General features: G+C 61.6%; 46 protein-coding genes and 7 pseudogenes (1 of these 53 running past the window's edge). 24 read left to right on the plus strand and 29 right to left on the minus strand.

Translation table 11 applies throughout. The features are described from left to right. Positions 1 to 589, plus strand: a 589-nt coding sequence (locus GNZ13_RS14630) for an NAD(P)/FAD-dependent oxidoreductase (RefSeq protein WP_172165391.1), incomplete at its 5' end; no start/stop codon positions are given. A 394-nt stretch (positions 590 to 983) separates the two neighbouring features. Here GNZ13_RS14630 and GNZ13_RS54245 read toward each other — a convergent pair. Together GNZ13_RS54245 and GNZ13_RS14640 are read right to left on the minus strand one after the other, a co-directional pair. Next, positions 984 to 1,226, minus strand: a pseudogene (locus GNZ13_RS54245) (cytochrome d ubiquinol oxidase subunit II); the annotation flags it as partial. After that, positions 1,205 to 2,422, minus strand: a pseudogene (locus GNZ13_RS14640) (cytochrome ubiquinol oxidase subunit I); the annotation flags it as partial. The pseudogenes GNZ13_RS54245 and GNZ13_RS14640, both read right to left, overlap by 22 nt. A 279-nt stretch (positions 2,423 to 2,701) precedes the next feature. On the opposite strand from GNZ13_RS14640, the gene GNZ13_RS14645 reads away from it, so the two are divergent. Then, positions 2,702 to 2,944: a hypothetical protein gene (locus GNZ13_RS14645; RefSeq protein ID WP_172165394.1), complete on the plus strand. Its 243-nt coding sequence runs from the start codon at positions 2,702 to 2,704 to the stop codon at positions 2,942 to 2,944. A gap of 119 nt (positions 2,945 to 3,063) precedes the next feature. Here the strand turns inward: GNZ13_RS14645 and GNZ13_RS14650 are convergent, their stop codons facing one another. After that, positions 3,064 to 3,483 (minus strand): potassium channel family protein, encoded by a 420-nt coding sequence (locus tag GNZ13_RS14650; protein ID WP_172165397.1) that lies wholly within the window; start codon positions 3,481 to 3,483, stop codon positions 3,064 to 3,066. A gap of 243 nt (positions 3,484 to 3,726) precedes the next feature. Between GNZ13_RS14650 and GNZ13_RS14655 the strand changes: the two genes are divergently transcribed. Continuing rightward, positions 3,727 to 4,275, plus strand: coding sequence for a lecithin retinol acyltransferase family protein (locus tag GNZ13_RS14655; RefSeq protein WP_172165400.1), 549 nt, complete (start codon positions 3,727 to 3,729; stop codon positions 4,273 to 4,275). Next, complete coding sequence (locus GNZ13_RS14660) at positions 4,272 to 4,712, plus strand: hypothetical protein (RefSeq protein WP_172165403.1); 441 nt, start codon at positions 4,272 to 4,274, stop codon at positions 4,710 to 4,712. Before GNZ13_RS14655 ends, GNZ13_RS14660 begins: the two co-directional genes overlap by 4 nt. A gap of 9 nt (positions 4,713 to 4,721) precedes the next feature. Here the strand turns inward: GNZ13_RS14660 and GNZ13_RS14665 are convergent, their stop codons facing one another. The 7 genes and pseudogenes from GNZ13_RS14665 to GNZ13_RS14690 form a co-directional block, all read right to left on the minus strand. Then, positions 4,722 to 5,390 (minus strand): response regulator transcription factor, encoded by a 669-nt coding sequence (locus GNZ13_RS14665; RefSeq protein ID WP_172165406.1) that lies wholly within the window; start codon positions 5,388 to 5,390, stop codon positions 4,722 to 4,724. Between the two features lie 31 nt (positions 5,391 to 5,421). Then, positions 5,422 to 5,793: a response regulator gene (locus GNZ13_RS14670; RefSeq protein WP_172165409.1), complete on the minus strand. Its 372-nt coding sequence runs from the start codon at positions 5,791 to 5,793 to the stop codon at positions 5,422 to 5,424. Continuing rightward, a complete protein-coding gene (locus tag GNZ13_RS14675) occupies positions 5,793 to 7,328 on the minus strand; it encodes a PAS domain S-box protein (RefSeq protein ID WP_172165412.1) in 1,536 nt (511 codons plus the stop codon). The genes GNZ13_RS14670 and GNZ13_RS14675 overlap by 1 nt, the downstream gene beginning before the upstream one ends. A 192-nt stretch (positions 7,329 to 7,520) precedes the next feature. Then, positions 7,521 to 13,007: a trifunctional serine/threonine-protein kinase/ATP-binding protein/sensor histidine kinase gene (locus GNZ13_RS14680; protein WP_172165415.1), complete on the minus strand. Its 5,487-nt coding sequence runs from the start codon at positions 13,005 to 13,007 to the stop codon at positions 7,521 to 7,523. A gap of 262 nt (positions 13,008 to 13,269) precedes the next feature. Next, positions 13,270 to 13,641 carry a transposase gene (locus GNZ13_RS52275; RefSeq protein ID WP_407945636.1) on the minus strand — a complete coding sequence of 124 codons (372 nt, stop codon included), beginning with the start codon at positions 13,639 to 13,641 and terminating at the stop codon, positions 13,270 to 13,272. 30 nt (positions 13,642 to 13,671) lie between these two features. Beyond that, positions 13,672 to 13,938, minus strand: a pseudogene (locus tag GNZ13_RS53470) (TSUP family transporter); the annotation flags it as partial. 247 nt (positions 13,939 to 14,185) lie between these two features. Then, positions 14,186 to 15,565, minus strand: a complete 1,380-nt coding sequence (locus tag GNZ13_RS14690; protein WP_172165421.1) for an MFS transporter — start codon at positions 15,563 to 15,565, stop codon at positions 14,186 to 14,188. Between the two features lie 167 nt (positions 15,566 to 15,732). On the opposite strand from GNZ13_RS14690, the gene GNZ13_RS14695 reads away from it, so the two are divergent. After that, positions 15,733 to 16,437, plus strand: a complete 705-nt coding sequence (locus tag GNZ13_RS14695; RefSeq protein ID WP_172165424.1) for an ArsR/SmtB family transcription factor — start codon at positions 15,733 to 15,735, stop codon at positions 16,435 to 16,437. 88 nt (positions 16,438 to 16,525) lie between these two features. Continuing rightward, positions 16,526 to 18,103: a tetratricopeptide repeat protein gene (locus tag GNZ13_RS14700; RefSeq protein WP_172165427.1), complete on the plus strand. Its 1,578-nt coding sequence runs from the start codon at positions 16,526 to 16,528 to the stop codon at positions 18,101 to 18,103. A 52-nt stretch (positions 18,104 to 18,155) separates the two neighbouring features. On the opposite strand, the gene GNZ13_RS14705 is transcribed toward GNZ13_RS14700, so the two are convergent. From GNZ13_RS14705 to GNZ13_RS14725, 5 genes are all read right to left on the minus strand, one after another. Next, the gene (locus GNZ13_RS14705; protein ID WP_172165430.1) at positions 18,156 to 18,989 is read right to left on the minus strand and encodes a quaternary amine ABC transporter ATP-binding protein; all 834 of its coding nucleotides are present in this window, start codon (positions 18,987 to 18,989) and stop codon (positions 18,156 to 18,158) included. Between the two features lie 23 nt (positions 18,990 to 19,012). Continuing rightward, positions 19,013 to 19,981 (minus strand): ABC transporter permease, encoded by a 969-nt coding sequence (locus GNZ13_RS14710; RefSeq protein WP_172165433.1) that lies wholly within the window; start codon positions 19,979 to 19,981, stop codon positions 19,013 to 19,015. A 105-nt stretch (positions 19,982 to 20,086) separates the two neighbouring features. Continuing rightward, a complete protein-coding gene (locus GNZ13_RS14715) occupies positions 20,087 to 21,043 on the minus strand; it encodes an ABC transporter substrate-binding protein (RefSeq protein ID WP_328807232.1) in 957 nt (318 codons plus the stop codon). Between the two features lie 177 nt (positions 21,044 to 21,220). Then, on the minus strand, positions 21,221 to 22,447 hold the full coding sequence (locus GNZ13_RS14720; protein ID WP_172165436.1) for a M24 family metallopeptidase: 1,227 nt from the start codon (positions 22,445 to 22,447) through the stop codon (positions 21,221 to 21,223). Positions 22,448 to 22,488: 41 nt separating this feature from the next. Further along, positions 22,489 to 23,376, minus strand: a complete 888-nt coding sequence (locus GNZ13_RS14725; protein ID WP_172165439.1) for a HalD/BesD family halogenase — start codon at positions 23,374 to 23,376, stop codon at positions 22,489 to 22,491. Positions 23,377 to 23,496: 120 nt separating this feature from the next. On the opposite strand from GNZ13_RS14725, the gene GNZ13_RS14730 reads away from it, so the two are divergent. From GNZ13_RS14730 to GNZ13_RS14750, 5 genes are all read left to right on the plus strand, one after another. Beyond that, positions 23,497 to 24,411, plus strand: a complete 915-nt coding sequence (locus GNZ13_RS14730; RefSeq protein WP_172165442.1) for a LysR substrate-binding domain-containing protein — start codon at positions 23,497 to 23,499, stop codon at positions 24,409 to 24,411. A 562-nt stretch (positions 24,412 to 24,973) separates the two neighbouring features. After that, complete coding sequence (locus tag GNZ13_RS14735; RefSeq protein WP_172165445.1) at positions 24,974 to 26,119, plus strand: porin; 1,146 nt, start codon at positions 24,974 to 24,976, stop codon at positions 26,117 to 26,119. Between the two features lie 151 nt (positions 26,120 to 26,270). Then, positions 26,271 to 26,738 carry a MarR family winged helix-turn-helix transcriptional regulator gene (locus GNZ13_RS14740; protein WP_172165448.1) on the plus strand — a complete coding sequence of 156 codons (468 nt, stop codon included), beginning with the start codon at positions 26,271 to 26,273 and terminating at the stop codon, positions 26,736 to 26,738. Positions 26,739 to 26,754: 16 nt separating this feature from the next. Continuing rightward, entirely contained in the window at positions 26,755 to 27,318 is a 564-nt protein-coding gene (locus GNZ13_RS14745) for an isochorismatase family protein (protein ID WP_172165451.1), read from the plus strand. Between the two features lie 52 nt (positions 27,319 to 27,370). Further along, positions 27,371 to 28,711 carry an MFS transporter gene (locus GNZ13_RS14750; protein ID WP_172165454.1) on the plus strand — a complete coding sequence of 447 codons (1,341 nt, stop codon included), beginning with the start codon at positions 27,371 to 27,373 and terminating at the stop codon, positions 28,709 to 28,711. Positions 28,712 to 28,726: 15 nt separating this feature from the next. On the opposite strand, the gene GNZ13_RS14755 is transcribed toward GNZ13_RS14750, so the two are convergent. Together GNZ13_RS14755 and GNZ13_RS14760 are read right to left on the minus strand one after the other, a co-directional pair. Continuing rightward, positions 28,727 to 30,250, minus strand: a complete 1,524-nt coding sequence (locus GNZ13_RS14755; protein WP_172165457.1) for a CoA-acylating methylmalonate-semialdehyde dehydrogenase — start codon at positions 30,248 to 30,250, stop codon at positions 28,727 to 28,729. Between the two features lie 213 nt (positions 30,251 to 30,463). After that, positions 30,464 to 31,420, minus strand: a complete 957-nt coding sequence (locus GNZ13_RS14760; RefSeq protein ID WP_172165460.1) for a LysR family transcriptional regulator — start codon at positions 31,418 to 31,420, stop codon at positions 30,464 to 30,466. 285 nt (positions 31,421 to 31,705) lie between these two features. Between GNZ13_RS14760 and GNZ13_RS14765 the strand changes: the two genes are divergently transcribed. Both GNZ13_RS14765 and GNZ13_RS14770 read left to right on the plus strand, forming a co-directional pair. Next, on the plus strand, positions 31,706 to 33,112 hold the full coding sequence (locus GNZ13_RS14765) for an MFS transporter (protein WP_172165463.1): 1,407 nt from the start codon (positions 31,706 to 31,708) through the stop codon (positions 33,110 to 33,112). A gap of 34 nt (positions 33,113 to 33,146) precedes the next feature. Beyond that, complete coding sequence (locus tag GNZ13_RS14770; RefSeq protein WP_172165466.1) at positions 33,147 to 34,217, plus strand: Gfo/Idh/MocA family protein; 1,071 nt, start codon at positions 33,147 to 33,149, stop codon at positions 34,215 to 34,217. 104 nt (positions 34,218 to 34,321) lie between these two features. On the opposite strand, the gene GNZ13_RS14775 is transcribed toward GNZ13_RS14770, so the two are convergent. After that, positions 34,322 to 35,473 (minus strand): hypothetical protein, encoded by a 1,152-nt coding sequence (locus GNZ13_RS14775; protein ID WP_236001996.1) that lies wholly within the window; start codon positions 35,471 to 35,473, stop codon positions 34,322 to 34,324. A gap of 210 nt (positions 35,474 to 35,683) precedes the next feature. On the opposite strand from GNZ13_RS14775, the gene GNZ13_RS14780 reads away from it, so the two are divergent. The 3 genes from GNZ13_RS14780 (at position 35,684) to GNZ13_RS14790 (ending at position 38,549) form a co-directional block, all read left to right on the plus strand. Then, positions 35,684 to 36,589, plus strand: a complete 906-nt coding sequence (locus GNZ13_RS14780; protein WP_172165469.1) for a LysR family transcriptional regulator — start codon at positions 35,684 to 35,686, stop codon at positions 36,587 to 36,589. Positions 36,590 to 36,730: 141 nt separating this feature from the next. After that, positions 36,731 to 37,408: an HAD family hydrolase gene (locus GNZ13_RS14785; protein ID WP_172165472.1), complete on the plus strand. Its 678-nt coding sequence runs from the start codon at positions 36,731 to 36,733 to the stop codon at positions 37,406 to 37,408. Positions 37,409 to 37,412: 4 nt separating this feature from the next. Beyond that, the gene (locus GNZ13_RS14790) at positions 37,413 to 38,549 is read left to right on the plus strand and encodes a DSD1 family PLP-dependent enzyme (RefSeq protein WP_172165475.1); all 1,137 of its coding nucleotides are present in this window, start codon (positions 37,413 to 37,415) and stop codon (positions 38,547 to 38,549) included. Positions 38,550 to 38,561: 12 nt separating this feature from the next. Here GNZ13_RS14790 and GNZ13_RS14795 read toward each other — a convergent pair whose 3' ends face one another. The 3 genes from GNZ13_RS14795 to GNZ13_RS14805 form a co-directional block, all read right to left on the minus strand. Beyond that, positions 38,562 to 39,503, minus strand: coding sequence for a helix-turn-helix domain-containing protein (locus tag GNZ13_RS14795; protein WP_172165477.1), 942 nt, complete (start codon positions 39,501 to 39,503; stop codon positions 38,562 to 38,564). Positions 39,504 to 39,835: 332 nt separating this feature from the next. Next, the gene (locus GNZ13_RS14800; RefSeq protein ID WP_172165480.1) at positions 39,836 to 41,335 is read right to left on the minus strand and encodes an aldehyde dehydrogenase family protein; all 1,500 of its coding nucleotides are present in this window, start codon (positions 41,333 to 41,335) and stop codon (positions 39,836 to 39,838) included. Positions 41,336 to 41,416: 81 nt separating this feature from the next. After that, positions 41,417 to 42,157: a helix-turn-helix transcriptional regulator gene (locus GNZ13_RS14805; protein WP_172165483.1), complete on the minus strand. Its 741-nt coding sequence runs from the start codon at positions 42,155 to 42,157 to the stop codon at positions 41,417 to 41,419. Positions 42,158 to 42,379: 222 nt separating this feature from the next. Here GNZ13_RS14805 and GNZ13_RS14810 point away from each other — a divergent pair. Beyond that, positions 42,380 to 43,148, plus strand: a pseudogene (locus tag GNZ13_RS14810) (SDR family NAD(P)-dependent oxidoreductase). Between the two features lie 32 nt (positions 43,149 to 43,180). On the opposite strand, the gene GNZ13_RS14815 reads toward GNZ13_RS14810, so the two are convergent. The 5 genes from GNZ13_RS14815 to GNZ13_RS14835 all read right to left on the minus strand — a co-directional run bounded on the left by GNZ13_RS14815 (position 43,181) and on the right by GNZ13_RS14835 (position 48,313). Beyond that, positions 43,181 to 43,678: an SDR family oxidoreductase gene (locus tag GNZ13_RS14815; protein ID WP_172165486.1), complete on the minus strand. Its 498-nt coding sequence runs from the start codon at positions 43,676 to 43,678 to the stop codon at positions 43,181 to 43,183. After that, positions 43,675 to 44,490, minus strand: coding sequence for a MoaF C-terminal domain-containing protein (locus tag GNZ13_RS14820; protein ID WP_172165489.1), 816 nt, complete (start codon positions 44,488 to 44,490; stop codon positions 43,675 to 43,677). The genes GNZ13_RS14815 and GNZ13_RS14820 overlap by 4 nt, the downstream gene beginning before the upstream one ends. A 216-nt stretch (positions 44,491 to 44,706) precedes the next feature. Continuing rightward, on the minus strand, positions 44,707 to 45,816 hold the full coding sequence (locus tag GNZ13_RS14825; protein WP_172165492.1) for a class II histone deacetylase: 1,110 nt from the start codon (positions 45,814 to 45,816) through the stop codon (positions 44,707 to 44,709). 59 nt (positions 45,817 to 45,875) lie between these two features. Further along, positions 45,876 to 47,129 (minus strand): MFS transporter, encoded by a 1,254-nt coding sequence (locus GNZ13_RS14830; protein WP_172165495.1) that lies wholly within the window; start codon positions 47,127 to 47,129, stop codon positions 45,876 to 45,878. Positions 47,130 to 47,251: 122 nt separating this feature from the next. Then, entirely contained in the window at positions 47,252 to 48,313 is a 1,062-nt protein-coding gene (locus tag GNZ13_RS14835; protein ID WP_172165498.1) for a porin, read from the minus strand. Between the two features lie 355 nt (positions 48,314 to 48,668). Here GNZ13_RS14835 and GNZ13_RS14840 point away from each other — a divergent pair, with 355 nt between their 5' ends. Beyond that, complete coding sequence (locus tag GNZ13_RS14840) at positions 48,669 to 49,808, plus strand: helix-turn-helix transcriptional regulator (protein ID WP_172165501.1); 1,140 nt, start codon at positions 48,669 to 48,671, stop codon at positions 49,806 to 49,808. Between the two features lie 9 nt (positions 49,809 to 49,817). On the opposite strand, the gene hpaR is transcribed toward GNZ13_RS14840, so the two are convergent. Beyond that, positions 49,818 to 50,225: a homoprotocatechuate degradation operon regulator HpaR gene (gene hpaR, locus GNZ13_RS14845; RefSeq protein WP_172165504.1), complete on the minus strand. Its 408-nt coding sequence runs from the start codon at positions 50,223 to 50,225 to the stop codon at positions 49,818 to 49,820. Positions 50,226 to 50,405: 180 nt separating this feature from the next. Here hpaR and GNZ13_RS14850 point away from each other — a divergent pair, with 180 nt between their 5' ends. The 6 genes and pseudogenes from GNZ13_RS14850 (at position 50,406) to hpaH (ending at position 55,260) form a co-directional block, all read left to right on the plus strand. Next, positions 50,406 to 51,179 carry a fumarylacetoacetate hydrolase family protein gene (locus GNZ13_RS14850; protein WP_172165507.1) on the plus strand — a complete coding sequence of 258 codons (774 nt, stop codon included), beginning with the start codon at positions 50,406 to 50,408 and terminating at the stop codon, positions 51,177 to 51,179. Next, positions 51,176 to 51,934 (plus strand): fumarylacetoacetate hydrolase family protein, encoded by a 759-nt coding sequence (locus GNZ13_RS14855; protein ID WP_172165510.1) that lies wholly within the window; start codon positions 51,176 to 51,178, stop codon positions 51,932 to 51,934. Before GNZ13_RS14850 ends, GNZ13_RS14855 begins: the two co-directional genes overlap by 4 nt. 75 nt (positions 51,935 to 52,009) lie before the next feature. After that, positions 52,010 to 53,467 (plus strand): 5-carboxymethyl-2-hydroxymuconate semialdehyde dehydrogenase, encoded by a 1,458-nt coding sequence (hpaE, locus tag GNZ13_RS14860; protein WP_172165513.1) that lies wholly within the window; start codon positions 52,010 to 52,012, stop codon positions 53,465 to 53,467. Between the two features lie 62 nt (positions 53,468 to 53,529). Continuing rightward, positions 53,530 to 54,282: pseudogene (hpaD, locus tag GNZ13_RS14865) on the plus strand (3,4-dihydroxyphenylacetate 2,3-dioxygenase); the annotation flags it as partial. After that, positions 54,276 to 54,368: pseudogene (locus GNZ13_RS14870) on the plus strand (5-carboxymethyl-2-hydroxymuconate Delta-isomerase); the annotation flags it as partial. The pseudogenes hpaD and GNZ13_RS14870, both read left to right, overlap by 7 nt. Before the next feature lie 88 nt (positions 54,369 to 54,456). Then, complete coding sequence (gene hpaH, locus GNZ13_RS14875) at positions 54,457 to 55,260, plus strand: 2-oxo-hept-4-ene-1,7-dioate hydratase (RefSeq protein ID WP_172165516.1); 804 nt, start codon at positions 54,457 to 54,459, stop codon at positions 55,258 to 55,260. On the opposite strand, the pseudogene GNZ13_RS14880 reads toward hpaH, so the two are convergent. Both GNZ13_RS14880 and GNZ13_RS14885 read right to left on the minus strand, forming a co-directional pair. Next, a pseudogene (locus GNZ13_RS14880) lies at positions 55,259 to 55,930 on the minus strand (IS110 family transposase); the annotation flags it as partial. The gene hpaH and the pseudogene GNZ13_RS14880 sit on opposite strands and share 2 nt — an antisense overlap. Positions 55,931 to 56,701: 771 nt before the next feature. Then, positions 56,702 to 57,671 carry the 3' end of a bifunctional diguanylate cyclase/phosphodiesterase gene (locus tag GNZ13_RS14885; protein WP_172165519.1) on the minus strand. The gene runs 1,364 nt beyond the window's last position, so 970 of the gene's 2,334 nt are visible here — the last part of the coding sequence; its start codon lies off the right edge, out of view — the gene reads right to left on this strand; its stop codon occupies positions 56,702 to 56,704.

Consider the following 57,671-nt stretch of genomic DNA (forward strand, 5'->3'; position numbering starts at 1 on the left):
TCGCGTAGCGACTTCGACGGCAGTCTCATCAGTGGAACCGGGAGGCTTCCGGTACGGAGACGGGAAGCTTGTCGAAGCGGATTTGATGGTATGGGCTGCTGGTGTCAAGGCACCTGATTTCATGAACCGGCTCGCTGGCCTGCAAACCAACCGGGCGAACCAGATCGTGGTGTCGGGCACGCTGCAGGCTCTAGACGATGAGAACATTTTTGCTCTCGGCGATTGTGCTTCCCTGACGCCAGAAGGTGCGCAACGAGCGCTTCCTCCTACCGCGCAGGTTGCCACCCAACAGGCGGAGTACCTGGCGCGCCATCTGCCGGAATGGGTCCGTCACGACAAACCTCTTCCTCGTTTTGAATTCCGGGATTTTGGATCGCTGGTGTCATTGAGCGACTACGACGCGTTCGGCACGCTTGGGCGCTTTGGCTTCTTTCCCGGAGGGCTCATCCGGGGGAGACTCGCCCAACTCAGTCACGCGCTGTTATACCGACGTCATCAGCAGGCGCTGCACGGCTTTCGCAGAGCAACGCTGCTCTGGACGGCCGAGCAGATCAACGGGCTGGCTCAACCGGACATTCGGCTCGCTTGACAGGACTTCTCGCCGACGGCGAACTTCGTTCAAGACGAGTATGCGCATCTCTTTGGGATTCCGACGGCGGTCTCGTGGTACTGCCGCTCTTCACATTTACCGTTCTTCTGGGCGGTATTTTACTTTCCAGCGTGGTCCGCTCCGCGATCGACTTGCCATTGCGACGACGCATCAAGGTTCGTGAGTTCGTCGTCGGAATTCACGCGGCCACTGGAATTCTCTGCGCGCTAATTCGAATAGCCTCTCGCTTCATGAGTGTGTCTTCAGACTGTTCGAGAATTTCGACCTGGATTCGTGCGACGTCTACTGCAGCGTACTTTCTCGTCCTCATAAGCTGCTCCTGGAATCGAGCCGTTTTAATTTATTCGCGTACCCCTCACGCGCGGGTCGTATCAATCACCTTGCCGAGTACGACACCCTGCGAGATTGCCGCGACGAGGCTGCCCACACCGAACACGGTATCCCATAGCCGTCCATGCTGGGCGCTATGGCGAAACTCGATGGCCGCACCGCGCATGATCAGTCCGGCAATCATCGCCATGACGGGCAGATAGAGTTCCTGCATCAGGATCGCGTAGGCCGCGGGAAACGCACCGAACAGGCCACCGCCGACCACGACAAGCCAGGTCTCGTTCGCAGCAGTCCATAGACAACCCACGGCTGACGTCCCACCTCGCGTACGATCCACCCGGCCTCGACAGCCAGGTAAGGCAGCGGGATACACAGCACCCATGCGAGCAGGAGCTTGCGCTGTGCGAGAAGGCACTCGAGACTGCCGCGCGCTTTACGTAGGGCATACGCAGTCCAGAACGCGAGCAGCATGAACGCAAAGCCGACGCCGGCCATCACGCGGAACGCGTAGTAGAGGAGCGGCACCATAGGCGGCTGGTCGGCGCGCGGGAAGTCCGTGAGACCCAACACCCGTCCGTGCAGCGAATGCGTGCCAAGGATGCTCAGGAATCCCGGCACTTCGATCGACCAGTCGTTGCGCTGCTTTTGCTGATCGGGCCAGGCAACGAGAGATCATGCTGCGCCCTCGCCAGGCTTGTTGGTCTGCCAATGTCCTTCGATGGCGGCACCCTTCGCGGGTTGTGTCGCGAACACGCTGGTGCCGCTCGAGTCCCCAAGCCAGACCTGAACCGGCGCAACGAAGACGAGCACGACAAGTGCGATCTTGAACGAACGCGCAAAGAACTCGGGATGACGTCGGCGGAACAGGTGGTAAGCGGAAATGCCCGCGATCACGAACATGCCCGTTTCGATCGCGGCCATCCACATGTGCGAGACGCCCCACACCATGTCGGGGTTGAAGACGGCCGCCACGTAGTCCGTCACCACGACCTTTCCGTTGACGACGGCGAAGCCGGCAGGCGTCTGCATCCACGAATTGGCGACCATGATCCAGAACGCGGAAATGCTGGACCCGAGCGCCACCATTGCAGTGGCGAAGAGATGGACGCCACGTGGTACACGTCCCCAGCCGAGCGTCATCACGCCGACGAATCCGGCTTCGAGCATGAACGCCATGGCGCCTTCGAAACCCAGAATGTTGCCGACGAACTGGCCGCTGAACCGCGCGAAGCCGGACCAGTTGGTGCCGAACTGAAACTCCAGCGGAATGCCGGTCACCACGCCCACCGTGAAGTTGAGCACGAGCAACTTGCCCCAGAAACGGGCATGGCGGTAGTACGTCACGTCGCCCGTGCGGATCCACAGGGCTTCAATCATCAGCAGGAACGCCGAGAGACTGATGGTCAGGATCGGCCACGCAATGTGGAAGATCGTGGTCATCGCGGACTGGGCGCGAGAGAGGTGGAGTACGTCAGTCAGCATGATGACCATCCTATTTACGTTTGAGCTACGCCAGCGTTGGGAGACGTTGCTCATCAGTAACTTTAGGTGGTCAGCAGTGCGTGACTCAATTGCACGATGGTGCTACGACACCTTCGTATCGATGGGAGGGCATGTCGCTGACTCCTGCATCCAAAGTGTAATTGCGGCCGTCTTTGGTACACCCTAAATTGGTTCGTAGTGTGCAGCAAATGCTCCACGGCTAACGCAGCATGAGCAGCACGAAACTTGGAAGCAGACGACAACGCGAAGGAGGCCACCATGAGCCCGACCGGAAAGACACTGCACTGGGCCGTCGACAAATGGCTCGCGCCCACGCCTGCCACGCCCGCGCGCGTGGTGCGCTTCTACCGTACGCAGGGGCATCGCCGCTGCGTGTGCGTTCAGGCGATGGGTTTCGGCGGTCTGCTGTCGATCTTCTTCTTCCGTCACGATGACGGGTCGTGGAATGTTTTTCCACCCGCGCAAGCGCGGCCGGCCATGTCTGCATGGAGGACTGCGTGATGAACAACTGCGCGCCTCTGAAGCCGGCCGGTTACGCGATACTCGCGGTCAATGTCGCTGCCCTCCTTTTGGCCGCGATGCTGTCGACCTGTTGGGGCCGTGACGGACTCGACTGTGTGTTACGGGTGGGTTGGTGGTTTGGGTGAAACCTGGGCTTCGCCTTGTCTGCCGGCGCGGCGCGCTGTCTCCTGGACAGCGTGAACAAATGCCGCTGTGACCATACTCGTTACCAGTACACCCTGCATGCCGAGCAACACCGAATCGATTCGGCCCAAGGTCGTGGTGGGCACCACGTCGCCGTAACCGATCGTGAGCGCCGTGACCATGCAGAAGTAGAGCGTTTGCCCAAACGAGGATGGCGCTCTGCTCGCCGATTCGACCAGACCTCCGACGTAATACATGACGGTCGAAAGCAGAAGGAACAGCACAAGCAGAACTGCGAGCGGTGCACGCAGTTGCCAGAGGGTCCTGGCAAATTCTTCGAACACGTGGCCAGCCTTCAGTGGGGCTTGCGAGGAATTCCTGGCATTCTCCTCCATGGACTAACTCCGAAGGTTGTCGTCCACAAAGTTAGGTTAGGCCGAAGGCGGCCCACGCGCCATTGCACGATGGTGTTAGCGAAACCTTCATTTCCGAGGAAAGGGGTGACCTGAACCTAAGGTGCAATTGCGGCCGCGCTCGGCACCTCCTAAATTGGTTCTCAGGCCGACACTTCAAATGAGCTCATGCGTTGCCGCCCGTTTGTAGCATCAGCCGTTCGCCCCCGGAACTAGAGCAAGGCCATGAACCGCAACCTCCAACCATCAGGCAGTGAACAAGGCGCAAGCCGCGCAGCCGCATATGCCGCGGCAGACGTCGCGCTTGGTGGTTCCAATACGGAACCCACCCTCGGTGCCCATCTGATCACGGAACGCCGCGGCTATGATCATCACGGCATTTATGTCGGTAGCGGCAGGGTCATTCACTACGCGGGTTTCACCAGGTCCGAGCGTCGCGGACCCGTCGAAGAAGTCCCGATCGAACAGTTCGCCGACGGTCACGCCGTCGCCGTGCGTCCGCATCCTTTCCCGAAGTACTCCGGCGAAGAAACCGTGCTTCGCGCTCGCTCGCGCCTCGGTGAAAACAGCTATCGCCTGCTGACGAACAACTGCGAGCACTTCTGCGCCTGGTGCCTGCTCGGCCAAAGCCGCAGCGAACAGGTTCATACATGCCTCACGCATCCGCGTGCGGGCGTCCACGCGCTGCTGTGTCTCGTGAGAACTTTCATCGGCGAGCGAATGAAAGTCGGCTACGCCCGCTACACCTCCCAACCGAAGGAGAATTTCTCGTGAATTCCCGGAAAATAGCCGACTGGATCAACCCAATGGACGACAAGGAGATTTTTGCGAAACGTGTTCCAACGGATCGCGTCGAGTTGACGCTCCAACCGGAGCGCCTGTTCAAAGCATCTGTCATTGTTGTCTGTGCCTGGGCGCTGATTGAGGCGCCGCTGGAACTCGGCGGGGCGATCAGTTTGATCGCGCTGCTTGCCGTGGTGGCGTCGAAGGTGCTGATTGGCCTCATTGGCACAGCCGCCATCGCCAACCTGCGCTTTGCCCGTCAAGTCTTTACGTTCATCTGTGCAGCGAGCGTATTAGCCATAGCACCAGTCTTACCTCTTGAGTACACGCGCTGCGTGGCTATCGCGCTCTTCTCGACAGTCGAGTGCCTTGGCAAAGCGGCATGCGTTGCAGCGTTCGCAATCCGGACTCGTGGTTCTGTATCGTGAGCGTCGCCCTCACGCAGATGCGCGGCCAGGATGAAGTCTTCCCGCGATGTTGACAAGTTCAGGTAGCGAGCGGGCGTCCATCTTTTGCATGACGTGCCTGCGGTGCACCTTCACCGTGATCTCGCTGATGCCCAATTCGGCTCCCACCTGCTTGTTCAGCAGACCGGATACCACCAATGCCATGACCTCCCGCTCGCGTCTACTGAGTGAGGCGTAGCGATCACGGATCGAGCGCATCCCGGCTTCCTCGTTCAATGCCGCCCGGCTGCGCTCGATGGCGTGCCGGATGGCATCGAGCATAACCTCGTCGTCAAAGGGCTTGGTGAGAAATTCAGCCGCTCCAGCTTTCATGGCTCGCACCGTCATCGGCACGTCGCCGTAGCCGGTGATGAAGATGATCGGCATGTCGGTACGCTCGGATGCAATGAGATTCTGCAGGTCGAGGCCGCTGAGATCGGGAAGACTGACGTCCAGCACCAGGCAGTTCGGGACCATCGCGCGCGGGCGCCCAAGGAAGTCCTGGGCGCAAGCGTACGTCTCTACCCTGAGACCGGCAAAGCGAATCATGGCTTCGAGCGACTCCCGCACCGAGATATCGTCGTCGACGACGAAGACGACCGGCGTGGGTTGCGCCGAAGACAATGCTGATTCGCGTTCAACTGCATGAGCGGGTGTCATTGCGAACTCCATTCGTAGGCACCTGGATGAATCATTCGACCCGGAGCGCGGCCTGAATCGCTTCGAGCAGGGCGGTGTCGCTGAATGGCTTGAACAGACACTCGACGGCACCCTGTTCAAGCACTCGCGGCCTGAGGGCCTCGTCCCCATTCGCCGTGATAAAGACGATCGGAACGGTTTGCCGGCGCTGCTTGAGCTCGTGCTGCAGGTCCCGGCCGGACATGCCGGGCATGGCGATGTCGAGGATCAGGCATTGCGCTTCGCCGATACAGCCGGAGGCCAGGAACTCTTCTGCCGACGAAAACGCCCGTGCCGCGAAGCCGAACTCACGCAGCAGGTCGGGCAGCGATTCGCGCACCGACTCGTCATCGTCGACTACCGCGATAAGCGAGCGCTCGGCCATCACCGGCTCCTCTCGACCTGATCGGCGTCCGCGTGCGCGGACTGCCTCGTGGGCGCGGACTGATCGGAGGCCGATATGCTGCCCGCCCTACGTGGGATGGAAAATGTAAATGTGGCGCCCTGGTCTGTGTTCGAGGAGGCCCACAGGCGGCCCCCGTGGCTCTCGATGATGCTGCGGCTCACGGACAGGCCGATGCCCATGCCTTCCCGCTTCGTCGTGGAAAACGGATCGAAGAGCTTGCTCGCATGCTGCGGGTCGAATCCCACGCCGGAATCGGTCACAGCGAGCCGCACGCAGTCGCCATCGTCGCGCTCGATATTGACCAGCATCCGCCGTGGACGGTCTTCGACGCCATTCATCGCCTCCACGGCGTTGAGCAGCAGGTTCAGCACCACCTGCTGGAGCTGGACCCTGTCCCCAGCAACAGGCGGCAGGTCGTCAGCAGCCTTCAGATGCAGCACGATCCGTTTATTGCGAATCTCGTCCTGCAGCAGCCCGACAACCTCCTGCGTGGCCTCAACCAGATCGACAGCATCCGTCGTCACGGCCTTCTTGCTGAACAGCGCGCGCAGACGTGTCATCACTTCCGACGCGCGGTGCCCGTCACGGATCGTGCGTCGTACAGTCTCGAGCGCGCCTTCGACATTGGGCGGCTCTGCACTCAGCATGCGCAGGCTCGTGCTGGCGTTGGTCACGATGCCGGCCAGCGGCTGGTTGATTTCGTGCGCGATCGAGGCCGTCAACACGCCCTGACTGTTGACACAGCTCAGGTGGGCCAATTCGGCGCGCAGCGCCTCGGCACGCTTGCGGTCATCGATATCCGTCTGAAGGAAATACCAGAGAGCGATTCGGCCCTCGTTATCGCGCAACGGAAAGCCCTGTACGCGGAACCATCGGTAGATGCCGTCGGCACGGCGATGGCGGGACTCCGCGTCATAAGGCTCGCCGGTGCTGATCGACGCACGGAACCGGGCAATCACCGCTTCCCGGTCATCCGGATGGGTCAGGCCGTTGGTCTTCCATGCCTTCAACTCTTCGATGGTCACGCCGGAGTAGTCGAGCGTATGGCGGTTGGCGTGCAAGACGTCACCGTCGGGCCCAAAAAGGATGACACGGGTGGGGAGTCTATCGACGATCAGCTCGAAGCGCTGCTCTTGCGCGCGCAGGGCAGCTTCGGTTTGCTTACGGTCCTCGATGTCCGAGTTGATCCCGCACCACTTTACGATTTCACCGGCAACATCGGCAATCGGACTGGTTCGGCATACGAACCAGCGATACGTGCCATCGAAGCGACGCATTCGCGCTTCCGCCTCGCCTCTCTCACCGGAGGCGACGACAGTCTGCCAGGCTTCGAGCAGCGCACGCCGGTCGTCGGGGTGAAACGCCGTCTGCCAGCCTTCGCCCGCCGCTTGCTCAACCGAAAGCCCCGTATATTCGCACCAGCGTCGATTGACGAACTCGATGCGACCGTCAGGAAAGGCAGTCCATACCAGCCCGGGAAGCGCATCCACGGTACGGCTGAGCTCGTTGTCCATCGCTGTCCCTTTCTGCAGAGCTTCTTACGATACAACAATCGGCTTTTGCGAACGGAGAGTCAATATACCTTGGTGTCGGTTTTGTCCCTTCAGGGGGCCGGCCCACGGTCAGTTCGGCGAATTTTCCCGCCGGATTGACGCAAGGCGGAGGCCGGCGATGAGGCACCCCGCGGTGCGCAATGCGTGGCCGTCTTACAATGACACCGGCGGATGAACAGGCACCGTGAACTCAAAGACCGCGCCGCGGGGTACATTTTCGCTCGCCCACAATCGGCCGCCGTGTGCTTCGATGATCGAGCGGCAGATCGACAGTCCTATCCCCAAGCCGGTAGCCTTTGTCGTGTAAAACGGCTCAAAGAGGCGCTCGATATTCTCGGGAGCGATGCCCAATCCGGAATCGCGCACCGCCACAAGGACGGGACCCGGCTCATTCATGGCGGTGCTGATCGTCAATTCGCGCGGTCCATCGTCAACCGCGCTCATCGCATCAATGGCGTTGATAATGAGGTTCAGCATCACCTGTTGGAGTTGCACCCGGTCGCCTTTGACGAGCGGCAAGTCCTCCGCAAGCTGCATCCGCACAGAGACGCCGTTCCTGTTTGCTTCACTGGACGTGAGTGCATTGACCTCGCGAATCGCTTCGTTGATCTGCAGAATCTCGTTGCACGTCGGGGCCTTTTTTACGAGGCCATGAACGCGTTTGATCACCTCGCCTGCGCGCCTCGCGTCGCGGACAATCCGATCAAACGCTTGACGGGCCTCCGTCACTTCGGCGGGCTCGCGACCGAGCCAGCGCAGACCCGTCGACGCATTGAGTGTGATCCCCGCGATCGGCTGCTTCATTTCGTGGCTGATCGAGGCCGCGAGCTGCCCAAGCGCCGTGACGCGGTTTGCATGCGCCAGCTGAAGCTGCATCTGGCGCGCATCCGCTTCCGCCCGCTTGCGCTCGCTCAGGTCGAGCACAAACGCGATACCATGAGTCTCGCGCTCTTCCAGCATCGCAACGCCGATCAGCACCGGCACCCGGCTGCCGTCCTTCCTGAAGTACTCTTTCTCGTAGGGCTGCAATATCCCCGTCTTCTTCAGCTTTTCAAACTCTATTCCGCTGCGCTCGATCCACTCTGGCGGCGTAAGGTCCGACCAGCGCAGATGCCCCGCCAGCAGATCGTCACGGTCGTATCCGACGATACGAAGAAAAGCGTCATTCGCTTCGAGGATCCGGCCATCGAGATCCCCAATCAAGACCCCGACGATGTTGGCGTCGACGAGGCGCCGGATCTTCGCTTCACGTTCCGCAAGATCGCGGTACAGGCCAGCGTTTTCCAATGCGATCGCCGCCTGTGACGCTAGCAGCTTCAACAGGGCGATGCGCTTCGGAGCAAAGATACCGGGCGCGAGATTGTTCTCCAGGTAGAGCACGCCGATCAGCCTGGCCTGCTTGAGTAACGGCAAGCAAAGGACGGAACGTGCGCCTTTCTGGCGGATATAGGGATCGGTGGAAAATCGGCTTTCGGCTGAGGCATCATCGACGATGACGGGGTCACGCGTGCTTGCGACATAACGCAAGAGCGAGTCCGGCAGTGCCACCGGGCTCGGTGACTGTTGCGGCAATTGCACGATGACTTTGCCGCCTTGAATGGTGGCTTCGGCCTCGATGCGCAGTTGGGCGCCCTGTGGAAGGATCAACAGTCCGCGTTCGGCGCCGGCGTGCTCGACCGCGGTCACCATCAAAGACTTGATCAGGTTTTCAAGCACCATTTCGCCTGAGATTGCCTGAGCCGTCTTCACGATCGTCGCGACATCCAGTTGCTCGGCGCTTTCCTCGATAGTCGCGCGTGAGACAGGCGCCGCTTCGGGTTTGCCAAAGGGGTAGCGCCGATCCAGTTGATCGACTTTGCCGTGTGCGCCCCATTGGGAATAGCCGTCCCGCGCCTCGCGCAAATAGGCGTGCGCGGCGCGCTCGAGGCCAGAGGCGAGGCAGCATTGCCCAGCCAACTCGTTGGCCAATGCCTGATCCTGGACGAATCCGTGCTCGCTTGCCAGGCGGGCGGCTTGCTCATAAAGCTGCATGGCCTGCATTTCGTGTCCGTTCAGACGGGCCAGTTCGGCGCGCAGCAGCAGATGCTTGTGTGCAAACGTAACCGGGCAGCTTTGCGCCCACCTTTCGAACGCTTGAATGTTCGCGGCGAGATCAGCCTGGATCTCGGCTTGTCGATCGGTCGATGCGGTGCTGTGAACCGCGGCGAGCGCGAGCGAATAGTAGAAGCAGTAGTTCGCGAACTGGATATGGCAGCGTCCGGACCATAGAAGCGGCCTGGCGTTGGCGGCACACGCTAGCGCCTTCTCGGGTTCGCCCAGGAGATAGTGCCGCTGGACCTGCAAAATCCAATAGAAACAGATGACTACGGCGATACCATGATCGGCGATCTGTGCTTCCATCGTCGTGTCCTCGATCACCGTCTGGTCGCCGGGGCGCCCGCGTAGCCTATGAATGAATGACTGGATGCCCGAGAGAATATTGTGTACGTGACGGAAGTTGATTCGATTGACGAACTCGATTGCCTTGATCGATTCGAGCCACACCTCGTCGAGATGATCGCCGCGAGCCAGTAGATCGGTGAGCCGATGTTCAAGACTGAAACAGGTATAGATGACCTCGCCTGTCTCTTGCGCATGCCGAATGGCAGTATCGACGCACCCCAATCCGACCGCGATCGGCTGGGTCCAGAGAACCGCCATTTGCATACAGAAGTGCGCGGCCACTTGTTGAGCCGCGAAGCGGTGTTTCTCCGCCACTGCAACCGCCAACCGGCCGAATGCCTCGCCGTCCCGGTATCGGTGGAAAAACGGGCCCACAAGGACGGAGATGAACCCATAGGCGAGGACAGCCGAATCGGTTGTGCCGTATTGCATCGTCACGGTGACCATCCGGTAAGCAATCGTCTGGGCCAGATTGATATCGGTGAAATAGGCTGTCTGCGCTAGCATGTGGAAGACGTTCATGACCTCCCGCATCTCCGGGTCCTCCATCATCGGCAGGCCAAGGAGGCTTTCGATCGGGCGCGAGCCGAGGTGCGTCCAGACGGCATCGTATTCTGCCAATACTTCGTCATCCGTAGGATGCTCCGGCAATTCGATGTCGAACATGCCCAGACATTCGCGGGCGGTACTGACAGCGGACGCATTGTCGCCATTCATCAACTGCAGGACCATCCTGAGCCGGTAGGCTTCGGCGCGGTGGACCTTCGATCGCGCTCGAAGCAATATCTCATCGATCCATCGGGTGGCTTCGCCGAAATGGGAGAGAAGAAACTCGCAGTCGGCCCGCTCGAACCAGACATTGAAGGTCAACTCGTAGCAGTCGTTCCACCCTTGCTCCGAAAGGAGTGACTCAGCTGCCGCGAGATAGTTGCAGGCCGAACGGTAAGCGGTGGAGGCCTTCGCCTTTTTCGCAGCTTCGAGGTTGAGGGCGGCTGCGCGATATCGTTCGGGCCGCTCGACAATGAGCTCGCAGCCAAGATTCAATTGATTCACGAGATCAAATATCCTGGCCGCAAGCTCCGCATCACCGAGCCGCAACAAGAGCAGACGGCCAATGCGTAAGTGATGTTCCGCGCGGGAAACGGCTGGGATCAGCGCATACGCGGCTTCTTGCACCCGGTCATGCAGGAACTTGAAGCTGCGGTCCATGGGAATGATCGCACCGGCTCGGACGGCGTCGGCGAGACCCGCATGCACCTTTGCCTCGGAGTCGCCCGAGACGCTCGCGAGGGTGCTGAAGTCGGCCTGGCTGCCCAGGCAGGCAAGCAACTTCAACGCGTCCTGTGCGGCAGGCGAAAGCCGCTGCAGCCTGCGGATCATCAGGTCCACGACGTTTTCGGTGAAGCCTTTTGCGTCGATGCACTCAAGATTCCATCGCCACGAGGCCGAATTCGGCTCGAATTCGAGGAGACCTTCCTCAAAGAGATTCGTCAAAAACTGGCCCGCAAAGAAAGGATTGCCGCCGGTCTTCTGGTGAACCAGCCTCGCCAGAGGCAAGGCTTGCTCGCGCGTGCATCTGAAAGCGTCGCAAAGCAATTCGCTGAAGTCGTTCGGCGAGAGTGGGCCGAGTACGATCTCGTGCACCGTCGTCCCGGCCTTGCGAATCGAACCGAGCGTCCCCATCAGTGGATGCCCGCGCCCGACTTCGTTGTCGCGATACGCGCCGATCAACAGCAGGTGGCGCGTGTCCAGATTCGTTATCAGATATTCGACCACGGTCAAGGTGGCCGGATCGAGCCACTGCAGGTCATCGACGAAAATGACGAGCGGATGCTCGGCGCGCGCGAACACGCCGACAAACTTTTGAAAGACCGATTGAAACCGCAACTGGGTTTCCAGTGGCGAGAGTGCGGCAACCGGGGGCTGCGGCCCGATCAAGCTCGCGAGTTCAGGAATCAGATCGGTCAGCAACCGCCCGTGCTGGCCAACGGCTTCTTCGATCGCGCCGCGCCAACGCGCAGCGTCGGTATCTTGACCGTTCAGGATTTGTCGGATCAATTCCGCAAATGCCTGGGCCAACGTGGAGTATGGGATGTCCCTCAGGCGCAGGTCGAACTTTCCCGAGATGAAGATACCCCGAGGCAGCACGATCACCTTGTGCAACTCGTTGACGACGGAGGATTTGCCAATCCCCGAGTAGCCGGAGACAAGGACGAGTTCCGGCGTGCCTTGCGTTACGACGCGCTCGAAGGCATCCAGAAGCGTCGTGATATCAATGTCGCGCCCGTAGAGCTTCTCGGGGATCAAAAGCTGCCGCGTCGTATCGTGCGTTCCGAGCGGGAAAGGATCGATCTGATGAACGGCTTCCCACTCCGCCAGGCATCTTCTGAGGTCCCACTCCAGACCGCTTGCGGTTTGATAGCGATCCTCGGCGGGTTTCGACAGAAGTTTCATCACGATTGCCGAGAGCGCGGCAGGGATGCCTTTGGCGCGCTCACCCGGCGCAGCGGGCTGCCGCGCAATGTGGCAGTGCACCCATTCCAGGGGATCCTGCGCAGTGAAAGGGAGGGTCCCGGTCAACATCTCGTACAGCGTGACCCCGAGCGCGTATAAATCGCTGCGCGAATCGATCGACCGGTTCATCCGTCCGGTCTGCTCCGGAGCCATATACGCGAGGGTTCCTGCGATCAGCTCGGGATGTTCCGGCCTCTGGCGTTCGCGCGGAAGTCGTGAGGCGATGCCGAAGCCGGTGAGCCTGACTTCGCCCGTTGCATCGTTCACCAGGATATGAGCCGGCTTGATGTCCTTATGGATGAGACCGTGCTGATGGGCCTGGCCCAACACGGTGACGATGCCGATGGCGAGCTGCAGGAAGCGTTCCAACTGAAGGGGGGCGCCGAGCAGCCGGTCGAGCGGCTCACCGCCCGGATCCTCAAGCACCAGCAGCGTCCCACCGCCTTCGTGCACCAGCTCCAGCGGTCGCACCGCCCACGCGCCATCGAGTTCATCCTTCAGCTCGAATTCGTGAGCGAGCTGATCGAGGCTGGCAGCTGAAGGTACCTCGACGGCGGGCCGCGCAATGAGTAGTGTCTCGTCGCCGCCATCGGCCGGCCGTCGTGCCCGGCTGAAGACGCGCTCGCCATCCTCCCACAAGGTCTGGAGGCTGTTACACATCTCGCCGTAATCATGGGTAGCCATTTGCCGCCCCCCCGTCATCTCGCCAGAATACACCCGACGACTTATGAAGGCGGAGCCCGGTCTTTGACGAGAAATGGGTCCTGCGCGACACAATTCGCATCCCGCATCCCGCATCCCGCGGCCAGCGGACCTCGGCTGGTGACCGTTTAGGCTCGCGAGAAATTGCAGAGAGTCTTTGCGAGCAAGTGTCGGTTTTGCACTGAAAAGCGGCCATAGTTGAGAAGCCGGGCCCAGCGGCCGCTTCACGCCCTGAGTCAATCCGTCAAGCATTTCGAGGGGGAAGCGCGAGGCTTCCAAGGAGAGGCGAGCCCCGCTTCCTCAATGCATTCAGATAGACGCTTTCGTCGTACAGTGTCCGTGTTTGCCAGCAGCGGTACAGGATCCGTATCCACTTGAATGCCAACGCCCTGACGGCAGCCTGATATGAAGCGCCTTTGGCTCGTTGCTGCCGGTAGTAGGCGCCCGCCCAGAATGACTTGTTGATTGTCTGAGCGGCCCATTCCACGAATGTCTGGCGCAGGAACGTCGGACATTGCCAGCGCCAATGCACCCAGCATTTCTTGCCGCTGCGCTCAGTGACCGGTGCAATGCCAGAATATTTCTGCAGTTCAGCAGCGTGCCGGCGAAGCTCCACCGCGTTCTCGCTCGCCATCCACCGGGTCGTGACTGCCGTGCAAACCATTGCGACCAACGCGAGTGGAATCACCGTGCGCCAGCGTACCGCCCTCGCCCAGCTGCGTACGCCTTGCAGCGAGGTCGCAAAATGGATGAGGACGATCAACACGCCGGCTTCGGGAGCGGGGATCAGCAGCCCGAACAACGGCGCCATGACGAGCGCGCCGCCGAATCCGGTCAGACCTTTTGCCATGCCCGCCACCAGGGTCACCAGGGCCAGACATCCCAGTATGGAAGGGGTATCGGCAACATTCATAATTCGTTTGTTCGCAATAGACGGAGAATCGAAGGTCAGATCGATTGCTACGTTTCGCGCACGACGACATCTTCAGGAAAGGGCCGGTATCGTCGCAGTATTCCGAACGACCGCGTAGTGCCAGTGGCGCCCTTTCGATGGTGCCAGCCGGGACTGGCGCCCCCGACGCCGCGTTATCGAAAGCGGTCGCAAAACGGGACTTAACTTGCAATTTTCCGTCTTTGTACTTTCTTGTGGTCGAACACGCTTACAAGGCGTCCCTGCCTGCATAACGCGTCGCCACGGCCAACGCGATGCTCCAGACCAGCGCGGTCAGAAGCGACAGGCCGATCGCCAGATAGACAGCCACGCGAATCCCGGCGTCGAGCGGCTGGATCGTGCTCATCAACGCGCCGAAGATCGCGACGCCAAATGCGGAACCTGTCTGTCGGCTCGCGTTGAGCACGCCCGCCGCGACGCCGGCACGCGCCTTGTCCACCGCCGTCATCAACGCGGCGGTCGCCGCCGGCGTAATCACCCCCGCGCCGAAACCGATAGCTGGAAAGCAAAGCGCAATACGCCAATACGGCGCATCGTCCGCGAGCGCGACGAGCCCGGCGAACCCCAGTGCATACAGCAGGAAGCCACCGCAAACGAGCCGGTGCGCGCCATACGCCCTGTTCAATGCGCCGGATACGAAGCTGCCGATGGTCACCATCGCGGTCAACGGCAGGAATGCCAGGCCGGTCCGCAACGGCGACCATCCGCGGGCAGACTGGAAGTACAGGCTCAGCAGGAAAAACAAGCCGTAGAAGACCAGTCCGGACACCAGCGAAGCAAACGCCGAGGCAGAAAACACCGGACTACGAAAGAAGTGTAAAGGTAGCATCGGTTGTTTGCGTTTGGTCTCGACCAGCACGAACGCGACCCAAGCGGTAAGCGCGACCACCACGCCCGCACTTAGGCCGCCCGCGTGCCACCCGAGCTTCGCCCCTTCGATCAACACGGCCACCGACGCGCCAAGCGCCACGATAGCGAGCACCTGCCCGGCGATATCCATCGGCCTGTCCGCCGCGGCCGGTCGGACCGAGTCGACGCGCGTGGTCAGCCAGGCGCCGATCAACGCGATCGGTACATTCACCAGAAAAATGCTTCGCCAGCCCAGCAGATGAATCAGCAGACCACCGGCGAGAGGCCCCGCCGCCATCGCGATGCCGCCGCATCCGGCCCATGCGCCGATCGCGCTGGCTCGCTGCCGCGCAACCGGAAAAGCATGATTGATAAGGGTCAGTGAACACGGCACCAATAATGCCGCGCCGACGCCTTGCAATATCCGCGCGGCAACCAGAATCTGCAAATCCGGCGCCAATCCGCATAACGCCGATGCGCAGGCGAAAATCAGCAATCCGGTGAGATAGACAGTCTTCGCGCCGAGCCGGTCGCCTAGTGCGCCACCGCTCAGCAGCAAGCTCGCAAACGTCAGCGTATAAGCGTTGACCACCCATTGCAGGCCGCTGATATCCGAGCCCAGACTGCCCGCAACCGGTCCCAGCGCGACGTTCACGATCGACGTATCCAGTATGACAATGACGTAGCTGAGGCTCGTCGCGATCAATACCCGTTTCTGATATTCACGTTCATTGTTCAAGAGTTCCAGCCCCTGGTTATCGGTTCGCCGTTGACTATAAGGCGGCCCGCACAGAGAATGCTTCGAGCTGTATCGAAGTGTTAGAGCGAACAAACGAACGGTTCTTCGCCTGCCAACAGGTATCAAACGCGCATCCAACGCGCATCAATGACGGACGCTGCAAATAAATGGGCCAGCACAATATTTCGAGCGTTGCACACCTGATCGCCGAGCCGGTTCGTTCGGTGATGCTGATCACACTCGCCGACGGCCGTGCCATGTCGGCCAGCGCGCTTGCGGAAGCGGCGGGCGTCACTGCGCAGACCGCCAGTTCGCACCTCGCCAAGCTTCTCGACGGCGGCTTGCTGAGCGTGGAGAGCAAGGGCCGGCATCGCTATTACCGGCTCGCCGGCGCGCATGTTTCGCACGTGCTTGAAAGCCTCGCGTCGATCGGGCCGGTCACCCCGGCCTGGCGCAATACGCCGAGTCGCCCGGCCCAGGCGCTGCGTTTCGCGCGCTGCTGCTACGACCATCTAGCGGGTCAGATTGGCGTCGCGGTGACGCAAAGCATGCTCACGCGGGGTTTCATCGTCGAGGCGGGCGAGCGCCAATACGCACTCACCGCGCCCGGCTGCGAGTGGCTGCAGCAACTCGGCATCGACATGGGAGATCCGGCGTTCGACCAGGCGGACCATGCGCGCCAATGTCTTGACTGGACCGAGCGGCAGTATCACGTCGCGGGGCCGTTAGGCGCGCGGCTGATGGACGCCTTCCTTGCGTGGGGCTGGATGCGCAGGTCACCCACTACGCGATCGGTGACCGTCACGGCGCCCGGCTGGGAGGGGCTCAAGGAACATTTCGGCATCGCGCGCGAGGCTTGCGAAGCTGATTGAAAGCCGTAGGCCACGCTGGCCGCCCAATTGTTAAATCCCCGCCCCGCCGGTTCGTCTTGTTGAAGCCGGCTCACCGATGGGAGGCAGCGTGCACGCACAGAAACATCATCGCGGAGCTCATCACCCCTCGCATCTGAAAGCGGTCAAGCCAACCGATCAGCCGCATCCGGGACCCAAGCCAGAGCCGAAACAGAAGCCAAAGCCGACGCCTAGGAACTCGAGTACCCCGCGCGAAGACCGCCTTGCGAAGTTCGCAACCTTCACGACCAACCTGCGCATGGTTTCGTTGAACCTGCTGCTGCTCATCGGTGCATGTCTTGCCGGAGCCATGCTGTGGAAGCTGGTATTCGCACGCGAAACCCTCATCGAAAATATCTACGTGCCCGAGGCGTTCGCCAGAATCGGCTATTCCAGCGAGGCGTTCCAGTCATTGGTTGCGGGCCATCTGATCGCCCTCGAAGAGCGTGCGGCGGACGTGATACCCGCCTCCGCCAAAGAAGAAATCAAGCTCGACTCCGACATGCCGGATTTCTCGGTGCCCGGCACGTCGATTTCCGCGAAGACGATCCTGCAGTATGTGCGCGAGGCGCTGCCACTTCCGGTCTCGACCATCTCGGGCAGCGTAACCGGCACCCCGGACCACTACGTTTTGCATCTGGTCCTGGTGGAGCGCGGCCAGGTGTATCGTTTCGCCACGCCCGAAGGCCCGATCGCCGATCTGGAGCAGAATCTCTCCAATCTCGCCGTGGACGTGCTGAAGAAGCACAGCCCGTATATCTACGCGTCGTATGAGTCGGCCGAAGCACAGGCGCACTGCTACGCCGGCAAGGGAGCTTGTGATTTCTCCGAGGCTGAGCGGGTATTTTCGAGCATCGTCGACGCCGGAGACGAACAGCCGAATTACAAATGGGCCCTGCTCGGACTTTCGAAGATCGACGAGGCGTACCACGATTACAAAGGCGAAATCAACGCGGTCAGCCGCCTCTCCGCCGACTACCCGTCGTCGTGGAGCTTTTATAACTGGGGCGTCGCGCTGAGCGAACTCGGTTGCCACAACATGGCGATCGGTGCGTTCGAGCGATCCATCGCCTTGCGTTCGTCCCGGGAGGCTGCGTTCAATGCAATTGGCCGCGCCTGGCTGGCCCTCGCCAGACAGGCGCCGGACCTTCATTCCACTGAAGCCAAAACTGATCTGCAAAACGCGCGTGACGATTTCCGCGTAGCCGTTTATCTGAAACCGGATTACCAGGAAGCGCACGTCAATCTGGCGGAGTCGCTCAAGCTGCTCGACGATGACAACGGCGCGCGCCGCGAATACGTGAGCGCGATCAAAATGGATCCGACACATGCGGGTCTCGCCTATGCCAGGTATGCCGAACTGTTTTTGGATCGGAAAGAGCGGAGCAAGCTCCTCGGCTTTGCGAACTGGGCCGACGACTTGCACGAGGAATGCCGCGCGACTAACTCGACCTCGCTGCTCGAGGCGCTCGGCTGCAGCGTCGCCATGCACGCCGAAACGATCCGTGTGGTGAGCACGGACAATCATGGCGGAGTCGAGACCGTTGCAGCGAGGGTGACTCCGGCAACTGATTGCCGTGGCCTCGCGGTTGATGACAGACTTCCGCCCGAAGATGGCTTGCCCGACTTCGCACAGATTGTGCCGTGAAATCAGATACATTCTCCGGCACATTCGTATCCGCGCGCATACGAGCAATGCATCAATGGTTGGCCGAGCCGCGATCCGAGCGGCGTTCGACAAAGCGCCTCACATAGTCATCCGCGGGGCGCGTCAGAATCTCGTTGGGCGTCCCTTCCTGCACGAGTTTGCCGTCGCGCAAAATCGCAATGCGGTTGCCGATCCGCAGGGCTTCATCGAGATCGTGCGTGATGAACACGATGGTCTTCTTCAGCGTAGCCTGCAGTTGCAGCAACTGGTCCTGCATTTCCGTGCGAATCAGCGGATCGAGCGCGGAGAATGCTTCGTCCATCAGCAGCACGTCCGTATCCGCGGCAAGCGCACGGGCCAGCCCGACCCGCTGGCGCATGCCGCCGGATAACTCGTCCGGATAGTGTTCGCCGTAACCGTTCAAGCCGACCTTGCCGAGCCAGACACGGGCTTTCTCATTGGCCTCTGACTTGCTTTCTCCACGGACACGCAGCGCGTACGCCGTATTGTCGAGCACGGTTTGATGTGGCAGCAGCCCGAAATTCTGGAACACCATGCTGACCTTGTAGCGGCGCAAATCACGCAGACCTTGTGCGCCGAGCTTGATGACGTCCGAACCGTCGATCACGATCTCGCCCGACGTCGGCTCGATCAGCCGGTTGAAATGCCGTACCAGGGTCGACTTTCCGGAGCCGGACAGTCCCATGATCACAAATATTTCGCCCGCACCGATACTCAGGCTGACGTCGTTCAGACCGACATTGCAACCGGTCTGGGCCAGCACATCGGCTTTGCCCTTGCCGCTTCGCAACAGATCGAGCACGCGCGCATGACTGGTTGGCGGACCGAAAAGCTTGTACACGTAGTTGACTTCAATCGCTGCCATGTCGCTCTCCTCGCTTTTTCCTGTCACTCGGCCGTGCGGGTTTCGAGTCCGCCTTCAGCCGCCGATGTTTCATCCGTATTCGTGCTGTTCACGCGATAGGGAATGCGCGAAGCCGCTTTGGCCTTTCTGCGCTGTGCAAGCACGCGTCGCGCACGGCGGTCCTGGCCATAGCCCTGGCTGATGCGGTCGATCACGATCGCGAGAATCACGATGGCAATACCTGCCTGTGTTCCCTTGCCCACATCGAGCGTCTGAATGCCGGCCAGCACATCTTCGCCAAGCCCACGCGAACCGATCATCGAAGCGATCACCACCATCGAGAGCGCCATCATCGTCGTCTGGTTGATGCCGGCCATGATGCTGGGCCGCGCCAGTGGCATCTGCACGTTCACCAGCAATTGCCAGCGCGTCGTGCCGAAGGCGCGCGCCGCCTCGACCGCCTCGCTATCCACATGACGGATGCCGAGATCGGTCAGGCGAATCAGAGGCGGCAGCGCATAGATGATCGTGGCGAGGATCGCCGGCACCTTGCCGAGGCCGAACAGCATCAACACGGGAATCAAATAGACGAAGCTCGGCAGCGTTTGCATGACGTCGAGCGTCGGCAACAGTACGCGCCGCAGCCATGCGCTGCGCGAGGTCAGAATGCCGAGCGGCACGCCGAGCGAAACCGACAGCACCGTCGCCACGAGCATCAACGCGAGGGTCTGCATCAGCTTTTCCCACAGGCCGAAGCAACCGATCGCATAGAGCAGCAGCATGAAGAAGCCGGCAATGCTCAGGCGCCGCGTCGCATTCCACGTCACCGCGCCGACCGCCAGCAGGATCAGCCATGGCGGCAAGGCGCGTAGTGCGCCCTCGAGCGGTACGAGCACATAGCGCAAGAGCGCAATGCTGAACTGGTGGAAGCTGTCGCCGTAGCGGGTAACGAACGATTGCACGGCATCGTTCACCCAATCGGCAATCGAAAGATGCAGAAAAAACGAATGCATGATCAACTCTCCACTGCAGGTGGACAGCAGGCTGTACGACACCCGCTGTCCGGCACGAAGCCGCAAGACCTCACGCCGTCGAAATCTGCCTGACGTTACCGCCTGTCAGGCGCCAGCAAGTCCGGCCTGCACTTTCGCCGCGACGTCGGCAGGCACCCATTGCTTCCACATCTCCGGATGCTCATGCAGGAATTGCGTGGCCATGGCTGAGCCGTCGAGTTTCTTCGTGCTCATCTCGAGGATCGTGCTGTTGAGGAAATCCATCGGAAACTTGACCTTGCCAAGCATCGACACGAGTTGCGGGTCGGCGTCGTAGAACGGCGTGGATACGCCTACGGTGACATGCGAGACCATGTACGACGAGGCACATTGCGAGGTACTGCTTTCGTCGCGCAACGTCTTCCAGCACGCGTCGTTATAGGCAGGCATCTTCAGTTCGACAAACCTGTACTTCGCCATCAGCGCAGCCGGGCCCCAGTAATAGAACACGATCGGCGCGCCGCGCTGGTACGCGGAGGCGATAGCGGCGTCGAGCGCGGCGCCTGTGCCCGGGTGAAAATTGGTGTAGCTCGCATCGAGATTCAGCACCTTCAGCAAACGTGTGTTGACCCGTTCGCAATCCCAACCCGTCGGACAGTTGAGAAAACGGCCCTTGTCCGGTTCCTCGTCGTCCGCGAATACACTCTTGTACTTAGGTAGATCGGTCACCGATACGAGGCCCGCTGCGACCGGCTTGATACCGCGTTTAGAATCGCCCTTCACCACGTATTCCGGCACGAACCAGCCTTCCTTCGTGCCACCCGGCAAGGTGTCGCCGACCAGTTTGACGCTGCCCGAGGCCACGGCTTTGGCGGTGATCTCACTGCGCCCGGTCCACTGTTCAGCCCACACTTGCACGTCGTTGTGTGCAAGCGCAGTTTCAGTGGCCGCCGTGCTGCCGGGCACGACATCCGTCTTGCAGCCGTAGCCCTTCTCCAGAATCTGCCGCAGCACCTCGGTTGCGAAGGAGCCGCTTTCCCACGTAATGCCCGCGAAATGCACCGTCTTGCCCTGCGCGCGCACCAGTTATCCGCAGCGTGTGCGCTAGTGCCGGTCAATGCCATGGCGGCGGCGCACAGCACCGCCCGAAGTTGTCTGAATTGCATCGTCGATCACCCTTGGAGCGTTGAATTGCATTGAATCGGCATGCGCGAGAGGCCGAACCTCTGCCCCACATGCCAGTGAGAACACGCCGTGCGCTCAAGCGAGCAGGCGCTTCTCGAACGGATAGTCGGACAGCAGTTCCACGCGGCCGTCATCGCGCACATACACCTGCTCTTCCAGCTTGACGCCTTCACCGCCATCTTCATGACCGATATAGCTTTCGATGCACAGCGTCATGCCGGGCTCGATCACGCCGTCATAGCCCTTGGCGCCGTTGTCCTCGCGATGGACGATGTAGGGATATTCGCCCGTCATGCCGACGCCATGCGCGAGCGCGAAATAGCGGCGCGCCTGATAGGGGCCGGGAATCTTCCAGGCCTTCGCGATGAACTCCTGAAAGGTCGTGCCGGCGCGCACGTTCTCCATGTTCGAATGCACCTGTTCATAAGCGAGCTTATAGACAGTCTTCTGTGCCGCTGTGGCGGGACCGTCGCCGCACAGGAAGGTGCGCGAGAAGTCGGCGTAATAGCCGAAGCGCCCCACCACATCCGTATCGAGTCCGACCAGCTCGCCCGTCTGGATCTTGCGCGGGCTGCTCTCCTGGAACCAGGGATTGGTACGCGGCCCCGAGCTGATCAGGCGCGTTTCGACGTAATCGCCGTCCGTTTCGATAATGTGCTTGTGCAGATGCGACCACAGCTCGTTCTCGCTGATGCCGGGCACGAGGGCCGCTTCCAGTTTGCGCACCCCCTCTTCGGCAGCGCGCAACGATGAACGGATCATCTTGATCTCGTTGGGCACCTTGATCGAACGGGCCCGTTCGAGCGGTTCCTGCGCATCACTGATCTGATAGCCGCGCGCATGCAACGCAAAGGCAGCCGCCGACGTCGCGCTCTCGATGGCGATGCGTTTGCCGCCGCCACTCTGCCTGATCAGTTCGTCGATTTCATCGGCCCAGCGTTCGGTGACGCGGCCCAGCATGTCGTCACAGAAGTAATAGGAAATCGCGGTAGCCGGGCGCACTTCGTCGACAGTATCGAGTCCGTCGGCGAGAAAATCGCAGCCGGCATATTCGAACAGCACGACCTTGCCTTCGGCCGGCACGAACAGATAACGCGCCGGATTGCGCATCGAATAGACCTGCATGTTGCGCGAGCCGGTCGCATAACGCATATGCGTGGGGTCGAACAGGATCGCGGCGGTCAGGTCACGCTTCTTCAGTTCGCGACGCACGGCGGCAAGCCGGTCGCGCTGAATCTGCGCGATTTCCTCCGCGGTCGGCTCGCAATCTTCCGGGAGGTGGGTCGGGCGAATAATCGTCATGTTTTTTGAAGGGGACGTGGGATGGTTTTAAAAGGACGGCTTCAATCGACGAGGTTGTCGGCGCGCACAAGGCGCTGCTCGGCTTCCAGATGCATTTCGGACACGCGTCCATACAGTTGGCGCGTGCGTTCGAGCCTGCCGATCACGCCGGGCTTCTGCGAGTACGCGAAGATCGCCGTATGCCGGTCGATTCCGCCTTGCACCTGCGTGACGCGGTGCAGCGAAAAGCGTCCTTTGAACAGTTGCAGATCGCCGGGTTGCAACGTGATCACGTTGATCGGCGCGCGCGTCTCGCCGCGCACCACGCTGCCGACGTCGCCATAGTTCTCGCCCTGGGGCGAACGGATATTCGGGCAATACTCGAAATCGCCACCCTCTTCAGGCTGTTGCGTCATCATCGAGACGATGAATTCGTTGGTGTCGTAATGCCACGGCTGTTCGGTGCCCGGCGGCATGACGTTTTGCACCAGTCCGGCGTAGGGGTCCGCGTATTCCCAGACGCGCGCTTCACCGAGGCAGGCGGCAACGAAGCGTTTCATCGCCCGAGCCACATAGATGCGGTGCACAATCGCGTCGGCGGGGATCACATCGCGGGTGACGAAGCCGCTGGTGCGGTCCATGAAGACGCGGCGCGGATCGTCGGCCGGCAGCGACGGATCGTCCGCAGTGAAGTAGGCGTTGACCTTACGAGTCGAAAAGTAGGTCTTGGCCGCCAGCGCCACGCCTTCGGCCCGCGCCTGGGCGAGCGCCTCGGGGCGCAGGAAACCGTGCAGCACGGCGCTGCCATTGCCCGCCAGGTGGGCGCGGCAGCTCGCGATCAGCTCGCGCATACAGGGATGGTCCGGATCGTGCAAACGATAGCGCCCGGTATCGACGATGTCGCTCAAATCGTTGCATTCGGCATCGGCAAGAGGAAGACGGACTGACACGGCGGGACTCCAGATAGGGGTTCGGACTGATTTGTGACGCGAATTGTTTTCGACAACAATCACCTCACTGACGCCCCCATGTTTTGATCGCCAAATTTCTTTGGAAAGCGAGTAATTCCGATGGCTTCCATCAGCGGACCCGATTGGTCGAAACTGAGTTCTCTAGATCCCGAACTGGTGCGGGCATTCGTTGCCGTCGTCGATAGCGGCGGGTTTACCGCTGCGGCGAAGTTGCTGCACCGCACACAGTCGACCATCAGTCTGCGGATCCGCACGCTGGAGGAGCGGCTGGAAACGCATATGTTTCTGCGTAACAGCCGGCGGTTGGATTTGTCGCGCGATGGCGAGAATTTTTTGATTCACGCGCGGCGCATTATCCAGGTGCAGAACGAGGCGATCGCCGCATTGAACCGGAGTAATAGTGATGGAGTGATCCGGTTTGGGCTGCCCGAGGACTATGCGGAGTTATGGCTGCCTGAGTTGCTCAAGAAGTTTTATGCGCTGAGGCCGGGCGCGCGGCCGCATATTCATTGCCGGATGTCGTTGGAGTTGCTGGAGCGGTTGCAGGCTGGGGAGCTGGATCTGGCTTTAGTGGTGCGGCACGGGTCGCAGACCAGTGGGCGGCATCTCGGGCGTGAGGAAGTGGTGTGGGCGGCGCATCGGGATTTTGTTTTGCAGGCTGGGGCGCCGGTGCCGCTTGCCTTGTTTCCTGAGACTTGCTGTTATCGGCAGCGGGGGCTTGCAGCGCTTGCCGCGCTTGAGCGGCAGTATCAGGTTGTGTATACGAGTCAGAGTCCTACCGGGATTAAGGTTGCCGTTAATCACGGCGCGGCCGTCACTATCATCGATCGGTGTACGTTGCCGGATAACTGGCGGGTGCTCGGGGTTCAGGATGGGTTGCCTGCTTTGCCTCCGGCGGATCTTGAGTTGCATCGGGCTTCTGTTAATCGGGATCCCGCTGTGGATGTGCTTGCTGCTTTGATTGAGGATATGGTTGAGGAGAGGCGTAATTTGGCAGTTGCTGTTACTGCTTAGCTTTGCTGTTTTTGCCTCGCGGCGTTGGGCTTTTCTTGGTCTGGGTTCTTTGGCCTTTCCTTGATCTGGACTCTTTGGCCTTTCCTTGAATTGATATTGGATTATTAGCGTTGCCCCTGTGCGGGGCGGCACTTACTTCTCTTTGCCGCCGCAAAGAGAAGTAAGCAAGAGAAAGCGGCTCAAACCGCTAATTCTTAAGTGGGTCCCCTGGCTTGGAGGGGATCGTGGTGCATCTGGAATCTGTGTTCTCGCACATTCGGCGTGAGTGACAAGGCCGTCATACTTCCGGCGGCGCTACGCGCGCCGAAGGCTATTTCTCAAACCATCTGGTTCGGCTCTCCCCTCTCTCACCTCATTTCGCTGCACTGCGCCTCGCCTCACGTATTCTCTCTCCCATCCCGTCACGTCATTCGGAGAGCCAACGTTTCATGATTCGTTGGTGCCTCTCCCGCGCTTGCTCCATCGGCGTTTCCGATTGGTGCCATCAGAATTCCTCGCTTTGCAAAAAGTATTGGCCGGAAAATCATGCGTCGGCCACTTGCCAATACATTCTGGAGATCTTATGAAAAAGAAAGTCCTCGCTATCGCCCTGGTCGGCGCCGCCGCTTCCCCCGCTTTCGCTCAAAGCAGCGTGACGCTGTACGGGGTCATCGATGAAGGGATCGACTACACAAATAATGTCGGGCACGGTGGCGTCGTGGAGCTCGCGAGCGGTTACGCACAAGGCAGCCGCTGGGGCATGAAAGGCTCGGAAGATCTCGGCGGTGGTCTCAAAGCAATCTTTCAACTCGAAAACGGCTTCGATCTGAATTCCGGTCGGCTCAATCAGGGCGGCCGCATGTTCGGCAGGCAAGCCTATGTGGGTCTGAGCAGCGACCGCTTCGGCTCCGTTACGCTAGGCCGTCAATACGACTCGGTAGTCGACTACCTCGCGCAAACCACCGCCAACGGCAATTGGGCTGGCTATCTGTTCGCCCACCCGTACGACAACGACAACACCGATAACTCGTTCCGTGTCGACAACACCATCAAATACGCTAGCCCAGATATCTCGGGGTTCCAGTTCGGCGGCACCTACAGCTTCAGCAACGATACGAATTTCGCCAACAACCGTCAGTACAGCTTCGGCGCCCAATACGCAAACGGCGGTCTGCTGGTCGCCGCGGCCTATCTGCAAGCAAATAATCCCGGCGTCGGTTCGAACGGTGCAATCACCGCGAACGACGCAAGCTTCATCGCCGGACGCATGCGCGTGTTCGGCGGCGGTATCAATTACACGTTCGGCTCAGCTACCGTCGGCTTCGCGTACACCAACTCGAATTACAAAGACCCCACCGGCAACGGCTATATCGGCATCCCGCTCGCCGCAAACGGCGTCCTCCTGAATACGCTGAAATACCAGAACTTCGAAGTGAACGGCAAATACCAGATCACACCCGCATTCTTTGTCGGCGCGCAGTATGTCTACACGATGGAGACATACGACGCCTCGACAGGTAGCGTAAAGCCCAAGGTCCACTCCGTCGGACTGATGGCGGACTACAACCTGTCCAAACGCACGGACGTCTACGTACAGGGCGAGTATCAGAAGGTCGCCGGCAGTTCGACCAACTCGATTCTCGACGACGCATTCATCCCCGGCACGCAGTCTCCCTCGTCGACGCAGAATCAGGTCGTGACGCGCGTGGCGCTTCGTCATAAGTTCTAAAAGGCGCGTCGCCGCGCGCCACGCTTCACCTCGATCACTCAAGCCAAACACGGAATGCGGGGCTCTCCTTGCATTCCGCCGCCAACTTCGTCAACTTGACTTCCGGCAGATGCAAAGGTAACCTACAAAGGTAACCTTCACATCTGCCGGTATGTCCAGCAACGACACTCAGCCCACACGCTCCCCCTCCGATCCCGACGCCCTGCACGCCACGGCGGAAGACTTGCGTGTACTCGTCGGCAAGTTGCGCCGCCGGTTGCGCGAAGAAGCGCATGTTGGCGATTTCACGCCGTCACAGGTGCAGGTTCTCCTCCTGCTGGAACGCGAAGGTCCCGCAACGGTCACCACGCTCGCACGCATCCAGGGTATGCGTCCGCAATCCATGGGTGAGACGCTTTCGGTTCTGAAAGCTGCCGGACTCGTGAGCGGCGCACCGGATCCGAACGACGGGCGGCAAACCGTTCTCTCCCTCACGCCCGCCTTCCGCAAGAAGGTTAAGGCAAGCCGCGCCGCACGCGAAGACTGGCTATTCCGTACGATCCAGACCCGCTTCTCCGCCGCCGAACAGAAACAACTCGCGATTGGCGTCGACTTGCTCAAACGCCTCATCGACTCGTAACGCTAAGGAAAACACCATGGCTTTCACCACGCTCGACGCAAAGACCGCATTGGTCGTCATCGATTTGCAGCAAGGCATCGTCGCGCTGCCCACCGCCCACCCCACCGGCGAGATCGTCAAGCGCTCCGCTGGTTTGGCGGATGCATTTCGCCGTCACGGTCTGCCCGTGGTGCTCGTCAACGTGGCGGGCGGCGCGCCCGGCCGCGCGGAACAGTCGCGTCCTACGGGTGATTTCCCCGCCGGTTTTGCTGACCTCGTTCCCGAACTGAATCAGCAGCCGTCGGATCATCTGGTGACCAAGCGCACCTGGGGCGCGTTCACGAACACGGACCTCGAAGTGTATCTGCGCCAGCAAGGCGTCACGCAGGTGGTGCTGGTCGGTGTGGCCACCAGCATCGGCGTCGAGTCCACCGCGCGTTTCGCACACGAACTCGGTTTCAACGTCACGTTCGCGGTCGACGCGATGACGGACATGAACCTCGACGCTCATACCAACAGCATCGCCCGAATCTTCCCGCGCCTCGGCGAAACCGGCACGACGCAGGACGTCCTCGCGCTACTCGAGACATCGCGCGCATGAGCACTTGTTTGAACCTCTGCACGGCGCGAATCGTCCACACGGGGATGTCCCGGTGAGCGGCACATTCCGTTCGCTGCGTACGTTCAACTACCGGGTCTGGGCCAGCGGCGCGATCGTCTCCAACATCGGGACATGGATGCAACGCACGGCGCAGGACTGGCTCGTGCTCACAGAACTCACGCATCACAATGCAACGTCCGTGGGCATTGTGATGTCGCTGCAGTTCGGGCCGCAAATGCTCCTGCTGCCCCTAACCGGGTATGCGGCCGATCATTTCGACCGCCGCAAGCTGCTGTTCGCCACCCAGGCGGCAATGGGCACGTTGGCCTTATGCCTCGGGCTTCTCACCGTTACCGGCCTCGTGCAGTTATGGCAGGTCTATGTGTTTGCGGGCTTGCTCGGCTGCGTCACCGCGTTCGATTCACCGGCGCGTCAGACCTTCGTCTCCGATCTGGTGGGAGAAGCCGATCTGTCGAACGCGGTCGCGCTGAACTCCACCTCGTTCAACGCGGCGCGCATGATCGGACCCGCCGTCGCGGGGCTGTTGATCGCCTCGGTGGGCACCGGCTGGGTGTTTCTGATCAACGCGCTCTCTTTCGTCGCCGTGCTCGGTTCGCTGCGCATGCTGCGCCTCAGCGAACTGAATCTGAAGCCGCCTGCGATACGCACGCGCGGCAGCTTCGTGGAAGGCTTCAAGTATGTGTGGACGCGTCCCGATCTGAAGGCTGCACTGTTGATGCTATTTCTGATCGGCACGTTCGGGCTGAACTTCCCGATCTTCATCTCGACCATGTCGGTCACCGCCTTTCATGCGGGCGCCAGTCAATACGGCGTGTTGAGCTCGACCATGGCGATCGGCTCGGTGACCGGTGCGCTGCTCGCCGCACGTAGAGCGAAACCTCGCATGGCCCTTCTGCTTGGCGCAGCGGCGATTTTCGGTGTGGGCTGCACGATCGCCGCTCTCATGCCGAACTACGTGCTGTTCGGGATTGCACTCGTCGTCATCGGCGTGTCGACGCAGACGTTCACCACCTCGACGAACAGCCTCGTGCAACTGACCACCGAGCCGGCCATGCGCGGCCGGGTGATCGCGATCCTGCTGGCCATCGCGCTAGGCGGCACGCCGCTCGGTGCACCGGTCGTGGGTTGGGTCGCGGATCGCTTCGGCCCGCGTTGGGCGCTCGGTGTGGGCGCTGCATCGGGCTTCGCCGCGGCAATCGTCGGCTTGATCTATCTGGTGAAGTATCGCCAGTTGCGCGTGTATGTCGAGGCGGGCCGGTTGCGTTACAGCATCGACGACCCGCGTCAGGCGCCGCCTTATGTCAGTCCCGTCACGGCAGTACAGCATGCCGTGCTGAGTGAAGCGGAAGAGGATTCGTCCGCTGACGTTTAAGGGGCGCTCGATTGCTTACTTCGCGACCGGCATTGTGAACTCCGCACCCTTCGCGATGCTATCCGGCCAGCGCTGCATGATGCTCTTGTAGCGCGTGTAGAAACGCACGCCTTCTTCGCCGTACGCGTGGTGATCGCCGAACAGCGAACGCTTCCAGCCGCCGAACGAGTGCCATGCCATCGGCACCGGAATCGGTACATTGATGCCGACCATGCCCACCTGAATCTGCCGGCCGAACGCGCGTGCCACGCCGCCATCCGACGTGAAGAGCGACACGCCGTTGCCGAACTCGTGCGCATTGATCAACTCCACCGCACGCGCGAAATCGGGCACGCGCACCACCGCCAGCACCGGGCCAAAGATCTCTTCCTTGTAGATCTTCATCTCCGTGCCGACCTGGTCGAACAGCGTCCCGCCAATGAAGAAGCCGTTTTCGTTCGCGACCGGATGCGCGCGGCCGTCGACGATCAGTTTCGCGCCTTCTGCCACGCCCGAGTCGATATAGCCGGCTACCTTGGCCTTATGTTCGGCGGTAACCAACGGACCCATTTCGGCGGCGAGGTTTTCGCCGTTCTTGATCACCAGCGACTTCACGCGCGGCACGAGGCGCTCGATCAGTTCATCGGCGACATTGCCGACCGCCACTGCGACCGAGATCGCCATGCAGCGCTCGCCTGCCGAACCATAAGCAGCGCCGATCAAGGCGTCGACAGCCTGGTCCAGATCGGCATCCGGCATCACCACCAGATGATTCTTCGCGCCGCCGAGCGCCTGCACACGCTTGCCGCGCTTCGACGCTTCCGTGTAGATGTATTCGGCAATCGGCGTGGACCCGACAAACGACAGCGCCGCGACGTCCGGGTGTTCGATCAGCGCATCCACGGCCACCTTGTCGCCGTTCACGACGTTGAACACACCGTCCGGCAGACCGGCTTCCTTCAGCAGTTCAGCAATGCGCAACGAAGCCGACGGGTCACGCTCCGACGGCTTCAGCACGAACGTGTTGCCGCAAGCGAGCGCCACCGGGAACATCCACATCGGCACCATCACCGGGAAATTGAACGGCGTGATTCCCGCCACCACGCCCAGCGCCTGACGCAGATTCCAGTTGTCGATGCCGCCGCCGATCTGGTCGGTGAAATCGGTCTTCAGCAGGTTCGGAATGCCGCAAGCGAATTCGACGACCTCAATGCCGCGCACCACTTCGCCTTGCGCGTCCGTGAACACCTTGCCGTGTTCACGCGTGATCAGCATGGCGAGTTCGTCGTGGTGCTTGTTCAGCAGTTCCTTGAACTTGAACAGAATCCGGGCGCGCTTGAGCGGCGCGGTTTCGCTCCAGGCGGGAAAGGCGGCCTTCGCGGCCTTGACCGCCGCGTCCACTTCCTCGACCGACGCCAACGCGACCGAGCCGGTTACCTGGCCGGTGGCGGGATTGAACACGTCCTTAAACCGGCCGCTAGTCGACGCAGCCGGCGCGCCGCTGATGTAATGGCCCAACTGCTGCACCGACAATTTCGCTTGTTCGTTCACTGCATTCATTTCGTTACCTCGTGTTCGGGATTGGCCGCAAGGGTTGACCCGCCAACTGTATCGACGGTGCCGGTCATATTCCCGATACAGCGCAATAAAACCGCGCCTCACTGTATTGTTTTTCGCGTAGCAACTGTACTGGTCAGTCAAGTCGGCGCAACGCCAGGAAAGGACGTCCATTCAGTGACCCGGCCCGGGCAGCCTCAACACGCCAGGTCCCCGTCAAAAGCCGCCCACGCCATGCGTGACGAGTGCATACGGCCCGCTCGTCAGTTGCTCCCTGAGAAACTCTATGCACACCTGGATCCTTGCCGACGACGACAAGCGCTCCGCCGTCACGGCCCAGACGTCCGCCGATTGCAGATAGTCCGGCAACACTCGCACCAGTTCGCCCGCGCGCAGGCTCTCAGCCACGTCCCAGATCGACACCATCACCACCCCGTAGCCGTCTTTCGCCCACTGAACGACGATGTCGCTGAGATTCGACGCGACCGTTCCGGTCACCTTCACGCTCTTTTCGCCATTCGGCCCGCTCAGGCGCCAGACGCCGAAGCGGTCGTCGCGTCCACGAAACAACAGACAGTCGTGCTGAGCCAGGTCGCTCAAATCGGCGGGCACACCGCGACGCGCCAGATACTCCGGCGACGCGCAAAGAATGCGCGCGCTATCCACCATCTTGTGCGCGATCAGATGGGGCTCCTGCACTTCTCCCACACGAATGTCGATGTCGAAGTTTTCGCCGACCAGGTCGGCACGCCGGTCCAGCAATTCCAACCAGATCTCCAGATTCGGGTGACGCTGACGCAGCATCGAAAGTATCGGCGAAACATGTTCGCGCCCCAGCCGCAAGCTCGTGCTGATTCGCAGCAGCCCGCGCAACTCCGTGCGGCGATCGGCGAACGCGTCGGCCATGCCCTGCACGTCCTCGAGTATTTTCTGCGCCCACTGCAAAGCGGCTTCGCCGTCGCTCGTCACGCTGACCCGGCGCGTGGTGCGCTGGAACAGCTTGACGCCGAGACTCGCTTCCAGCATTGCGATCCGCTTGCTTACGTGCGAGGGCGACAACCCCATTTCCGTCGATGCCGCGACGAAACTGCCCCGGCGCGCGATGTTGCAGAACAGTTGGAGATCGCGCAGGGAAGACTCATTGCTGGCTGTGAGCGCATTCTGATTTTCCATTTGGCCGCATTGTGTCGGTGCAGAAGCACATTACCCTAGCCTCAACGCTTGGATCAGGCAAGCGAAGCTGATCAGACGAAAAGCTACGGATACCAAAGTACTGGTTAACCCCCAATCAAACTGGCAGACCTACCCACGCGGCAGTGTATTTCGCCACCCGAACCGGGCCGCCGACGGCGGTTGATAGCCGCTTCCCGATAAGTCCTGGCTTGCAAAAATTCGCTTTAAAGACGCAAATGAATCGGCCACAGAAGCTGATCGAAACATTTCTGTTCAGGAGACGACATGGAAACGAATGCATCGGCAGGCGGCCGCGAGCGTCGCTCGCAGGCTCGCAAAGCGACCGCGAGCGGCTGGATCGGCTCGGCACTCGAGTACTACGATTTCTTCATCTACGCTCAGGCAGCGGCCCTCATCTTTCCTCAGTTGTTCTTTCCATCCGGCAATCCAAAGATCGCCATCGTCGCATCGCTCGCGACCTATGGCGTCGGCTACGTCGCGCGGCCGATCGGCGCGATCGTACTGGGGCACTGGGGCGACACGCACGGCCGGAAAAACGTCCTGCTGGTATGCATGTTCCTGATGGGCATCTCGACGATGGCGGTCGGCTTTCTGCCTACCTACCACCAGGTGGGCCTGCTTGCACCGGCACTGCTGGTGATTCTCCGCCTGATCCAGGGTTTTGCCGTGGCCGGCGAAATCTCGGGCGCGAGTTCCATGATTCTCGAACATGCGCCGTTCGGGCGGCGCGGCTACTACGCAAGCTTCACGCTGCAAGGCGTGCAAGCGGGGCAGATTCTCGCCGCGGCCGTGTTCCTGCCACTCGCCTACTTCATGGAAGAGAGCGCGTTCAACTCGTGGGGCTGGAGGATTCCGTTTCTGTTGAGTGCGGTGGTGCTGATTGCCGGCTACATCATTCGCCGCGAGGTCCATGAAACGCCGGCTTTCGCCAAGGAAGACGCCAGCGGCGCCATACCGAGGTCGCCGATCGTCGAGGCCTTCCGTTATAACTGGGGGGATATGTTGCGCGTGATCGGCTGCTCGCTGATGAACGTGATCCCTGTCGTCGCTACCATTTTTGGCGCAGCGTATGCGGTTCAGCCGTCGTACGGCATCGGCTTTTCCAAGAGCGTCTATCTATGGATTCCGGTAGTCGGCAACATCGTCGCCGTGCTGGTGATTCCCTACGTCGGCAATCTGTCCGACCGGATCGGCCGGCGCCTGCCAATCATCGTCGGCGCGCTTGGCGCGGGATTGCTCTCGTTCGCCTACCTCTACGCGATCAGCATCAGGAACGTGCCGCTCGCGATGGTCATGTCGATCCTCATGTGGGGCATCATCTATCAAGGCTATAACGCGATCTTTCCGAGTTTCTTTCCGGAGCTATTCCCGACCCGCTCACGCGTGTCCGCGATGGCGATCGGCCAGAACATCGGCACCACGATTACCGCACTGCTGCCGGCACTGTTCGCTTACGTCGCGCCACCCGGATCTCATGACGTTCCGGTCACCATCGGCGCAATCACGTTCGGCATCACCATCGTTGCAGCGGTGACGGCCTGGAGCGCACGCGAGAACTTCCGCGTCAAGCTGAGCGACCTGGGCGAACGCAATGCAGTTCCGATCGACAAGCACGATTACGATCTGCAGCGGGCCCAGACCATAGCGGAGGCCAAGAAGGCGCTCGCATAACCCCTCCCTTTCCGCCCACCGAAGGAAGCTGTCCATGAACCGGACCCGGATCGCCGTAGCCGGCGCGGGCTATATCGGGCGGGCGCACATGAGCGTCGCGCAACAGAGCGGCACGTGTGCGTTGTCGGCCATCGTCGACCCGTCGCCGGCGGCCGCGGGGCTCGCAGCCGAGGCAGGCGTGCCCCTTTACCGATCGCTCGACGAACTGTTGGAAAAGGATCGTCCGGACGGCGTGATTCTCGCCACGCCGAATCAATTGCACGTCGAGCATGCGCTGACGTGTCTCGCGGCCGGTGTGCCCACGCTGCTCGAAAAACCGCTCGCGTCCACGGTTGAGGAAGCGGAGACGCTCGTCGACGAGGTCGAGCGCTCCGGGGTGAAATTGCTGGTCGGTCATCACCGGGCCCACAGCCCGATCATGGCCCGAGCGAAGCAACTGATCGATGAAGGCAGGCTCGGCAAGCTGGTCGCGGTGATGGGCAGCGCGGTATTTTTCAAGCCGGACCAGTACTTCTCCGACGCGCAATGGCGGCGCAATCCGGGCGGCGGCCCCATTCTGTTGAACATGATCCACGAGGTGCATAACTTGCGCATGCTATGCGGAGATATCGTCGCGGTGCAGGCGTTTTCATCGCACGCGACACGCGGCTTTCCCGTCGAAGACACCGTGGCGATCAACCTGCGCTTCGCAAACGGCGCGCTTGGCAGCTTCATGTTGTCCGACACGGCCGCGAGCGCGCGCAGCTGGGAGCAGACCTCGCAGGAGAACAAGGCCTACCCGTCGTATCCGGACGAAGATTGCTATGTGATTGCCGGTACGTTCGGCTCGCTTTCCGTGCCGACGATGCGCCTGAAAACGTATGGCAAGGCGGAAGACCGTTCGTGGTGGAAGCCGTTCGACGTCAGCGTCGCTGCCATGACGCGCGACGATCCGCTCAAGCGTCAGATCGAACACTTCGCCCGGGTTATTCGAGGAGAAGCCGAGCCGCTCGTGAGTGCTCGCGACGGCCTGCAGAATCTACGCATTACCGAAGCGATCGCTGAAGCCGCAAAGATGGGGTCGATCGTCGATACGACGCCCACCGCGGCGACTACGGCCCACTGAGGGCGGCGGTCCCGGCGGCCGTTAGAGCCGTTGGGTGCTGATAACTGAGATCACGCCAGGCACGAGTACGCGACGATTCGCACCGCCACGTTCCCATCGAACATTCAGCGCCATTGCTCGGTCAATTCGTTGGCCAGCACCATCTTCTCGCGAACGAGTTCCGTAAAGCCGGCGTCCGCCCCGCTCTGCGTCTTGAGGAATTTCAGCGCTGCGGAATGAACCGCTCGCATCGAGCGGCCGTCGATCCCGGCCATGCGCGCCGCGCTGCGCCGCGTTTCCTCGACCAGATCGCGTGCGCTGCTGAAGTCAGGCGACAAACCGCTCTGCGCCAGGAACCCGGCGCGCAAACCGGCCGCATAGTCGCGCGACTGTCCGAGACGGTCGACGTCGATCATCAGATCGACGCCGTCCGCCATCCGCAACGCACAGAGAATCCACAACGCGACGAACGCCCGATATGCGTTGTTGCCTTCCGCCGTGCGCGCATATTGCTCGCATGCCATGGCATAGGCGTCGTCCGAAGTCGGCACAACAGGCGGCAAGCTCACGCCGCAGATTTCGATGGCCTGCCGGACCAGCGGCTCCGACTGATTCAGGCCCAGTACGCGAAACGGCGCGGCCACGAAGAACGGATTACTCCATTGCTGATTGAGCAGCCACCCCGAGGCAAACTGCGATGCGGGATTTCTCAGCACGGCCGCATGCATGACGTGCGGGAAGGCGCGCTTGAGCCACGGCAGCCGGCCCGACGAACGGCAAAACTTGAAGACGGGTACGCTGCGTTGCCCGGCGGTGTGCTCGCACAGGTTGGCCAAATAAGCCTGCAACGCGGGGAATTCCGCGTCGGGCGCAGGTGAGAAGCGATCGGTGCCGAAGCGCTTCCGGTATCCAGCTACGCCGCGCGCGCCCTCTTGCAGAAACGGCCGGTACTCTTCGAAATACGGCGCGGCGAGCGGCGGATGTCCAGAGGTCAGGGTGGGACGGGACGCGGAGACGTCGGCGAGGCTCAGATCGGCGAGCACGTTGCTGAACGGTTCATAGAATCCGGTCACGGAATCGAGTGCGCGCAGGCGCGACCAGACCCACGTTCCTGCGCTGCGCCAGCCCGTGTGCAGAAATACCCCTTGTTTCAGGGCACTTCGTTGCGAGCCTTCGGCTGGCCGCGAGGCTGGATCATTCGGCGTGCTGGTCAACCCGTCAGCGGCGCCTGACGGACCACTTGAGGGACCGCTCGACGGTCCATGTGACAACGGCATTGGACTTCTCTTTAAATGGACGCGACAACGAATCGATGGGTGGCAGGCACTGCCCGCCCCACTTGGCTCAAGCGCACACTTTAGCGGGTCAAGCTGTCGACTTCGTTACGGAAGTATCAGTTTAGCTTGCTAACGATGCCTTGTGATGCACTGGAACAGCGCACTCAAACGCTTTAAGCTGCCAGACTTCCGAACTCAAAAGTTGCCGCTATGAACGACTCGGCCGATATCCGGTTTCTGCTGACCATCCGCGAAAGTGGCAGCCTGATCGCCGCGGCGCGCAAACTGGGGCTGTCGCCTTCGGCGGTGACCCAGCGCCTGCAGCAACTCGAAAAGAAGCTGGGCGCGCAACTGGTGAACCGCACGGCACGCCGTTTGCAGTTCACCGAAGAAGGCACGCTCCTGTGCGAACGCGGCGCCGAACTGGTCCAGCAGTTCGACTCGCTGTTCGAAGACTTGCAGACCCGCCGGGGCGGTCTGATCGGTACGCTGAAAATCAATGCGCCGCTCGGATTCGGCCGGCGCCACCTAGCGCCCGCCATCGCCGACTTCCAGCAGCAGAACCCGGATATCGACGTGGCGCTCACGCTGTCCGACCAACCGTTGACCGAGACGATGGACCGCTTCGACATCGTCGTGCATATCGGCGAGTTGCCGGTATCGAATCTGGTCGGCTACGCGATCGCGCCGAATGCGCGCTTCGTATGCGCCGCACCTGCGCTCGCCAAGCGTCTTGGTCAGCTGGAGTCGCCGGAAGCATTGAGCGAGCTGCCGTGCATCGTGCTGCGCGAGAACAACGCGGATGTCTCGCTGTGGCAGTTCAGCAAGGGCCGCACGCGTCGCAGCGTCCGCGTTTCTCCGCATTTGAGTTGCAACGACGGTGACGTGATCCGCCAATGGGCTTGCGAAGGCCGCGGCGTGATCCTGCGCTCCGAATGGGATGTGGCCGACGACATCGCAAAGGGGCGACTCGTGCGGTTGCTGCAAGGCTGGAAAGCGCCGGACGCTAATGTGATCGCGCTCACGCATCAACGAGCCGGATTGCCGGCTCGTACACGGCATTTCATGCAGTATTTGCAGGGCAGATTCAGGCCGTTGCCGCCGTGGAGGCGATAGAAGTTAAAACGGGGCGAATCACGTCAAAAACAGCACGTGCATTCAACATTTATTCAAACTGAATTTTAGAGTTATCTTGGCTGAACGCCACGCGAACAACGAAACTTTATAATCGGCTCACCGTCCCTCGCCGGTTAAATCATGACCTCCCTATCGCCCCCGACCGCCTACCCCAAGGCGGTCCTCTTCGACCTCCTGACCGCCCTGCTCGACTCGTGGACGTCATGGAATCACGCTGCGGGCTCCGAACAGGCGGGCCGTGCGTGGCGTGCGGCATATTTGCGCCTGACCTACGGTTGCGGCCGATACATTGCGTATGAACAATTGGTGCGCGAAGCAGCCGCCGAAGTTGGGCTGCCGGAATCCGCCGCGCTCGCGCTGGAGGCGGATTGGCTGAAGCTCGCGCCCTGGAGCGGTGCGCTCAACGCATTGCAGGCGCTCAGCCCGCATTGCAAACTGGCGATCGTCACGAACTGCTCCATCCATCTTGGCACGCAGGCTGCCAACCTTTTCCCGATCCACTGGGACGCTATCGTCACAGCTGAAGAAGCCGGTATGTATAAGCCGGACCCGTTGCCTTACCGGCTCGCGCTCGGCAAACTCGGCGTCAGCGCCCACGAGGCCGCGTTCGTGGCCGGCTCCAGCTACGACATGTTCGGCACGGCTGCGGTCGGTTTGCGAACATACTGGCACAACCGCGTGGGTCTGCCGCTGGTGGCGGGAGCGCAGCCGCCCGAGATCGAGGCGCCGACGCTCGACTTGCTAGTCCCATGGCTGAGCCGTTTCGGCCACGCAGAAAGCCCCTCTATTCCCCGGTGAACGCATGAAACTCGACCACATCGACACCCCTGCCGCGCTGATCGACATCCCCCGGATGCAGAAGAACATCGCGCGGATGCAGGCTCATATGAACACACTGGGCGTGGCATTCCGTCCGCACGTCAAGACCACCAAATGCATCGACGTGGTCCGTGCGCAGATCGCCGCCGGGGCACGTGGCATTACGGTCTCGATCCTGAAAGAGGCGGAGGCTTTCTTTGCGGCTGGCGTCAGCGATATCCTTTACGCGGTCAGCATCGCCCCTTCAAAGCTGCCGCGAGCGCTCGCGCTGCGCCGCCAGGGTTGCGATCTGAAACTGGTGGTGGACAATCCGACTGCCGCCGCGGCCATCGCCGCATTTTCGGACCAGCACGGTGAAACCTTCGAGGTGTGGATCGAGGTGGACACGGACGGCCACCGCTCCGGTATTACGCCGGAACAGGACACGTTACTCGAAGTCGGCCGGATTCTGCATGAGAACGGGGTCATAGTGGGCGGCGTGATGACCCACGCGGGTTCGAGCTACGAGCTTCATACGCCGGAGGCGCTCGCCGCGCTTGCGGAGCAGGAACGCGCCGGCTGCGTGCGCGCGGCGCAACGGCTGCGCGATGCGGGTATTCCGTGCCCAGTCGTCAGCGTCGGTTCGACGCCCACGGCCCTCGCCGCCGGGCAACTGGATGGCGTGACCGAAGTGCGGGCGGGTGTCTACGTTTTCTTCGATCTGGTCATGCACAACGTCGGCGTATGCGCGCTTGAAGATATCGCGCTCAGCGTGCTCGCCACCGTGATCGGGCATCAGGCGGATAAGGGCTGGGCGATTCTCGACGCAGGCTGGATGGCGATGAGCCGCGATCGCGGCACCTCGAAGCAGTCGCACGATTTCGGGTACGGCCAGCCCTGTCTGCTGAACGGAACACTGCTTGGCGGTTATGTGATGAGCGGCGCCAATCAGGAACATGGGATTCTGTCGTCATCGGAAGAAGGCGCGCATGTCGACGACATCGCGCAGCGCTTTCCGATCGGTATGAAGCTGCGCATCCTGCCCAATCATGCTTGCGCGACCGGCGCGCAGTTCCCCGAGTATCACGCGGTTTCGGCGGATGGTGAGAGCGTCGAGTGGAGGCGCTTTCAAGGTTGGTGAGGCGATCGGGCCTTAACTCAACCGCGGCGTCTGCGAAGGCAATTCGCCGAACAGGTCGCGATATTCACGGGCGAAATAGCCAAGGTGCGTGAAGCCCCACCGGCAGGCAGCATCGCCGATCAGGACTTCTTCCGCACTCGTCATGCGTAGCAACCTATGCACGGCATTGAGCCGGATCGAGCGCAGGTATTCGACCGGCGTCACATTAGCGACGCGCTGGAAACTGGTTTGCAAGGTTCGGCGGCTGCACCGCAGCGCGCGGCACAGATCGAGCACGGTGATCGGTTGTTCGGCGTTGTCTTGCAGGATGCGCTCGCAACGCCGCACGATGTCGCTATACGTGGTGTGTGTGAGGTCTCGCAACGGCGTCTGCGACGCGCTTTCGATCAGGCCGAGCAGGACACTGATCATTTCGTCGCGGAATACTTTGGTCGCGGCGGGATGCGCAAACGCGGCCGCATTGCGTTCAGCGGAGTCGAGAAAGGGCGCGAGCCGCTCGCGCAGTATCACCCCCTGCTCATCGGAAAGCGTCAGCACGCCACCTTTCACCTGACGGCTGGCGTGCTCGCCCACCGTCATGCCCAGCAGGTCGTCCATCATTTCGGCAGACACGCTGATGCCGGCATAGTGCATCGACTCCGGCGTGTAGAAGCGAAACTCCTCGCCCGCGCCGAGCAGCAGCAGCGCGTAACGCTCCACGCGCTGCCCCTGAAACGTGCCGACAAGCGGCGCATACAGGGGCACAGCAATCGAAGCGAGGTCAGCGGGAGACACGCCATGTTGAACAACGCGGCGATTGGTGGTTTCGCGAAAGAAATGAAAGTCGTTCGAACTCGCCTGCACCAGCGTGCTCTGAAAGCGGCCCGGCGTCATCTGACGATAAACCTGCTCCCAGCCGCTCACCGCCAGCGAATGATCGTGCACGTCGGCAAGCGTGCTGATCCGGAAGTCCATGCCCCCTCCCGCCTACTCTGAACAGGCTACATTCATGCGATGACAGCCCGGCCTGTCGTAGCGGACGCCAACCTGGATGCAGACGAAGGCGGCGGATCGCGGCGCCTCTGCTGCAAATGAAGAAGCATATTATTCCAGGCTGGCTGATGTGACTCAAGGCAAACAAAAAATCAGACAATTCTACAGTGGCTCCGGCGCGAAGCGCGCCCGAATTATTGAAAAGGTTAGCTATGCGAATTTCACTTCATCGAAGCGCGCGCGACGTCGGCCACTGCATTCGCATAGCCTAGGCCGGGTCGATTGGCTCACGGGCTCGTGTGGCTGCGTTCAGCTCAATGCGCGATGCACACGGACTTGGTTTCCGTAAAACCTTCGATCGCGTATTTGCCGAATTCGCGGCCGATACCCGACTGTTTGAAGCCGCCGAACGGCATGCCCGGATCGAGCGGTACGTGGCAGTTGACCCACACGGTGCCCGCCTCGATTTGCGGCACGAGGTTCATCACGGTCTTGAGGTCATTGCTCCACAGGCTCGCGGCAAGGCCGTACGGGGAATCGTTGGCGAGGCGCAGTGCCTCGAGCGGATCGTCGAACGGAACGATAGCGAGTACAGGACCAAACACTTCGTCGCGCACGATTGCCGCGTCGTGCGGCACGTCGGCGATGACGGTGGGGCGAACGTAGTAACCCGGCAGATCGACCGGCTTGCCGCCCGCAAGAAACGTCAGGCCGGCTGCCTGAGCGCGCGCGATGTGCTGCTCGACGCGGTCACGATGCTGCGCGGACACCAGCGGATTGATCTGCGCAGCCGGGTCGAGGCCAGGTCCCAGCGTCATGGCGCTGGCGATATCGGCGAGACCTTCGGTCACTTGCCGGTACTTGCTGCGATGCACGTAAATGCGCGAGGCCGCCGCGCACACTTGCCCCTGGTTGAAGAAGCCGCCGGCCAACGCGCCTTGAATCGCCTGCTCGACGTCGATATCGGCAAGCATCACCGCCGGATTCTTGCCACCGAGCTCCAGTGAAAAGCGCGTCATGTTCTGCACGGCGGCTGTGCCGACCAGCTTGCCTGTGGGCGTCGAGCCGGTGAACGAAATCTTGCTGATACCCGGATGCGCCGCGAGCGCGGCCCCGCATTCACGGCCACCTGTGACGACGTTGAACACGCCCGCAGGAACGCCGGCCTCAAGCGCCAGTTCGGCCAGACGCAGCGCCGTCAAAGGCGTTTCCGGCGACGGCTTGATCACGATGGTGCAACCCGCCGCGAGCGCCGGCACCAGCTTCCAAACAGCGATCATCAGCGGGAAATTCCACGGCACAATGCCTGCCACCACGCCGATCGGCTCCTTGCGCGTGAACGCCGTATAGCGCGTGCCGGGCGGAAACGGAATCGACACGTCCAGCGTTTCGCCGGTAATCTTGGTCGCCCAACCCGCCATATAGCGCACATATTCGATCGTCGCGCCCACTTCCACCGCGCGGGCAATGTTGATCGACTTGCCCTGATTCAAGGTCTCGAATTGCGCAAGGTCTTCGGCATTGGCTTCGAGCAGGTCGGCGAAGCGCAGCAGAATGCGCTCGCGATCGGCGGGACGCAGGCCGCTCCATACACGCGCATCGAAAGCGGCACGCGCGTTGCTCACCGCGCGATCGACGTCGGTTGCGTCCGCATCCACCACCGTCGCGAGGCGTTCGCCGCTCGCCTGATTGAATACGTCCAGACGACGCTCCGAATGCGCGCGCTGCTGCGCGCCGCCGATAAACAGGCCGAAATCGCGTTGCACGAACGCACGAACCGCATCGCTGATGACAACCGTTGCATCGTTACTCATATCCTGGGTCTCTTGTTGGTGTTTCGTTGCTATCTGATCCATGGCCGCGAGGCCATCGTGTTGAAGAATGGCGCTGGTCCTTTATAGAAACAGCGCGCCGATCATTTCCGTGCGGCTCGACACGCCGAGCTTGCGGAACATGCGCAACAGGTGGGTTTTGACGGTGGGCTGCGCGAGTGCGAGGTCGCGTGCGATCTCCTTGTTCGACAAACCGTTGCGCACCAGGCGTGCGATCTGCTGCTCGCGATGCGTCAGGCTCGGGCGGCTATCGGTGTCGACCGCTGCACCGTGGCGCAGATGCGTGCGCATTGGCCGCTGGTCGCGCAGCGCCGGCACCAGCGCGGCTTCCAGCAGCGGTTGCACCGCCCGCGCGTGCTGCTGATCGTTCTCGGAGAAGGTTTCCGCGGGCGCCATGCGCAGCAGCGAAAACGCCGCGGCCGGGCGCGTGCCTCGTGTGCCATCCCGCAGCAAAACTTCCATCACGTCGACCACCTGATGCGGATTCAGGAAGCGCCGCCAGTACACCGAACCGTCGCGCACCGTCTCAGGCAATTCGCTCGCGAGCGTGAGCACGTTGCCCGTCTGCGTCGAAAAGCGCGACGGATGCAGCGGATCAAGCGCGCAGTAACGCTGCAAATACGTGCGATGCATCGTCTCGGTCATGCCGAATAGCTCAAAGCCCGACGGCTCGTTATCCGCGCCGACCCAGTAGAAGACCGTTGCCGAGTGCCGCACTAGTTGCGCGAGCGCGCTCACTGCGGCACCCAGTGCGGGCAGGAAGACGCATTGAGACGCGGCTTCGTCGCGGATCGTGTTCAACATGGCGCTCTCCCGGTTGACCAGCTCTAGACCATCGTACGAACGTGCAATTTCATTGCGTGAGCACAAATTGGCAAATCGACTCGCCCCGCGCACTTGAACGACGGTTGCGTTGTCATCCTTTTGCCTGATTCCGCGGCAGGTCCGGCATGCCTAGACTCTGAGTTCACGCTGCACTCTTTTCATCACGCTAAATCACCTCCTTTCACATTCGTAAGGAACGCCATGTCCAAACAACGCACGGTTGTCATCACAGGCGCAGGCACCGGCATCGGCGAAGCCTGCGCGCGGCGCACGCGTGGCGCTGATTGGCCGGCGCCGCGAACCGCTCGAACGGGTGGCGCGCGAAACCGGCGGCTTGGCGCTCGATGGCGACGCAGCCAGCGCCGCCGACTGGCAGCGCTTCATCGCCGCGATCAAGGCCGACGGCGGCGCTGTCGATGCATTGATCGCCTGCGCCGGCGGTTTCGGCATGGGCACCGCCACCGAAACCGACGACACCGCCTGGTCCGCCGCGATGCGCGCAAATCTCGACACGGCCTTCGTCGCCGCCCGCGCCTGCCTGCCCGATCTGATCGAACGGCGCGGCGCGATCGTGCTGGTCGCCTCGATCGCTTCGCTCGCAGCGGGGCCCGCTGTATGCGGTTACACCACGTCGAAGCACGCGCTGATCGGCCTGACGCGCTCGCTTGCACGCGACTACGGCCCACACGGTGTGCGCGTCAACGCGGTCTGCCCCGGGTGGGTCCGCACGCCGATGGCCGATGCGGAAATGCAACCGTTGATGCAGCGCTACGACGAAACGCTCGACGCGGCCTACCATCGCGTCTGCGCCGATGTGCCCTTGCGCCGTCCCGCGCACGCAGAAGAAATCGCCGACGTATGCGAGTTTCTGGTGTCGCCCGCTGCGTCGATCGTGACGGGCGCCACCCTCGTTGCCGACGGCGGCTCCTCGATCGTCGACGTGCCGACGCTGGCGTTCGACCATATGTAAATAGGTAAGCGCGGCCGCGAGGCCTTAGTTCATCACGGCGCCATCACGGCGGCCGACTCCGGCAAGATCGCGCCGCCGTCGACCACGATGGTTTGGCCCGTGATGTACGAGGCCGCGTCGGATGCGAGAAACAGCATGGCCGCCGCGATATCCGACGGTTCGCCCAGCCGCCCGAGCGGAATCGCCTGTTCGATACGGCGGTTGTGCGCGTCGTCGCCGAGGTTGCCCATCGCCGGCGTGCGGATCATGCCGGGCTCGACGCCGTTGACCGTGATCCGATGCTTCGCCAACTCCAACGCCGCGGCGCGAATGAAGCCGTTCACGCCCGCCTTCGACGCCGCATAGTGCGCGAGATGCTGCACCGCTTCCGAGGCCGCGTCGATGCGCAGATCCGCGATCGCCACCGAAGCGCCGCGCGCGGCAAACGCCTCGGCAATGCCGCGCCCGATGCCTTGCGCGCCGCCGGTCACCAGTACCGCCTTGCCGGCGAAATCACGCACGCCTGCCGACTGCTGCGCGGCGCTGTTCATTGCAGATGCCGTGTCACGTTGAGCACTTGTGCAAGCGCGCCGACCGGGAAATTCGACAGCGTGTCGAACTGGTTGCCCTGATAACCAAAAATCTTGCCGTCGGTCTTCTTGCGTTCGAGGTCGATCATCACCACACCGAGCGTCGGAATGATTTTTTCGCGCCAGACGAACAGGTACAGATCTTTGGCGATGGCGATGTAGTGGCAACGGTCCACATCGGCGAGACCTGCTTCCACGCCCGAGAGACATTGCCACGCATAGAAGTTGTCGTTCAGATAGACGTGTTCGTACTGTTCCGTGGCGCTATACGTGTACAGGTTGCGCATGCCGATCAGTTCACGAGTCGGATGATGCAACGCCGCCTCTGCGCCTGCCTGGGCGCCCTGCTGCATGATCCTGCCGTGACGGAACTGTACCTGTACGCCGGTCAACTCCAAGCCTCGTTCGACACGCGTAAACGCATCGGTACGGGCTTCGCTTTCGTTCGGCAACGTGCCGACCACCACGGTGCACAAACCCTGTTTCACGTCGAGCACGTAGCTCGTTGCTGCCGGCCGCGAGCCGTCGCCACCGCCGATGTAATCGACGAAGTAAATGCCGTCGCGCACCGACGTGACCCGGCATTCGAATTGACCGCTTGCCTTACGCAGCACGCCGGCAGAATCGAACGTCAACGTTTCGGCGGAGCCATCGGCGAATTCAAGCTGCAACGTGCGGCCGGTGAGATCGTCGACGGGCGGCAGGATGTGGCTGTCAGGCGCGAAACCGTCGGCCAGCGCGCCGACCTGAATGAAAACGGGTTGAGATGTCATGTTTGTATGGCTCCAGGAGTTCGATGATTTGCCGCGGCGCTACTTGCATCGAGCGCCAGGCCGCGGCGCCTGTGACTACTGTACGGACGCCGCAAGCGCGGCGGCATCGACCATAAGGATGACAGCGCCCGCGACTTTAAGCGGCCCGGAGCGCCTGAAAGGCCCAACGCCCCCGGGGCCCTGGACGATTCCGACGCTTCGGAGCCGTTCAAGGCATCACAGCCCGAACTCGCCGGCCAGTTCATCGATCAGTCCGCGTTGAAACGCCTTGAAGCGCTCGTTAGGCTGCTGCGCGATCGCCAGATCGAGCATCGGATCGGTCACCTGCGTACGCACGTCCGCCAGCGTTTCGACAATGGCGTGCCCGCAGAACGGCACGTACGCTTCCGAATACCCGCCCTCGTGCACGATCACCAGACGCCCGCCGCAATAACGTTCGGCGGCATCACGCATCAGTTGCGTCATCGTGCGATAGCTCTCGCTGTGCAGCAGCATGCGTGCGAGCGGATCGACCGCGCTCGCGTCGAGCCCACTCGCCACGACGATCAGATCCGGCCTGAACGCGTCGAGCGCGGGCAGCACGATGCGCTCGAACGCATACAGATAGGCGTCGTGCCCGCCGCCCGGCAACAACGGGATATTCACGTTGGCCCCCACGCCCGCGCCCGTGCCGCGCTCATCCGCACCGCTGTAGCCCGGCGGAAAGCAGCGATCCTGATGCAGCGATATCGTCAGCGTGTTGGGATCGTCGTAATAGATCGACTGTGTGCCATTGCCGTGGTGCACGTCCCAATCGATCACCGCGACGCGTTCGACACCATGCTTCGCACGGGCCGCATCGATCGCAATGGGAATATTGGCGAGCAGGCAGAAGCCCATCGGCTTGTCGCGCAGACAGTGATGACCAGGCGGGCGCGACAACGAGAATGCGTTGCTTGCCCGCTCGTCGAGCACGGTATCGATCGCACTGATGGCAAGCCCTGCGGACAGCGCAGCGATCTCATAGCTGCCCTTGCCGAACGGTGCGAGATCTCCCAGATCGCCGCCGGTCATGTCGCTGAGCGCCTTGAAGCGGTTCAGATAATCGCGCGGATGGATGCGCAGCAAATCTTCCTCAGTGGCAAGCTCAGCCCCCTGCATATCGAGCGACGCCGCCAGCCCCGAGGTCTGGATCAGCGCCAGCAGCCTGCGTTTCGAATCGGGCGATTCCGCGTAACCGCTGCTCGATGGCGGCTGCACCCAGCCGCCGACCGGAAAGAACAGCGCATGCGTTCCCCCTGTATGCCAGAAGGTGCGTTCGTCCGTGAAAAATGCCGTTTTGCTCATGATTTCTCTTACCTGTAGTTCACCTGCGGATTCAAATCGACCTGGTTCGACTGCATGCGTTACTGCCGCGCGCCCGGCACTTCGCGCCTGCTACGCTCGACACGCAGCAAGCAAACGAAAGACAACACGCAGATCACCGCCGCGCCCTGAAACAACGTATTGAGTCCCGCGCCGGCGTCGAGGAGAAAGCCGGCGATCAGCGGACCGACCGCGAGCCCCGCGCCGATCACGAAGTTCAGCGTGGCGATCAAACGGCCTGACGTATCGGTTTTTGCGGCTGCGGCGAGGATGAACGGCAGCACGAAGGTCCACGCGAATTTGAAGGCGAAGATCGCGGCGGCGTAGCCCGTCGAACCAGGATGCGCCGACAGACCGAGCAAAGCGGCGACGAGAATCGCGTAACCCGTCAGCAGCATCGCGGCTCGCGCGATCCGGTTGCCGATGAACGACGCGCACGCCGCGCCGACGATGCCCATCACGCTCGCGACCGCCAGCAGTTCGCCGGTGTGTCCGGCGTCGAGTCCGGCGAGCGACGCCGCCTTGCTCGCGAATGTCCAGACGCCGCCGATCGCCACATAGAAAGCGAGCACGCCGCCGATCACCAGCGTCGCGTGAAGCCACGTGCTGCTTGCGGTGCTTCCACCGCTTGTGCCGTTCATGCCGGATCCGGCCTGTTGCCCCTGCTTGCCGCTGGCGCCGCCCAATGCCGGATCGAAGCCGCGCGTAAGCGGCGATGCGATCAGCGCGAGCACGGCCAACACCACATACAGCGCCCGCAAACCAAACGCGTCGAACAGATGCGGCAGCACGAACAGGCCGAGCGCACCGGCCACCAGTTGACCCACCACCCACAAGCCATACACGCGGTCACGATTGCCGCTCGTTGCCGCGCTCGTCATGCACAGCACCATCAGCGTGCCGCCGCCGAGCGCGGTCAACGCGCGCAGCACCAGCAACACGACAAAGCCTGGCATCAGCACTGCCGTGGCGAGATTACCGATGCAGAACACCGCCGTGGCGATCGCCGCGACACGGCGCGCGTCGACACGCCCCAGCCACAAGAGCGAGGGCAAGGTCGCGCAGCTGAACGCGCCGAGTTCGACGAAGAAATACGTGCCGATCTGCGAGGCGCTCAAACCGAGCTGTCCGCCGAGTTGCGCGGCGACCGCCGGCGCGACCAGCAGCAACAGCGGTGTGATAGCGGCAAACACCACCAGCGACAGCAGCGTAGACGTCGCGAATTCGCGCGGCACGGCCGTGGGTGTCGCGGGTCCAGCTGCCGTGGCAAATGAGGAGGTCGAAGAAGTTTTCATAGGGCTCAGAGGTAACGGTTGCAGTTGCAGTTGCGGTCACAACGAAGGCCGATACGCGGCCTACGAAAGGCGAATACAAGCCGGCGTTGTCGACACTGAGGCGCCACGCCGGCGGCGGGCAATCAGAACGTGTGATACATGCCGAGCATCGCGCCGAACTGCGAGGCGCCGTTGAGCGGCGTTGCGTCGTATTCATAGACCGGCTGCGAGCTTTGACTGCTGTTGCGCGAGTAGCCGAGATTCGCATACGCCACCGTGCGCTTTGAAAGCGCATAGGTGCCGCTCGCGATGAACAACGTCGGATGACCGACGCTCGGCGTGTTCGACCAGGTCTGATAGACGCCGCCCGCGAGGCCGACGAAATTGTTGACCTGATAACGTGCCCCACCCCAGGCCACCGTTTTCGATGGCGCGAGCGATCCGGTCTGCCGCTCCGCGCCGCCGTACAGCGAAAGCGTCGCGATGTCCCAATGCGCGGCCAGCGTGCCGATGGTCTGCTGCAGTCCCGAAGTATCCCCAGCCGCGGACGCCGTGCCTTGCGCCCGATGCAGTGCCGCGCTGATGCCGTAGCCGTTGCCGCCGTATTGCGCGCCGATTTCCAGCACCCGGCCCGAGCGCGAATTGCCGGCCACGCCACCGGTCGCCGCCAAGGCTTCGGCGCTGAAGCCGCCGTAATCGGCGGTCTTGAACTTCACCGAGTTATCGATGAAGTTGGCCGACAGCGGCACCAGCACGCCCTGCCCGCTGTACGCCGCGTACAGCAGCGGGTCGTAGAAAACCGTGCGATCGAACAGCACGCTGAACTGCCGCCCGAGCGTGACGGTGCCGAATTTTCCGATCAACCCGACATAAGCACCGCGAAAGAACGCGTAACCGGGCACCGTGGCCGTGCCATCGTTCACGTTGATGCCCTGCTCGAGGCGGAAGATCGCCTGCAAGCCACCACCCAAGTCTTCCGTGCCGGTCAAACCGATCTGCGACGGCAACACGCCGTAGTTCTGCAAGTTGACCGCGCTGTGCTGGCCGTCCGCGTTCGTGCGGTACTGAATGCCGGCGTCGATCAAACCGTACAGCGTGACACTCGATTGCGCGTGTGCGGTCGCAGCGCAGAAGCCAGCGGCTACGCCCAATGCCGCTAACGTCTTTCGTCGACCGCTGCGCTGCCGTGATTCGTTTCGTTTCATCGAGAAGCTCCAAACCGTCTGATGTTTTTGTAATGTGTCCGTTGCTGCGGGCTGCATCCCTCATCGAGTGCAACGGCAGTGTCGGTAGCGGCAATTGCGCTGAATAGACGTCCAGATGAACGGTATGGAAAACCCGCACGCGATTGCGCGGAGCCCCGGCGCGATTGACATGGGCAGCTGGGTTGAACGGCCCGGCGCACTGACGCGGCGTGGCATCCGCGGCCCGGGGCCGTTCAAATGAGGGGGGCGTGGCGCCATTTCCATCGGTGCGTTTTTCAAAAAAGCGCCACGTATAATCGGTCGGCACACCGCAGAAGCGGCCAGACGCGCCTTATCGACAGTGGAAGGAACCAGCGTGACAGTCACCGCAGACACCAAGCGGGTTATCGATCAGTTGGGCGAAATGCCCCCTGCCATTCCGCTCGACGACTACGCAGGCGCACCGTTCGAACAGCGCAGCGCCGACTTCGAGGGCACGTTCTGCGGCAACGGCACCGCGGCGCGCGGCCTGAGCCTTTTCCTGCTCGACCTCTATGCGCTCGCCAACCGCACCGGCATCGGCGAATTCGAGCACGGCTTCTTCCGCCTTCTCTCGCAGCATTTACCGTTCGACGCCGGCTGGACCGGCGTGACCACACATACGGCCAACGGTCCGGTGATGCACAACAGCTTCGTCTATGGCCTGCCAGGCGAGTTCTTTACCGACTGGCAGCGCGTGTGCGACTGCGATCCGCTCGCGCTCGGCTCGATGAACCGCTACGGCCGCACGCTGGAAGTGTCGATCGTGGCGCCCGGCATCGATCCGCGCTTTCGCAACTGGGCTATCAAATACGGGCTCGCGCAACTGATGGTGGTGTCGGCGCTGGATCATCGCTTCGGGCTCGCGACTTTCCTCTCGGTGTATCGCCGCGCGCTCGACAAACCGTTCTCCGCCGCGGATGCGCAAACGCTGGAGGATGTGATTCCGCACTTGAGCGCGGCGCTGACGATCAGCCGCTCGTTTCAATTGACGCGCGAGCGCGGCGAAGGCGTCTCGACGCCGGCACGTGCAATCTGCGACGGCTTCGGTGCAGTGCACCAGGCGGATAAGGCGTTCGAAACCATCCTACGGGGCGAATGGCCTGGCTATCAGAACCAGCATCTGCCGGCGCCGCTGATCGCGCATCTGCATGCGGACACGGGCCAGCCTTATGTCGGCGAAACGGTAACGGTCAGCTGCTCGCCGGTGGTCGGCCTGTTTCAGCTGGAAGCGCGCCAACGCTCGCCGCTCGACCGTTTGAGTCCACGCGAGCTGAGCGCGATCAAGCTGTATGGCGACGGCCTCTCACACAAGGAAGTCGCGCAACGCATGGCGATTTCGCCCACCACCGTGCGTCACTATCTGCGCTGCGCTTACAAGAAGCTCGGCATGCACGACAAAAGCCAGATTCCGTGGCTGCTCGGGCTGAGGGAGAGCGCGGCTACAAACGCCCCGGCGCCCGATCAGGGCGATTGAGCGGCTGCGTCACTCGTCCTCTTCTTCAAGGCCGGCAAGCAGATCGTCGACCGCGCGATATACGCGCTCGACGATTTCCGGCCCTACCTTGCGCTCAAGCTCGCGATAGTGCGCTTCGAGATCCTTTGAGATCACGCGCACCAACTCCACGCTCGTCTCGGTGAGCGACACCAGCACGCGGCGCTGGTCTTCCGCGAAACGCTCCTTCGTCACCAGCTCCATGCTCTCCATGCGCGCGAGCACGCCGGCCATGCTCGGGCTCGAAATCGTGCAGATATCGGAGATGTGGCGCGGCTCCATCGGGCCGTGTTCATTGAGCGCGCGAATCACGCGCCACTGCTGTTCGGTCAGTCCGTGCGCGGTAATCAATGGGCGGAACCGCTCCATCATTTTTTCTCTGGCGCGCAGCAACAACATCGGCAGGTTGCGGTGCAAAACTCGGGTAGAAGCGGAAGCGGACATGGCGGAAGATAAGTAAAAAGCAGCCGTCGAAGCTTAAGGGAAAACCCGCGATCAGCCGACAGGCTATTGACCGTGGATGATATCAAGCGCAATACTACTAACATGTTAGTGTTTTCTCCGAGAGACAGCTGATTTATGTTTGCACTTGCCGATCACCTGCTGCATCCCGAAGGCGACGCGCTGCCTCGCGACGTGGATACACACACCGTCGCCGCGCTGCTCGCACGTGGCGTGGCCTGCCGTGCGCCCGTTTCCGGCGCTGTCTATGGAACCTTGCTGAACGACCGCGCCGCGTTGGAAGCATTGGGCGATGCGGTGCATGCCGCTCCGTATAAAGCCCCGCCGAAAGCGCCGATTCTCTATCTGAAGCCGCGCAATACGTTCGCCGGTCATCGCGCACGCGTTGTCGTGCCCGACGATGCATTGGGTGTGGAAGTCGGCGCTTCGCTGGGTATCGTGATTGGCCGCACTGCAACATGCGTTAGCGCAGGCGAGGCGTTCGACTACATCGCCGGCTACACGCTGGTCGCCGATCTGAGCGTGCCGCATGCGAGCCTGTACCGGCCTTCGGTACGGTTCCGGGCGCGCGACGGCTTTTGCGTGATCGGGCCGGCACTGGTTGCAGCACGTCATGTTGCTGCGCCCGACGATCTGACGATCAGGGTTTCGCTTCCAGGACGTGAGGTCTTCACGGCGAGTACTGCATCATCGGTACGCAAAGTCGCTCAATTGATTGCGGACGTAACCGATTTCATGACCCTCAGCGCCGGTGACGTCGTTACGCTTGGCGTGCCTCATGGTTCGCCGGTGGCGCATATCGGCGACACGGCCACGCTATCGATTGGCGGATTGCCGCCGCTCGAGGTGTCGTTTGCCGGTGCAGAAGAACAGGATGGAGAACAGCAATGATGCGTGGCCGTGTTGCGTATGCAGGCGCGATTCACGAAGCTTACCCGGACGCCAACGGCGTACGCCTCGCCGACGGCCGCGTGCGTCGTGAAGATGAAGTGGTGTGGCTCGCACCGATCGAGGTCGGCACGATCTTCGCGCTCGGTTTGAACTATGCTGAGCACGCGAAGGAATTGCAGTTCAACAAGCAGGAAGAGCCGTTGGTCTTTCTCAAAGGCCCGGGCACGGTGATCGGTCACCGCGGCTTCACGCGCCGTCCCGCCGACGTCACCTTCATGCACTACGAGTGCGAACTGGCTGTCGTGATCGGCCAGACCGCACAGAACGTCAAGCGCGAAAACGCCATGCAGCATGTGGCCGGCTACATGATCGCCAACGACTACGCGATCCGTGACTACCTGGAAAACTATTACCGCCCCAACCTGCGCGTGAAGAATCGCGACGGCGGCACGGTACTCGGTCCCTGGTTCGTCGATGCGGCCGATGTCGAAGACGTCACGCAACTCGATTTGCGCACGTTCGTGAACGGCACGCGGCAACAACACGGCAACACACGCGATCTCGTCACCGATATCCCGGCGTTGATCGAATACCTGAGCAGCTTCATGACCCTCGCACCCGGCGACGTGATCCTGACCGGCACGCCGGAGGGCATCGTTAATGTGAATGCGGGTGACGAAGTGATCTGTGAAATCGACGGCCTTGGCCGTCTCGTCAATACGATTGCATCCGACGCGGACTTCGGCCGCGCCTGATCGACAGGCTTTGCATGGGATCGGAGTAAGCGCTAAAGCGCCAACTCCGATCGACAAAGGAAAAAGGACAAGGCAATGCGAATCGAGCATCTGATCAACGGCAAGTCGAGCGCCGCAAAAGACTACTTCGCGACGGTTAATCCAGCGACGCAAGACGTGCTCGCTGAAGTGGCCCGCGGCGGTGCGGAAGAAGTTGACGCCGCCGTGCGCGCGGCCAAAGAAGCGTTTCCGGCATGGGCCGGCAAGCTCGCGGCGGAACGCGCAAAAGTCATTCGCAAGCTCGGCGAGTTGATCGCGAAGAACGTGCCGGATATCTCCGAGACCGAGACGAAGGACACCGGCCAGACGATCTCGCAGACGCGCAAGCAACTCGTGCCGCGCGCCGCCGACAACTTCAGCTATTTCGCGGAGATGTGCACGCGCGTCGATGGTCATACGTATCCCACCGATACGCATCTGAACTACACGCTGTTCCACCCGGTCGGCGTCTGCGCGCTGATCTCGCCATGGAACGTACCGTTCATGACGGCAACGTGGAAAGTCGCGCCCTGCCTCGCGTTCGGCAATACCGCCGTGTTGAAGATGAGCGAACTGTCGCCGCTGACCGCCTCGATGCTCGGCAATCTCGCTCTCGAAGCCGGCATTCCTGCCGGCGTGCTTAACGTCGTGCATGGCTTCGGCAAAGACACCGGCGAACCGCTGGTGGCGCATCCAGATGTGCATGCAGTGTCGTTCACTGGCTCAACGGCAACCGGCAACCGCATCGTGCAAACGGCCGGCCTGAAGAAGTTTTCGATGGAACTGGGCGGCAAGTCGCCGTTCGTGATTTTCGACGACGCCGATTTCGAGCGCGCACTCGATGCCGCCGTGTTCATGATCTTCTCGAACAATGGCGAGCGCTGCACGGCGGGTTCGCGCATTCTGGTGCAACGCTCGATTTACGCGCGCTTTGCCGAACGTTTTATCGAACGCGCCAAACGCTTGACGGTGGGCGATCCACTGGCCGATAGCACAATCGTCGGTCCGATGATCAGCCAGGGGCACCTGGCCAAAGTGCGCAGCTACATCGAACTGGGTCCGAAAGAAGGCGCGACGCTCGCGTGCGGCGGACTCGACGCACCCGACTTGCCCGAAGCCATGCGCAAAGGCAACTTCGTTAAGCCGACAGTGTTCGTCGACGTCGACAACCGCATGCGGATCGCGCAGGAAGAGATCTTCGGCCCGGTTGCCTGCCTGATTCCGTTCGACGAGGAAGCAGACGCGATCAAACTCGCCAACGACATTTCCTACGGTTTGTCGAGCTACATCTGGACCGAGAGCACCGGCCGCGCGCTTCGCGTCGCCGCAGCGGTCGAAGCGGGCATGTGCTTCGTCAACAGCCAGAACGTGCGCGACCTGCGCCAGCCGTTCGGCGGCACCAAGGCATCGGGCGTGGGCCGCGAAGGCGGCACGTGGAGCTACGAAGTGTTCCTCGAACCGAAGAACGTGTGCGTATCGCTTGGCTCGCATCACATTCCGCGCTGGGGCGTCTGAAAACGCGGTTCATTTGCGCGCGAGGGCATGACGCCTCGCGCCACACAGAATAGGAGACCGCGATGGGCAAACTCGCGTTGGCAGCAAAAGTCACTCACGTCCCGTCGTTATATCTGTCCGAACTTGATGGTCCGCATAAGGGCTGCCGTCAACCCGCGATCGACGGCCACCATGAAATCGGCCGGCGCTGCCGCGAATTGGGTGTGGATACGATCGTCGTATTCGACGTGCATTGGCTGGTGAACAGCGAATACCACATCAACTGCGCGCCGAAGTTCGAGGGCGTCTATACGAGTAACGAGCTGCCGCACTTCATCAAGAACATGCCGTACGCGTATCCCGGCAATGTCGGACTCGGCGATCTGATTGCGGAAGTCGCCAACGAAATGGGCGTCAAGAGCCGCGCGCACAGCCAGACCACGCTCGAACTCGAATACGGCACGCTGGTGCCGATGCGCTATATGAATAGCGACCAGCACTTCAAGACCGTGTCGGTAGCCGGCTGGTGCATGTGGCACGACCTCGAAACCAGCGCGCGCTTCGGCCTTGCCGTACGCAAGGCTATCGAGGAACGATACGACGGCACCGTGGCGATTCTGGCGAGCGGTTCGTTGAGCCACCACTTCGCCAACAACGGCACCGCCGAGCAGTTCATGCACAAGGTGTGGAGCCCGTTTCTCGAACAGATGGACCGCCGGGTGGTCGAGTTGTGGGAAGCCGGCGACTGGAAGACCTTCTGCGAGATGCTGCCGCTCTATAACGAGAAATGCTGGGGCGAAGGTGGCATGCACGACACCGCGATGCTGCTCGGCGCGGCCTGGCGTTGTCGTTGGAGATCAACGAATTCAGCGAAGCGGGCACTTGGAAACACAACAATTTGCACGCGCGGCTTAAGGCCTGAAACTTGGGCCTGAAACTTGGGCTTGATACCCCGGCCCAATATTCCGGCTCGGTAGCCTGGACTGGCAGCCGCATATAGAGAATCCATCATGCTAGACGAACAGACAATCCGCGACCTTGCGTCGCAACTCGACAACGCGGAGAAAACGCGCACCCAGCTGCGCCACTTTTCGGCCAAGTATCCCGAGATGACTGTACAGGACGGTTACGCGATTCAGCGCGAGTGGGTGAAGCTCAAACTGGCCGAGGGCCACGTGATCAAGGGCCGCAAGATCGGCCTGACCTCACGCGCGATGCAGCGTTCGTCGCAGATCGACGAACCCGACTATGCACCGCTGCTCGACAGCATGTTCATCGAAGGCGGCCAGGACATTCGCGCCGACCGCTTCATTGCCCCGCGCGTGGAAGTCGAACTGGCCTTCGTGTTGAGCAAGCCCTTGAAGGGCCCTGGCGTCACGCTATTCGACGTTCTGGACGCCACGGCCTATGTGACCCCTGCAGTTGAGATTATCGACGCGCGCATCGAACAATTCGACCGCGAGACGAAGGCGCCGCGCAAGGTCTACGACACCATCTCCGACTTCGCGGCCAATGCCGGCATCGTATTGGGTGGCCGACCGGTGCGCCCGCTGGACGTCGACCTTCGCTGGGTTGGCGCATTGCTTTACAAGAACGGCGCCGTGGAAGAAAGCGGCCTCGCTGCGGCCGTGCTGAATCACCCCGCCACGGGCGTTGCATGGCTCGCCAACAAGATCGCCCCTTACGACGAAGTATTGAACGCGAACGACGTGATTCTGAGCGGCTCGTTCACGAGCCCGATCCCTGCGCGAGCGGGCGACACTTTCCATGTCGACTATGGTCCGCTGGGCGGCATTGGTTTGAATTTCATTTGAGTTGCCGACATGTCCTTACCGCAAAACTGGGCATGAACGCGATCAGCGTGGCCGCGGCACCGGGGCCAATACCGGGCACCGAGCGCAGCAGGTCCTCCTTCTGACGCCAGGCGGGCGAAGAACGCATGAACGAATCGATGTCCTTGTCCGCGACGGTGAGCTGCTGTTTGAGCCACTTGATGTGATCATCCAGGCTTTCCTTAGCTGCGGCATGAGCGCGCTCCAGGCGGGCTTTCTCGGCCACGAGCATGTCGATGAGCTGGGCGCGGCGCAGCAGCAGGGCCTGCAACTGCTCGGTCTGCACATCGTTGAGCGGACGCACGACGGGTTTGATGACGGCGCCGAAATGGGCGATGACGAACGCGTCGATGCGGTCTGTCTTCGCACGTTTGCCGGTGGCTTTGGCAAAGTCGCGCACCTGCCGGGGATTGACCGCAACAGCGGGCAGGCCGGCCTGGCAGAGCGCCTTGAGCACGGCAAGTTCGAGCTTGCCGGTGGCCTCCATGACGATCAGGGTGGGACTCAGCGTGATCAGACGCTGGACCAGCTGGTCGATGGCGCCGGTCTCATTGTCGACACTGAAATGCTCGGTCGTGTCGTGGATGGCAACGTCGAGGGTGCTACCACTGACGTCGATGCCGATATAAACGGAAGAGGAAGTCTGGTTCATCACGGTACCCATACTTGCAGGAAAATACGAGCTCGAGGCTCAGTCAACTGTTCGGGTTAAGAGGATGAAAAGGACAGTCGCTCAGGCTTCTCTGCGTGCTCGAAGCACTGTAAGCAGACGAGCTGACTGTCCATGTGGCGGCAACTGATCGGGCCGGCGCCACAGGAGTCGAATATACAAGTAAGCAAGAGAAAGCGGCTCAAACCGCTAATTCTTAAGTGGGTCCCCTGGCTCGGAGTGGGCAGTGGAGCATCTGGAATCCGTGCCCTCGCGCACTCAGCGCCAGTGACAAAGGACTCATCAGCTCCCACTCCGCACTGCGTGCGTCGCGGATGGGTATGCCTGAGAGACCTAAGGTTTCGTTTTGTGCCTGGCGGGGCCATCGGCTTCGCCTCGGCGAGGTATTCAGGTGCTCAGAAGACGGTTCCGCAGGCAGCGGCGGTGCCGATCAAAATGCGAGAGCGAAACCACGGCGATCGGTTGGTGAATTACGCGTCGGCGCGCGCAGCGCCGCCGGAAGTATGACGGCCTTGTCACTAGCGCCGAATGTGCGAGAACACAGATTCCAGATGCACCACTACCGCCGCTGCGCGGGGGACCCGCTTAAGAGTTAGCGGTTTGAGCCGCTTTCTCTTGCTTACTTCTCTTTGCGGCCGGCAAAGAGAAGTAAGTGCCGCCCCGCACAGGGGCAACGCTAATAGACCACTAACAAAGCAAGGAAAGGCCAACACCATAAAAACGCAGATAGAAAGCGCCGAGCAGGTCAAACCCTTAATCCCCTGCAGGCCAAGGCAACCCCACCGCCGACCAATCCAACTCCACCCCAACAACCGCCCGTCCAGCAGCAAACTGCACAGCCAGCGTAACCGCAACACAAGGCCGGCCGCTGGCCAAAGAAAGATAAGGATTACTAGCCAGAGCCACTCCAGGCAACAAAACCGCGTTACGGAAATAAGGCCGATGATCCCACCTGGCATCCCGCGGATTCGCCACGGGCTGCAGCGAAGCCCCATCGCTCCTCCAAGCCGGCCCCGGCACCTCAGCCCCGATCTGCCTTCCCGAATCATCGAGAATAAAACAGCTGACACAGCGATCAAACGTAGCCAGAGAAGCAAACGCCTCCCCCATCAAAACACCCGCCAGCAACTCATCGGCAGCAAGCCTCAAACCAACCCGATAGGGCTCCACCTCCGACTCGAACAACGCATGCTGATGCGCCCTCCCCTGGGCGATCACATCGAAAGCATCATCGATCCGCCGATGCACCGACTCCGGCGGCGCAATCTCGGCCGCCGGCCGTCCGAGCAAATACCCCTGCGCGAAATCCACATTCGACTCAACAGCAAGAATCAATTCCTCCGTGGTCTCCACGCCCTCCACGACAACCAGCATCCCCGCCTGATGCAACAGCGAAACCAGCTTCGGCAAGATCGGCTGCTCGGTGCCGTGACTGGTCGCGCGAATCAGCTCGCCGTCGAGCTTCACGAGATCCGGCCGGATCCGGAGCAGCCGGTCGAGGTTCGATTGACCCGCGCCGAAATCGTCGACGGCGATCAGGAAACCGTGCGCGCGGTACAAAGCCGCCGCACGCGACATGTCATCGACGCTGCCACCGTGCGATTCGAGAATCTCGAGAATCACCTGCTCGGGTTCGAGCCCCACCGCCCGCACGATCATGGCGAGCTGATCGGCATAGCCTTCGGCGATAAACGTGGCCGGCAGAATATTGAGGAACAGCCAC

This window comes from Paraburkholderia elongata, from assembly GCF_013177735.1.
Taxonomy (GTDB): Bacteria; Pseudomonadota; Gammaproteobacteria; order Burkholderiales; family Burkholderiaceae; genus Paraburkholderia; species Paraburkholderia elongata.

Coding starts and splice junctions, on each gene's coding strand:
- GNZ13_RS14645 (WP_172165394.1), top strand. CDS start 2,702: ATGAGCCCGACCGGAAAGACACTGCACTGGGCCGTCGACAAATGGCTC.
- GNZ13_RS14650 (WP_172165397.1), bottom strand. CDS start 3,483: ATGGAGGAGAATGCCAGGAATTCCTCGCAAGCCCCACTGAAGGCTGGC.
- GNZ13_RS14655 (WP_172165400.1), top strand. CDS start 3,727: ATGAACCGCAACCTCCAACCATCAGGCAGTGAACAAGGCGCAAGCCGC.
- GNZ13_RS14665 (WP_172165406.1), bottom strand. CDS start 5,390: ATGACACCCGCTCATGCAGTTGAACGCGAATCAGCATTGTCTTCGGCG.
- GNZ13_RS14670 (WP_172165409.1), bottom strand. CDS start 5,793: ATGGCCGAGCGCTCGCTTATCGCGGTAGTCGACGATGACGAGTCGGTG.
- GNZ13_RS14675 (WP_172165412.1), bottom strand. CDS start 7,328: ATGGACAACGAGCTCAGCCGTACCGTGGATGCGCTTCCCGGGCTGGTA.
- GNZ13_RS14680 (WP_172165415.1), bottom strand. CDS start 13,007: ATGGCTACCCATGATTACGGCGAGATGTGTAACAGCCTCCAGACCTTG.
- GNZ13_RS14695 (WP_172165424.1), top strand. CDS start 15,733: ATGGGCCAGCACAATATTTCGAGCGTTGCACACCTGATCGCCGAGCCG.
- GNZ13_RS14705 (WP_172165430.1), bottom strand. CDS start 18,989: ATGGCAGCGATTGAAGTCAACTACGTGTACAAGCTTTTCGGTCCGCCA.
- GNZ13_RS14710 (WP_172165433.1), bottom strand. CDS start 19,981: ATGCATTCGTTTTTTCTGCATCTTTCGATTGCCGATTGGGTGAACGAT.
- GNZ13_RS14720 (WP_172165436.1), bottom strand. CDS start 22,447: ATGACGATTATTCGCCCGACCCACCTCCCGGAAGATTGCGAGCCGACC.
- GNZ13_RS14730 (WP_172165442.1), top strand. CDS start 23,497: ATGGCTTCCATCAGCGGACCCGATTGGTCGAAACTGAGTTCTCTAGAT.
- GNZ13_RS14735 (WP_172165445.1), top strand. CDS start 24,974: ATGAAAAAGAAAGTCCTCGCTATCGCCCTGGTCGGCGCCGCCGCTTCC.
- GNZ13_RS14740 (WP_172165448.1), top strand. CDS start 26,271: ATGTCCAGCAACGACACTCAGCCCACACGCTCCCCCTCCGATCCCGAC.
- GNZ13_RS14745 (WP_172165451.1), top strand. CDS start 26,755: ATGGCTTTCACCACGCTCGACGCAAAGACCGCATTGGTCGTCATCGAT.
- GNZ13_RS14755 (WP_172165457.1), bottom strand. CDS start 30,250: ATGAATGCAGTGAACGAACAAGCGAAATTGTCGGTGCAGCAGTTGGGC.
- GNZ13_RS14760 (WP_172165460.1), bottom strand. CDS start 31,420: ATGGAAAATCAGAATGCGCTCACAGCCAGCAATGAGTCTTCCCTGCGC.
- GNZ13_RS14765 (WP_172165463.1), top strand. CDS start 31,706: ATGGAAACGAATGCATCGGCAGGCGGCCGCGAGCGTCGCTCGCAGGCT.
- GNZ13_RS14770 (WP_172165466.1), top strand. CDS start 33,147: ATGAACCGGACCCGGATCGCCGTAGCCGGCGCGGGCTATATCGGGCGG.
- GNZ13_RS14775 (WP_236001996.1), bottom strand. CDS start 35,473: ATGCCGTTGTCACATGGACCGTCGAGCGGTCCCTCAAGTGGTCCGTCA.
- GNZ13_RS14780 (WP_172165469.1), top strand. CDS start 35,684: ATGAACGACTCGGCCGATATCCGGTTTCTGCTGACCATCCGCGAAAGT.
- GNZ13_RS14785 (WP_172165472.1), top strand. CDS start 36,731: ATGACCTCCCTATCGCCCCCGACCGCCTACCCCAAGGCGGTCCTCTTC.
- GNZ13_RS14790 (WP_172165475.1), top strand. CDS start 37,413: ATGAAACTCGACCACATCGACACCCCTGCCGCGCTGATCGACATCCCC.
- GNZ13_RS14795 (WP_172165477.1), bottom strand. CDS start 39,503: ATGGACTTCCGGATCAGCACGCTTGCCGACGTGCACGATCATTCGCTG.
- GNZ13_RS14800 (WP_172165480.1), bottom strand. CDS start 41,335: ATGAGTAACGATGCAACGGTTGTCATCAGCGATGCGGTTCGTGCGTTC.
- GNZ13_RS14805 (WP_172165483.1), bottom strand. CDS start 42,157: ATGTTGAACACGATCCGCGACGAAGCCGCGTCTCAATGCGTCTTCCTG.
- GNZ13_RS14815 (WP_172165486.1), bottom strand. CDS start 43,678: ATGAACAGCGCCGCGCAGCAGTCGGCAGGCGTGCGTGATTTCGCCGGC.
- GNZ13_RS14820 (WP_172165489.1), bottom strand. CDS start 44,490: ATGACATCTCAACCCGTTTTCATTCAGGTCGGCGCGCTGGCCGACGGT.
- GNZ13_RS14825 (WP_172165492.1), bottom strand. CDS start 45,816: ATGAGCAAAACGGCATTTTTCACGGACGAACGCACCTTCTGGCATACA.
- GNZ13_RS14830 (WP_172165495.1), bottom strand. CDS start 47,129: ATGAAAACTTCTTCGACCTCCTCATTTGCCACGGCAGCTGGACCCGCG.
- GNZ13_RS14835 (WP_172165498.1), bottom strand. CDS start 48,313: ATGAAACGAAACGAATCACGGCAGCGCAGCGGTCGACGAAAGACGTTA.
- hpaR (WP_172165504.1), bottom strand. CDS start 50,225: ATGTTGTTGCTGCGCGCCAGAGAAAAAATGATGGAGCGGTTCCGCCCA.
- GNZ13_RS14850 (WP_172165507.1), top strand. CDS start 50,406: ATGTTTGCACTTGCCGATCACCTGCTGCATCCCGAAGGCGACGCGCTG.
- GNZ13_RS14855 (WP_172165510.1), top strand. CDS start 51,176: ATGATGCGTGGCCGTGTTGCGTATGCAGGCGCGATTCACGAAGCTTAC.
- hpaE (WP_172165513.1), top strand. CDS start 52,010: ATGCGAATCGAGCATCTGATCAACGGCAAGTCGAGCGCCGCAAAAGAC.
- hpaH (WP_172165516.1), top strand. CDS start 54,457: ATGCTAGACGAACAGACAATCCGCGACCTTGCGTCGCAACTCGACAAC.